General features: G+C 40.7%; 48 protein-coding genes and 1 pseudogene (1 of these 49 running past the window's edge). 32 read left to right on the plus strand and 17 right to left on the minus strand.

Annotated elements, in window-relative coordinates; all coding sequences use genetic code 11:
* The 5 genes and pseudogenes from I2I13_RS05345 to I2I13_RS05360 form a co-directional block, all read right to left on the minus strand.
* Positions 1 to 134, minus strand: a pseudogene (locus tag I2I13_RS05345) (GGGtGRT protein); the annotation flags it as partial.
* A 678-nt stretch (positions 135 to 812) separates the two neighbouring features.
* Positions 813 to 1175 carry a DUF5640 domain-containing protein gene (locus tag I2I13_RS05350; RefSeq protein ID WP_195649021.1) on the minus strand — a complete coding sequence of 121 codons (363 nt, stop codon included), beginning with the start codon at positions 1173 to 1175 and terminating at the stop codon, positions 813 to 815.
* Positions 1176 to 1803: 628 nt separating this feature from the next.
* Positions 1804 to 2442 (minus strand): recombinase family protein, encoded by a 639-nt coding sequence (locus tag I2I13_RS05355; RefSeq protein WP_195649022.1) that lies wholly within the window; start codon positions 2440 to 2442, stop codon positions 1804 to 1806.
* A 116-nt stretch (positions 2443 to 2558) separates the two neighbouring features.
* The gene (locus I2I13_RS24420) at positions 2559 to 2834 is read right to left on the minus strand and encodes a hypothetical protein (protein ID WP_229128566.1); all 276 of its coding nucleotides are present in this window, start codon (positions 2832 to 2834) and stop codon (positions 2559 to 2561) included.
* Positions 2835 to 2894: 60 nt separating this feature from the next.
* Positions 2895 to 3341: a RadC family protein gene (locus I2I13_RS05360; RefSeq protein ID WP_195649023.1), complete on the minus strand. Its 447-nt coding sequence runs from the start codon at positions 3339 to 3341 to the stop codon at positions 2895 to 2897.
* A 778-nt stretch (positions 3342 to 4119) separates the two neighbouring features.
* Here I2I13_RS05360 and I2I13_RS05365 point away from each other — a divergent pair.
* On the plus strand, positions 4120 to 4710 hold the full coding sequence (locus I2I13_RS05365; protein ID WP_195649024.1) for a hypothetical protein: 591 nt from the start codon (positions 4120 to 4122) through the stop codon (positions 4708 to 4710).
* Positions 4711 to 4781: 71 nt separating this feature from the next.
* Here I2I13_RS05365 and I2I13_RS05370 read toward each other — a convergent pair whose 3' ends face one another.
* The 8 genes from I2I13_RS05370 to I2I13_RS05405 all read right to left on the minus strand — a co-directional run bounded on the left by I2I13_RS05370 (position 4782) and on the right by I2I13_RS05405 (position 12615).
* On the minus strand, positions 4782 to 5591 hold the full coding sequence (locus I2I13_RS05370) for a hypothetical protein (RefSeq protein WP_195649025.1): 810 nt from the start codon (positions 5589 to 5591) through the stop codon (positions 4782 to 4784).
* 419 nt (positions 5592 to 6010) lie between these two features.
* The gene (locus I2I13_RS05375; protein ID WP_195649026.1) at positions 6011 to 6181 is read right to left on the minus strand and encodes a hypothetical protein; all 171 of its coding nucleotides are present in this window, start codon (positions 6179 to 6181) and stop codon (positions 6011 to 6013) included.
* 269 nt (positions 6182 to 6450) lie between these two features.
* Positions 6451 to 8268 (minus strand): DEAD/DEAH box helicase family protein, encoded by a 1818-nt coding sequence (locus tag I2I13_RS05380; RefSeq protein ID WP_195649027.1) that lies wholly within the window; start codon positions 8266 to 8268, stop codon positions 6451 to 6453.
* Positions 8268 to 8759 carry a hypothetical protein gene (locus I2I13_RS05385; RefSeq protein WP_229128567.1) on the minus strand — a complete coding sequence of 164 codons (492 nt, stop codon included), beginning with the start codon at positions 8757 to 8759 and terminating at the stop codon, positions 8268 to 8270. Before I2I13_RS05385 ends, I2I13_RS05380 begins: the two co-directional genes overlap by 1 nt.
* Positions 8756 to 9202 carry a hypothetical protein gene (locus I2I13_RS05390; RefSeq protein WP_195649028.1) on the minus strand — a complete coding sequence of 149 codons (447 nt, stop codon included), beginning with the start codon at positions 9200 to 9202 and terminating at the stop codon, positions 8756 to 8758. Before I2I13_RS05390 ends, I2I13_RS05385 begins: the two co-directional genes overlap by 4 nt.
* A gap of 94 nt (positions 9203 to 9296) precedes the next feature.
* Positions 9297 to 10514, minus strand: a complete 1218-nt coding sequence (locus I2I13_RS05395; protein ID WP_195649029.1) for a site-specific integrase — start codon at positions 10512 to 10514, stop codon at positions 9297 to 9299.
* Between the two features lie 369 nt (positions 10515 to 10883).
* Positions 10884 to 11894 (minus strand): GGGtGRT protein, encoded by a 1011-nt coding sequence (locus I2I13_RS05400; RefSeq protein WP_008760490.1) that lies wholly within the window; start codon positions 11892 to 11894, stop codon positions 10884 to 10886.
* Positions 11895 to 11913: 19 nt separating this feature from the next.
* Entirely contained in the window at positions 11914 to 12615 is a 702-nt protein-coding gene (locus tag I2I13_RS05405) for an iron-sulfur cluster assembly scaffold protein (protein WP_004296942.1), read from the minus strand.
* A 238-nt stretch (positions 12616 to 12853) separates the two neighbouring features.
* Here I2I13_RS05405 and I2I13_RS05410 point away from each other — a divergent pair, with 238 nt between their 5' ends.
* From I2I13_RS05410 to I2I13_RS05445, 9 genes are all read left to right on the plus strand, one after another.
* Positions 12854 to 13258, plus strand: a complete 405-nt coding sequence (locus tag I2I13_RS05410; RefSeq protein WP_148366097.1) for an HsmA family protein — start codon at positions 12854 to 12856, stop codon at positions 13256 to 13258.
* Between the two features lie 385 nt (positions 13259 to 13643).
* The gene (locus tag I2I13_RS05415; RefSeq protein ID WP_148366098.1) at positions 13644 to 14144 is read left to right on the plus strand and encodes a DMP19 family protein; all 501 of its coding nucleotides are present in this window, start codon (positions 13644 to 13646) and stop codon (positions 14142 to 14144) included.
* Between the two features lie 82 nt (positions 14145 to 14226).
* A complete protein-coding gene (locus tag I2I13_RS05420) occupies positions 14227 to 14979 on the plus strand; it encodes a hypothetical protein (protein WP_195649095.1) in 753 nt (250 codons plus the stop codon).
* Between the two features lie 42 nt (positions 14980 to 15021).
* A complete protein-coding gene (locus I2I13_RS05425; RefSeq protein WP_148366102.1) occupies positions 15022 to 15567 on the plus strand; it encodes a Yip1 family protein in 546 nt (181 codons plus the stop codon).
* A gap of 9 nt (positions 15568 to 15576) precedes the next feature.
* Positions 15577 to 16029 (plus strand): SsrA-binding protein, encoded by a 453-nt coding sequence (gene smpB / locus I2I13_RS05430; protein WP_117937536.1) that lies wholly within the window; start codon positions 15577 to 15579, stop codon positions 16027 to 16029.
* Positions 16030 to 16118: 89 nt separating this feature from the next.
* Positions 16119 to 18866, plus strand: a complete 2748-nt coding sequence (metH, locus tag I2I13_RS05435; RefSeq protein ID WP_195649030.1) for a methionine synthase — start codon at positions 16119 to 16121, stop codon at positions 18864 to 18866.
* A gap of 11 nt (positions 18867 to 18877) precedes the next feature.
* Positions 18878 to 19477, plus strand: coding sequence for a nitroreductase family protein (locus I2I13_RS05440; protein WP_195649031.1), 600 nt, complete (start codon positions 18878 to 18880; stop codon positions 19475 to 19477).
* A 71-nt stretch (positions 19478 to 19548) separates the two neighbouring features.
* Positions 19549 to 19674: a symporter small accessory protein gene (locus I2I13_RS24680; protein WP_004296931.1), complete on the plus strand. Its 126-nt coding sequence runs from the start codon at positions 19549 to 19551 to the stop codon at positions 19672 to 19674.
* Positions 19671 to 21221, plus strand: a complete 1551-nt coding sequence (locus I2I13_RS05445) for a sodium:solute symporter (RefSeq protein WP_148366107.1) — start codon at positions 19671 to 19673, stop codon at positions 21219 to 21221. Before I2I13_RS24680 ends, I2I13_RS05445 begins: the two co-directional genes overlap by 4 nt.
* 71 nt (positions 21222 to 21292) lie before the next feature.
* Here the strand turns inward: I2I13_RS05445 and I2I13_RS05450 are convergent, their stop codons facing one another.
* Positions 21293 to 22684, minus strand: coding sequence for a transporter substrate-binding domain-containing protein (locus tag I2I13_RS05450; protein ID WP_195649032.1), 1392 nt, complete (start codon positions 22682 to 22684; stop codon positions 21293 to 21295).
* Positions 22685 to 22701: 17 nt separating this feature from the next.
* A complete protein-coding gene (udk, locus tag I2I13_RS05455) occupies positions 22702 to 23313 on the minus strand; it encodes a uridine kinase (protein ID WP_148366109.1) in 612 nt (203 codons plus the stop codon).
* A 108-nt stretch (positions 23314 to 23421) separates the two neighbouring features.
* Here udk and I2I13_RS05460 point away from each other — a divergent pair, with 108 nt between their 5' ends.
* The 11 genes from I2I13_RS05460 (at position 23422) to I2I13_RS05510 (ending at position 38938) form a co-directional block, all read left to right on the plus strand.
* On the plus strand, positions 23422 to 23721 hold the full coding sequence (locus tag I2I13_RS05460; protein WP_004296927.1) for a Dabb family protein: 300 nt from the start codon (positions 23422 to 23424) through the stop codon (positions 23719 to 23721).
* Between the two features lie 14 nt (positions 23722 to 23735).
* Entirely contained in the window at positions 23736 to 25793 is a 2058-nt protein-coding gene (locus I2I13_RS05465; protein ID WP_195649033.1) for a cytochrome c biogenesis protein CcdA, read from the plus strand.
* A 150-nt stretch (positions 25794 to 25943) separates the two neighbouring features.
* The gene (locus I2I13_RS05470) at positions 25944 to 26546 is read left to right on the plus strand and encodes an RNA polymerase sigma-70 factor (RefSeq protein ID WP_099146403.1); all 603 of its coding nucleotides are present in this window, start codon (positions 25944 to 25946) and stop codon (positions 26544 to 26546) included.
* A gap of 86 nt (positions 26547 to 26632) precedes the next feature.
* Entirely contained in the window at positions 26633 to 27622 is a 990-nt protein-coding gene (locus tag I2I13_RS05475; protein WP_195649034.1) for a FecR family protein, read from the plus strand.
* A 208-nt stretch (positions 27623 to 27830) separates the two neighbouring features.
* Complete coding sequence (locus tag I2I13_RS05480; protein ID WP_195649035.1) at positions 27831 to 31274, plus strand: TonB-dependent receptor; 3444 nt, start codon at positions 27831 to 27833, stop codon at positions 31272 to 31274.
* Positions 31275 to 31297: 23 nt separating this feature from the next.
* Positions 31298 to 32689 (plus strand): RagB/SusD family nutrient uptake outer membrane protein, encoded by a 1392-nt coding sequence (locus I2I13_RS05485; protein WP_195649036.1) that lies wholly within the window; start codon positions 31298 to 31300, stop codon positions 32687 to 32689.
* A gap of 27 nt (positions 32690 to 32716) precedes the next feature.
* A complete protein-coding gene (locus I2I13_RS05490) occupies positions 32717 to 34681 on the plus strand; it encodes a PQQ-binding-like beta-propeller repeat protein (protein ID WP_195649037.1) in 1965 nt (654 codons plus the stop codon).
* A 6-nt stretch (positions 34682 to 34687) separates the two neighbouring features.
* The gene (locus I2I13_RS05495) at positions 34688 to 35569 is read left to right on the plus strand and encodes a sugar phosphate isomerase/epimerase (RefSeq protein WP_148366118.1); all 882 of its coding nucleotides are present in this window, start codon (positions 34688 to 34690) and stop codon (positions 35567 to 35569) included.
* 1 nt (position 35570) lies between these two features.
* The gene (locus I2I13_RS05500; RefSeq protein ID WP_148366119.1) at positions 35571 to 36629 is read left to right on the plus strand and encodes an MBL fold metallo-hydrolase; all 1059 of its coding nucleotides are present in this window, start codon (positions 35571 to 35573) and stop codon (positions 36627 to 36629) included.
* Positions 36630 to 36649: 20 nt separating this feature from the next.
* Positions 36650 to 37549 carry a glycerophosphodiester phosphodiesterase family protein gene (locus I2I13_RS05505; RefSeq protein WP_195649038.1) on the plus strand — a complete coding sequence of 300 codons (900 nt, stop codon included), beginning with the start codon at positions 36650 to 36652 and terminating at the stop codon, positions 37547 to 37549.
* Positions 37550 to 37561: 12 nt separating this feature from the next.
* Positions 37562 to 38938, plus strand: coding sequence for an MFS transporter (locus tag I2I13_RS05510; RefSeq protein ID WP_195649039.1), 1377 nt, complete (start codon positions 37562 to 37564; stop codon positions 38936 to 38938).
* A 150-nt stretch (positions 38939 to 39088) separates the two neighbouring features.
* Here the strand turns inward: I2I13_RS05510 and I2I13_RS05515 are convergent, their stop codons facing one another.
* Positions 39089 to 40654, minus strand: coding sequence for an ATP-binding protein (locus I2I13_RS05515; protein WP_148366122.1), 1566 nt, complete (start codon positions 40652 to 40654; stop codon positions 39089 to 39091).
* Between the two features lie 154 nt (positions 40655 to 40808).
* Here I2I13_RS05515 and I2I13_RS05520 point away from each other — a divergent pair, with 154 nt between their 5' ends.
* The 8 genes from I2I13_RS05520 (at position 40809) to I2I13_RS05555 (ending at position 49588) form a co-directional block, all read left to right on the plus strand.
* Positions 40809 to 41465: a DUF2490 domain-containing protein gene (locus tag I2I13_RS05520; protein WP_148366123.1), complete on the plus strand. Its 657-nt coding sequence runs from the start codon at positions 40809 to 40811 to the stop codon at positions 41463 to 41465.
* A 306-nt stretch (positions 41466 to 41771) separates the two neighbouring features.
* A complete protein-coding gene (locus tag I2I13_RS05525) occupies positions 41772 to 43676 on the plus strand; it encodes a fimbrillin family protein (RefSeq protein ID WP_195649040.1) in 1905 nt (634 codons plus the stop codon).
* A gap of 73 nt (positions 43677 to 43749) precedes the next feature.
* The gene (locus tag I2I13_RS05530; RefSeq protein ID WP_004296910.1) at positions 43750 to 44241 is read left to right on the plus strand and encodes a PaaI family thioesterase; all 492 of its coding nucleotides are present in this window, start codon (positions 43750 to 43752) and stop codon (positions 44239 to 44241) included.
* A gap of 259 nt (positions 44242 to 44500) precedes the next feature.
* Positions 44501 to 45352 carry an ATP phosphoribosyltransferase gene (gene hisG, locus I2I13_RS05535; protein ID WP_117937510.1) on the plus strand — a complete coding sequence of 284 codons (852 nt, stop codon included), beginning with the start codon at positions 44501 to 44503 and terminating at the stop codon, positions 45350 to 45352.
* 91 nt (positions 45353 to 45443) lie between these two features.
* A complete protein-coding gene (gene hisD / locus I2I13_RS05540) occupies positions 45444 to 46727 on the plus strand; it encodes a histidinol dehydrogenase (RefSeq protein WP_195649041.1) in 1284 nt (427 codons plus the stop codon).
* 103 nt (positions 46728 to 46830) lie between these two features.
* Entirely contained in the window at positions 46831 to 47871 is a 1041-nt protein-coding gene (gene hisC, locus I2I13_RS05545) for a histidinol-phosphate transaminase (protein ID WP_195649042.1), read from the plus strand.
* 3 nt (positions 47872 to 47874) lie between these two features.
* Positions 47875 to 48999, plus strand: coding sequence for a bifunctional histidinol-phosphatase/imidazoleglycerol-phosphate dehydratase HisB (gene hisB, locus I2I13_RS05550; protein ID WP_195649043.1), 1125 nt, complete (start codon positions 47875 to 47877; stop codon positions 48997 to 48999).
* A gap of 25 nt (positions 49000 to 49024) precedes the next feature.
* Entirely contained in the window at positions 49025 to 49588 is a 564-nt protein-coding gene (locus tag I2I13_RS05555; protein ID WP_195649044.1) for a tyrosine-protein phosphatase, read from the plus strand.
* Positions 49589 to 49703: 115 nt separating this feature from the next.
* Here the strand turns inward: I2I13_RS05555 and I2I13_RS05560 are convergent, their stop codons facing one another.
* Complete coding sequence (locus I2I13_RS05560) at positions 49704 to 51629, minus strand: NAD(+) synthase (RefSeq protein ID WP_195649045.1); 1926 nt, start codon at positions 51627 to 51629, stop codon at positions 49704 to 49706.
* A 649-nt stretch (positions 51630 to 52278) separates the two neighbouring features.
* Between I2I13_RS05560 and I2I13_RS05565 the strand changes: the two genes are divergently transcribed.
* The 3 genes in view from I2I13_RS05565 to I2I13_RS05575 are tightly spaced (at most 18 nt apart) and all read left to right on the plus strand, a layout consistent with a single transcriptional unit that may run on beyond the window.
* A complete protein-coding gene (locus tag I2I13_RS05565; RefSeq protein ID WP_195649046.1) occupies positions 52279 to 55221 on the plus strand; it encodes a TonB-dependent receptor in 2943 nt (980 codons plus the stop codon).
* An 18-nt stretch (positions 55222 to 55239) separates the two neighbouring features.
* Positions 55240 to 56775, plus strand: a complete 1536-nt coding sequence (locus I2I13_RS05570) for a RagB/SusD family nutrient uptake outer membrane protein (RefSeq protein ID WP_195649047.1) — start codon at positions 55240 to 55242, stop codon at positions 56773 to 56775.
* A gap of 18 nt (positions 56776 to 56793) precedes the next feature.
* Positions 56794 to 57671: the 5' portion of a DUF4984 domain-containing protein gene (locus I2I13_RS05575; RefSeq protein WP_195649048.1), read on the plus strand. It continues 28 nt past the right edge of the window; only the first 878 of its 906 coding nucleotides appear in the window; it begins with the start codon at positions 56794 to 56796; its stop codon lies off the right edge, out of view.

Here is a 57671-nt window from a genome sequence, read left to right on the forward strand (position 1 = left end):
GTACAACCTACCATCGGGTTGTTACCAATTCCCAGGAATCCCATCATTTCTACGTGAGCAGGAACTGATGAAGAACCGGCGAATTGAGCGTCACTGTGCATACGACCCATCGTGTCAGTCATACCATAAGAAGCTATAGTATTGCTTCTTTTTAATTTCCCTAACCTACTTGTAAATAACTGTGTTACAGATTAGAAACTTAAGTATTTAAAAGAACTCTCCGGTTAATTAATAACAATTTATTGTTAAGTGGTCGCAAATAAGTCACAAAGCACTATTGCGTCCTCTTCATTAACGATACAAAGGTAGTATTTTTTTGGTAGTAACTGATTTCTGTTTAATGTTTATTTCAGATTGTAACATGAGTGAAGTGTGTACTGTGATACAGTGCTAGTAAGCATAAGCATCTTTCCATGTTTCAAATGCTCATGAATGGCAACTAAGTAATTGCGGAATTGAAGAGAACTGCACTTTTCTTTGATTGTTTTAGCAATCCATTTCTCTATTAGTATTCTTACTTTGCTTTTAGTACCTTTGTAGTAGATGATTCAATAACCAACCTAATTTACATTAACCTAAAATGAGACTTGCTAAGAAGAATAACGCTATCCATTACCTACCACAAGAGATTACAGAGACCGTAGTTACGGAAACAACTTACTGCCCTGTCACAAGGGAAATGTTAGAGCAACTCTTTTTAAATTCGCCTAAGAGGGACAAGCGTAAACTTGTTAAGAAGAGAAAGAAGTAATTAATAAGGCAGCAAGTGAATGTGTACTTCAAATGCTGCCTTCATTACTTACTAGCTTGATTTACTGCTTGATAAAAGTAACTGAATCTTCATTGTCTTTAATCGTTAAACGATTACCAGATAATGAAAATGTAGAAGTGTAATCTTCACCGTCTTCCCATGTGAATGTGAGTTTATTGCCGCTTACCTTGTAAGTGAAACCTTCTGCCTCACCTTGAGTTCCATTAGAAGAAACTTCCCAAGATTTACCTGTACCGTCAGAATTGAAGGTGAAGTATTCTACATACCCATCATCAGAACTTTCAGCTTTCCATGTACCTACGATAGAGGCTTTCTCATCGTCATCATCGTCCCCACAAGCTGCGAAATTCACACATAATACAACCATTAATAAGGTTGCTCCAATTAATCTTAATGTCTTCATTGTTATTATTAAATCTGTTTGTGTCTCTAAGTTCCTATTAGAGGCGTTAGTAATTTGTAGTCAAGTGTGAGGAACACAACACGGAGGTTGCACACTTCTTATTAGAATTGCGATTGATAAGTAAAAGTCTGTCTGATTCTTAGATACCTGTATTATTGCCAACTGTTTCCACCATTGGCGATTAAACACAAGAAGGACGTGGAAACTATTGAGTATTACTGTTATGAGGCACCCTTGTTACCAAGAGTTTCTGGACTGCCCATCTCCATGTAATAAACAATAGTCCACGTCCGTATGAAGTTAATCCATTCAAAAACATGAATGGTATGTAACAACAAACGAGACGTGGACGTTCTTGCCTATCACCCATGGAGATTGAAATTGTCCAGATTTCATAACAGGGTAATACCTTCAAACGTCCTTCGTTTTCTTAATAAGTCCTTCCAGACCTAACGCATTAGGTATCTGAAATTGCTACAAAGTTACGAATTTACGTTTGATTAGCAAGAACTATTGTTCATTAATCGTTGAGGCTGACTTCTACTCAACATTTTAAGGTTAGGAGGAAATTAGCCAAGTCCCCATAAAGATGGAATTTAAGAAATTTCCTCCCAACCAATTAATAAGACTAGGGATTGACAAATTGATTCTTTATCCGTTGAACGGTGGAGATACCAATACTTTGTAGCTTTGCCACATTTCTAACAGAATACCCCTTCTTCAATAAGGCTATCACTTCTTTATACTCTTCCCGTTTCCGTTCCTCTGTCTTAATACTGCCTGTCTTCCGTCCTAACTTTCCACCTTTGGCAATGTAGTTAGTTCTTCCACTATTAAGACGATACACAATGTTGCTTCTCTCAATGTTAGACATTTCCGCTAGTATTGTTACCATGATAGAAGCAATAGGATTAACTTCTCCATTTGGTTGTAATGTATAAAGTCCCAAGTTCTGAATGTAAACGGAAACTTTAGCTTCATGTAGTCTTTCTAAGGAGCGAAGCACCTGTAATGTACTTCTGCCTAATCTGGAAAGTTCAGATAGTAACAAGTAATGAACTGAATTAGTAGTGCAGTATTCCAAACATTCCGTTAAGACTTGGCGTTCTTCATTCTTCTTTGCACCGCTAATGTGTTCCTCAAATGTGGCAACTACTTCAATTTCCTGTGAGTTGGCATACTTTCTTAAATCTTCAATTTGTCTACTTGTGTCCTGTCTATCACTAACAGACGAAACACGAGCATAAATCACTGCATTTGTTTTCATTTAAGTCTTTGGATTAATTGATAACATGAGAGAATGTATTCAAACCACCTTTGCAGATTAATTTGAACACATTCCCAATTTGAACACATTTGCCAATAAGCTATTGCCAAATTAATTTAGAATGGTCTGTCTCCATACTCATAAACTGTGATAGAATTGCAAACTCTTTCGTAGAATGAGAATCCACAACCAGTATGAAAGTAGCTTTCGTAAACTGCTGCATACTCTCCTTGCTGTCTGCTAGTCCTATCTAAGAATGAATCAAACTTATGTAACCAATACTTTAATGCTTGTAACCGCTTAATGTATTGCAGATTGTTTTCACTATTGCATAAACTTTCCTGTAATGTGGCAATGTGTTGAATTACACTTTCTACTTTCTTTGTATCCATAGTGTTGTAGTATTAATAAGATGAGAGAGGACACCAATGTATTATGATGTCCTCTGTTGATTAAATCTCTCCTTCGTCAGCAAAACTGTAATACTTTTCACTTGTGAGAATAATGTGGTCTAATACCCTTATTCTCATAAGTTCGGCAGCTTCTTTAATGGATTGCGTTAATTCTAAATCCTGTTTGCTTGGCTTTAAATTCCCGCTTGGGTGATTATGTGCCAAAATGAGAGAGACTGAATTAGTAAGCAATGCGGCTTGTAAGATAACTCTTACATCAACACTTGTTTCTGTTATTCCTCCTTCTGAAATTTGAGTGAATCCTAGAACTTGATTCGCTTGATTCAGATAAAGAACTTTGAAATACTCTTTGTAATCTATCGTTCCCGCTTTAAATGTAGGTAGTAGAATCTGATAAGCGTCAGCAGAACTGCTAACTTTGTTCTTGTTTCTGGTAGTAGGCTTATAAGCAAGTTCCACCTCTCCAACTTTATAATCTAAATTCATAATGTCTAATTATTAATGATTATCACCCTTTAATAAGATTGTAACCAACTAAGACAATGTACCCAACTATTAAGATAGGATGTAGTAGCACTGCAACAAAGAAGGTTATTACTACGATTAGTAGATAGAATAAACTCTTTAGCATAGTCTCATTATTAGAAGCTTCTTTGTCTGAATACGAAGCAAATGATTAATAACAAGATTATCCCAAACATCACCTGTGGTAACATAATAAAGGGAACTATTAAGATAGTCCCTAATGTGATTAGAATCTTCACATTCTCCATAACTTGTAATTTAATGATTAGTAATCTGAACTTTAGTGCAAATGAGTAGTCTAAGCGTGAGATTCTATCTAACCTTTTACAAATGTGTCATCTTATAAAGAATCATCTCTTATCTGTAGTTGGCAGATAAGTGATTCTATGAATTTCATTCGTTGAGGCTTGGAAAGCGATTCACGCTAAACTATTCATTTCATTTACTTATTGGTATGGGGTGTTTGGTGTAACACAACAGAAGCGTTTGAGACATACATTACATTTGAATTTCTATGTCATTCATTATTCTGGAATTAATAATACTACTCTAAGTAGTGCTAGTCCTTATTAAGAAATACTTCTTAAATCTAAAGGGGAGGGGGTGCAAATTTAAGTACCTTACATTTTGAGTTGGGAGGGTAAATGAACTTTTATTGCTAGATTCAATTTAATTGGCTACATTTGCAGAAACTCATAATTACATGAATTATGGAATACATTAATGAATTTCACAAGCAATGGATAGAGCGCACTCGTCAGTCAATAGTCTCTTGGAGCAAGCAGCCTGCATCGTTAGAAGAAGCAAAGAAACAGCAGGAACGCTTGAACCAACAGAGAGCTATAAGAGAGGGCAAATTGAAGAGTTAATTTCATTTGCTGATTCAAACGGCTTATGGATTGACTTTAACAATCTTTCCGTTATCTATTTGGATAAAGGTGGAGAGAATGAAGTGTTTTATGATGCTGCGGCTACTGTATACAAGTTAAATAACTTTGAGTATGCAGGTGACAATCTGGAGAATTTCTTCATCCGTATTACTGCACACAATAAGTTCTTTAGCAATGTGCCCTACCAAATGATAGGCTTTGCTTACAATAGCCTACATGAGTTTTGCGCAGTTCTCATACAACCGCACATAAAGGCAGAACGGGAAGCAACAGAGGACGAAATAACTGATTACATGCAAGCTCTTGGTTTTGAAATGAACTACCTTGATGAGTACCATAATGACCAATACGAAGTATTTGATGCAGTCCCTAATAATGTCCTCTATGGTATTGATGGCGACTTGTACTTTATTGATACTCAAATAAGGTTAAAGGGATAGTATGCAGATACGTGTAGAAGCATGAGAAACTCCAAACCTAATGGTCTGGAGCTTTATTATTTATAAACTAACTACAGGGTAATTTTATAAGATACATCTTCCTTAACAGTTCGCTTTCTACCTATTGTTCCTGCTTCTAATGATTTCATAAGAGTGTGAATGTTCTTGACACCTTTAAAACCATTCTCTTTGTATTTCTTGTAAATCATACATTCTCTGGAGAGTGGGATGTTGTCACGTTCATAAACTTCAATTTGGTAGTCCCAAATAGCTATTTGTTTCTCTACGTATTTGTCGTTGGGTTGGTCTACTATTAAGCCTTTGACCTTTAGAATCAGACTGTCTCCAACTTCATCTAATAAATCTAAATCCTTTAATTGCTCTATGTACTTACTAATAGTACCATGTCCCATGTGAATACATTCTTTCAAATCTCTCATTGATAATTTAACTATGTAACTATGTGGTTCTGCCGCACTGAATAATTTTAGTATGAATCCCCTTAGTTTCAAATCTAAAGTATTGTAAGTATCATAGAACTCTTTGCCAATCCTCCTGTAATTACCAGGCTTTACTTGACAGAATTTATACTTAGTCCAATGTCTATCTTTTCGTTTAGAATCTATGTCATGTATGCTAACTTCACCTGTTGTCCTTAACTTGTCATTGAAAGACAATGTGCCTTTACTCTTCTTGTAATTGGATAGTTTGTCTCCGACAAATCTTGCAAGTTCTTCCAATGTAGTACTGGTTTCCAAAGACTGTTTATCTGCTATTAGTAATAAGGTATAAGTCCTGTACACATCTGAACAGTTTAGATTCTGAATCAGATTATTGCTCATTACTGTGTACTGCTTGAATGGAGGTCTTTTGGCTTTCATAAGGCAAACGCTCAATATGTTTAATCAAAGTAATCTGGTTCGTCTTTAATAGGAATCTCATTTTAGTGGAACTTAGGCTATTGGCTTTTCTTAGTTCGCTTAGTTTATCATAGAAATGACTATTGTAATGCCACATACTTAATTGTTTTATGTTTCTTACTTAGCAGTACCTCCTAGAAGTTCGTTTGAACTTCGCAGGTGGCTGTTGGAGTGTAGTATCTAGGAATGTAAACAGGGGGTGAATAAGCACGCTAATAAAGAGGGAATAAGCACGCACTTATAATCTGGCAACATCAGCACTTTAACATGTAGATTTATCTTACTGGTAGGCACACAGAAGTAGAAATTGGTATTGGTTACAATTTAATTGAGAATAAGTATCCTGTTCTGTTCGCTTGAAGCAGTTTGGGAACTTGAAACTATTTCTGCATCAACTTATAAGGTAGGTAAATGGTGTATGTCTTACCCTGTCTCATTTTGCGCTTCTTGATGTAACGGTCGGCAGCCCAAAGACCAATGTGTAACTTTGTATCCTTGATGTCATGCTGTAGTGCTAGTTCCCGAATGTCTGCGTAGGTCAGTTCTTTCATTTTGAGTAGATTTAGGTTTTTAGTGGCGAATCTGGGTAGGCGATAGGTAATCTGGATGTGAATTGTTTGAAGTGACACAAAGGTAGTTAAAGGTTGGGACTATGTCTAACCATTATACCTCAACTTGGAATTATAGTCTATAAGTGATAATGAAATCCAATAATTCAGAGTACTGTTTCCGAACTATTTGGCGTATGGGGTAAATTCAACCTTTTAGGCTGTAGGGTATATGATATGATTATCTCACTTAAAAAGGTTGAATGAATTAGCTAAACCTTCTCACTTACAAGTAACAAGGCTTTGTCTTTCTTAATCCACACTTCTTTTGTATTGAAGTATAGGTTAATACTTTGCGCTGTTATCTTATTAGGTGGGGTAACTCTTAGTAGTTTAAAGATGCGTATTAGTTCCTTCTTAATGTCGGTAAGCCTATACTTCATTCCTACCTTAAATGAGTTCTTTATTAATTGAACAGTCTCTGTTCCTTTAGCTCCTATGAGGAATTGGGCAACTATCATTCGTTCCTTAATTTCTGAATAGGAATAATTGAGTTCCTCAATAGTATCCCTGCCTAACATTTCGTATGCTTCTACAATGAACGAATCTGTCTTTATTAATTCCTGCTTAAATTCATGCTCCTTCTGCGTTGGGTTATTACTTAATAAGTCTAATAGATTGACTATTTGCTTCCTCTTCTCTTTAATACTTAATGTCTTTAGTTCTCGTGTAAGACGCATGCTCTCGTCCGTAACGGGATGATAGGCTGCTACAAATACAGAAGAATCGAAAGTTTCTTTGTATGCAAGGTAGGCTTTCTGAAGGGATTGCGCATCGTGGTAATAACCAGTAACCAATGCGTCATTCATGTAATTGTCAATGGCGAACCAGTTCTTATGTCCATCCCTGTCCAGCATCTTATTAAATGGCAGACTGTCCATTGCTGCTTTGTAGGCTTCTCTAGCTCCCTTATTAGGTGCTGCATCATAGAATGTCTGTAATGTATTATAAACATCCTCACTAGTCTGGATAAAATTCTTAATCTCTTCTTCAGTTCTTTGGGGTAATTCATGTTTGGTATTGGTAATGTGTGAGATAGAAGCTACTCCATTCCTAAACCTACCTATTATTTGGATAACATCAGAGTATGGGTCAAGCATAGTCTGTTCTGCGAAATACACATCAGTAATCATTATTAAATAAGGCTTAACGTTCAGTTCGACATCCACTGCATTGAAGAAACGACTTGTGAAGAAGTTAAACAGTTTCATTTTCTCTTCACTCCAATCTTCATAGCATTCAGTAAATTTATTCTGTTTCAACTTGTCTACACTCTTAGGAGCGCAGAATACGGAAGACTTATCAAGCAAATCTAACTGGGTTATTAGAGAATAGATAATGTCTATTGAGTTTACAAAGATGCAATAAGGTCTAGCTCCGTTTTGTTCGTTTATGAATGGTAGCCAAGCCACTTCTTCTTTAAACTCCATTGCTATGTTATTACAAGGCTTTACATCTATCTCTCTAACATAATCGAAGGTGGGATTTATTTTTAGAATCTTGAATTGACATTCCTCGAATCGTGGGTCACTGAATTTAATCGGAGTTGCAGATACCAGTGCCTTCCCCTTGAACTTGAAGAAATCATCCATAGGTAGGACTATGTCTGTTCTATAGTCTACATCTTTGACTGCCTTGTGAGCTTCATCTATCAAACAGAAACATGTATTATACATGCTAATCCTGACTTCTTGAAATGCTTCCTTAACTTTAGGGAAACTTTCTGGAGTAGTAAGTATCTTATAATGTTTATCTTTACTTGACTGTAGGTATTTGACAATCTTATCTATTGTAACTCCTTCACATACTCCTAGTAGATTGTCTGCTTCATGTTTAGGAGATTTACATTTACCTGTAATTACTGGAACATTAGGTTCTATGATAATTGAATGCCTGTTCGCCTTTAGTTCACTATAGGTTGCACCTAATCCTGTTAAAGTCTTGTATAGTATAACGTTAGTTGGTATTTCCTTTAGTACGTCTGTCAGATACTTGTCTGGTGAATTGACTTCAATAAATGCTGTTTCCATTAGAATAATAGTATGTCGTGTTCTCTTAAATACTTCAATAACTCTCTCGTTCTCTTGACCTTAAACATGACTTTACCATGATTGAATGTGGAAATGGCAGAAACAAATTCGCTTCTGTCTAAGGATAGAGGCACGAATTGTAAAGCTATCTCATTCTTAATAAAGGCTTTCAATACATCTAACTGAAAGTCTCCCTCATTCTCTTCCAATCCCTCTATACCAAATGGTTTAGCATCTATGTCTTCAGTTTCTCCATTAATAAGGTAGTTCATTAACCAATTGAAGTTATCTTCAAAGATTATGTATTTGAATGCGCTAATACTTCTTGATTCAATCCACGCACAAGCATTATTAGTAATAGCCTCATTGAAGAAGCCTATGTTTAGTTTCTCACCTCTAAGCATGAGCTTCTTAATAGTATTATGAGCTTCTGTATTACCGTAATTGTAAAGTTTGTCTTTCATGTCTATTATTATCTCTTCTAATGTCATTCTAATAATCCGTATTCTTCTAACAAAGCTTCAAGTATTCCAGTACGTTTGATACAATAATGTATCTCACCGTTTGGGTATTGAGACTTGGCGCATACATAAGACATTCCAGTTGGCGTAAGATAATCTTTGAGCATAATTACCTTCTTACCAGATAACAATTCATTTTCAAGCGTATTGTAGTTTAAATCTTTAATCTCTAATGCAACATGTTCTTCTGCTAAGTATTCTTCAGCATTAATCTGTATTCCGTTAAGTGCTTTCATTATGGCATCCAATAGCACTTTGTCTACCCAACTGTCAGCTTGTAATGTTTCATTGTCTACAATAGCGGTAATTCTGACATAAGCGTATTCTTCTCCATTCTTATGACGTAATGTAAAGTAGGGAGCGGTATTACACAACTCAATAACTTTCTTAGCTTCTTCGGGATTAACTTTCATTATTGCATGTATTAGTTTGATTAATAATACCCCAAAGTTATAAAGAATTATCCCACCTACAATAGTCGCAAGTGGGAAAATTCAAATGTAACTCTTAATAATTAACTTCCTTTGTAAACGTATCCATTAACTTATCCATTTGCTCACCTATACACCTATCAATTAGTTTAGCATAATGAGCAGTCATTCTTGTGTTAGTGTGTCCTAACATCTTAGAAACGACTTCCAATGAGATGTTATTAGCAAGTGTGACTGTACTTGCAAATGTATGGCGGCTCGTGTGGAAGGTGATGTGCTTGTTGATGTTGCATAGTATTGCAATGTCTTTTAAGTATTTATTAACGTCCGCAGAGTCTTGGATTGGTAATAGTTTGTCACCCCCTTTGTATTTGTCTAGTATTAGCTTGGCAATGGGAAGTAGGGGGATTCTTGATAGCACACCTGTCTTTACTCTACGTTTCTTAATCCAGATTCTACCTGTAGTATCTTTCTCAAAGTGTTCTACTGTTAGAGTTTTGATGTCAATGTAACTAAGACCTGTAAAGCATCCAAAGAGGAACATGTCTTTTGCTCTCTCAAAGCGTGGGATAGGAGTGTCAAAGTTGATAATCTTCCTCAATTCTTCTTCATCCAAGAAATCTATCTCTACGGGTTCACGTTCTACTTTATAGGTAGAGAATGGATTGAATGCCATGTAGGAATTAGCTACTGATAGATTGATAATCTTCTTTAGTAACTTTAAATGTTTGGTGGATGAGTTCTGTGCCATTCCTTTATCTATCCTTAGAAATGAATGAAAGGATTGGATGAAGTTTAGATTCAGTTCACGTAAGTATAAATCTTCCCGCTTGTACTTCTGTTGAATAAACTCCTTGAGTAATCTGATGGTATAAACAGACACCCAATAAGTAGCTTTAGAAACTCCATTGCCTATTAGTTTCTCTTGTTCTTGATTATGCTCTGTAAAGACTTCAAACAGACTTCTTTCTTTAATGGATTCTACCTTATCAAAGTAAGCGTCACGTAGTAGTTCTGCTGTAATAATGAAACCTCTGTCTAACAGTTCAGCTTCTTTCTGATAAAGTTTGGCTTTGATAGCCTTTAAACAGTTGTTGAGGCTTTGAGCTTCTTCGTCTTTACCTTTAACTTGTTGTTTAGCCTTGTCCCATTTATCAATGGCTACTTGTTTGCCTGTTGAAATGGTACATCTGTTACCGTTTACTGTAATTGTAGTTTCAATAGGAGCTTTACCGCTCTTTCTTGTTTTACTTTCTCTTATTGTAAAGAGAATTGAGAATGAACTTCTTACCATGGTTTAATTATTTAAAATTAGACATAGGGAAAGTTCTTTAAATACGATGTATCTATCTGTTTATTAGTGTTATACGACTGATTTTGCGACCACTTGTCAAGATTTGATAAATTGGTCGCACCTTGGTCGCAAACATAGCTTCAATTTAGCTCCATTTTAAGGATAATCAGCCATACTTAACCTTAGATGGACAAACTTCATTTAAGCTATTATTTGCTTCAATTGTATCACCTAATCGTAGTTATTTATAAGAAGGATAGTAAAGAAGAAGGAATACTAGAATAAGGGAGAAGTAGCATAGTATAGTCTAAATAAAAATCCCCATAACTCATAGAGTTACAGGGATTTACTATGTTGTAATTATCTAAATTACTTAGCCAAAGCCTGAGCTACGTCAACCGCACAAGCCACAGTACAACCTACCATCGGGTTGTTACCAATTCCCAGGAATCCCATCATTTCTACGTGAGCAGGAACTGATGAAGAACCGGCGAATTGAGCGTCACTGTGCATACGACCCATCGTGTCAGTCATACCATAAGAAGCAGGACCGGCAGCCATGTTATCCGGGTGAAGAGTACGACCTGTACCACCACCAGAAGCAACAGAGAAATAAGGTTTGCCAGCAAGAACACGTTCTTTCTTGTAAGTTCCTGCAACTGGGTGTTGGAAACGGGTCGGGTTAGTAGAGTTACCTGTGATAGATACGTCTACACCTTCTTTCCACATGATAGCTACACCTTCACGAACGTCGTCAGCACCATAACATTTTACTTTTGCACGAGGACCGTCAGAGTAAGCGATTTCGCGAACAACTTTCAGTTCACCTGTGAAGTAATCGAATTGAGTCTGAACATAAGTAAAGCCGTTGATACGAGAGATGATCTGAGCAGCGTCTTTTCCAAGACCGTTCAGGATGCAACGCAACGGTTCTTTACGTACTTTGTCTGCTTTTGCAGCGATTTTGATAGCACCTTCAGCAGCAGCGAAAGATTCGTGACCTGCCAGGAAAGCGAAACATTTAGTTTCTTCGCGCAGCAACATAGCAGCCAGGTTACCATGACCGATACCAACCTTACGGTCGTCAGCTACAGAACCCGGGATACAGAATGCTTGCAAACCGATACCGATAGCTTCAGCAGCTTCAGCAGCGTTTGTGCAGTTCTTCTTAAGAGCGATAGCAGTACCTACTACATAAGCCCATTTTGCATTTTCAAAGCAGATAGGCTGAGTTTCTTCACACGTTTTATAAGGATCAAGTCCGGCAGCTTCGCAGATAGCGTTAGCTTCTTCGATGTCTTTGATGCCGTTAGCGTTCAAGGCTTCAATGATACCTTTGATACGACGGTCTTGGCTTTCGAATTTTACTTCTCTAATCATAGTTTCTTTCCTCCTTATATTATTCGTGACGTGGATCAATAGATTTAACTGCTCCCTGTTCTGCTGTTACGCGTCCATAAGTACCTGTAACTTTCTTCAAAGCTTCGTTAGCATCAGTACCTTTCTTGATTTCGTCCATGAACTTACCCATGTGTACGAATTCGTATCCGCAGATTTCGTCGTTCTTGTCCAAGAAGATTTGTTTGATATAACCTTCTGCCATTTCAAGGTAACGAGGACCTTTAGCCAAAGTACCATAAAGAGTACCTACCTGGCTACGCAGACCTTTACCCAAGTCTTCCAAACCTGCACCGATAATCAAACCACCTTCAGAGAAAGCTGATTGAGTACGTCCGTATACGATTTGCAAGAAAAGTTCGCGCATTGCAGTATTGATAGCGTCGCAAACAAGGTCAGTGTTTAATGCTTCAAGAACTGTTTTACCCGGAAGGATTTCAGAAGCCATAGCAGCTGAGTGAGTCATACCAGAGCAACCGATTGTCTCGATCAAGGCTTCCTGGATGATACCTTCTTTAACGTTCAGTGTCAGTTTACAAGCACCTTGTTGAGGAGCGCACCAACCGATACCGTGTGTCAAACCAGAAATATCAACGATTTCTTTAGATTTTACCCATTTGCCTTCTTCGGGTATGGGAGCCGGTCCATGGTTAGGACCCTTCTTTACAACACACATGTGTTCCACTTCGTGTGAATAAGTCATAATTAGCTCTTTTTTTAAGTGATATAATTAAAAATACGTAGTCACGATTCTCTAAATCGCCCACAAAGGTAGTCGATTTATTTGTTTCTGCAAATCGCCTTTTATTACTTTTTTGTGAAAAGAGACAAATCTGTTTCCGTTTTTTCTTCGTTTGTAAAGTCGGGATTGCATTTGTGAAAGATTGAAGCTGGGAGAACTATCTATTCTTTGCTTTGTTGTTATTAGAAAACGAAAATTTATGGAACTGAATCAAGTAGATATACATTATTTAATAGGGGCAATTTGCGTTATTTCATCTGCGCTTATTTTTTATACGATAGGTGTTTGGGGCGAACGTATTCAAAAGAAATTGAAGTTTTGGCATATCATTTTCTTCCTTCTCGGTTTGCTTGCCGATACGGTTGGCACAAGCCTGATGGAGCACATCGCCGAACTGACTCATCTACATGACGAAATTCATACGGTGACGGGAACTATTGCTATTCTTCTAATGTTTGTGCATGCTTCGTGGGCAATATGGACTTATGTAAAGGGATCACCTAAAGCTAAAAAGCATTTTAATCGTTTCAGTATTGTGGTTTGGTGCATCTGGCTCATACCTTATTTAATAGGTGTGTATCTGGGGATGCATTTACATGCATGATAAGCTGCCTGAATAGGGGCATATATTCATAAATAAACTAGCAATATCCCTGTCGGCCGTCTATTGTTGGCTAGCTAGACAACTCCTGTTGTCTGATCGGATGACTGGAATTGACTATATGGTCGACTATAGTCGGCCGATGTTATATAGCCATTTTCGCTATATAATGAGACTGTGAAATGCATATATTGTGAAGGTGTGAATGGTGTGAATACCGTATTTTATTTGATTAGTTCACCGGAAGCACCTGTAAATGAGTTGATATGCGTCTTGTGAAAGACGTGAAGAGTGGATAATGAAGTTAAGATAGGTAAGATTGTGCAAGGATTATCACCAGATGTAGAATAAAATTCGTAGCTTTGCCACATAATTTATAAGAAAGATTATGATCGAAGTTGTAGAATCTGCATTGCAAAAGGCAGCGGGTGAAGGAATGGATGAATTCATCCAAGTGTTTACTGATAAATATAAGGAAGTGATTGGTGGTGAATTGACTGCTGATACGATGCCTTTGCTCACTGGTGAGCAACATTCTTTGCTGGCATATCAGATTTTTCGTGATGAAATAATGGTTGGCGGATTTTGCCAATTAATTCAGAACGGCTATGGTGGATATATCTTTGATAATCCGTTTGCGAAAGTGATGCGTTTATGGGGGGCAGAAGAATTATCTAAATTAGTCTATAAGGCTAAGAAAATCTTTGATGCCAACCGGAAAGACTTGGAAAAGGAACGGACGGATGATGAATTTATGGCTATGTATGAGCAATATGAAGCTTTCGATGAACTTGAAGAGACTTATTTGGAAATGGAAGAACAAGTTACAGCATTGATTGCGAGTTATGTGGATGATCACTTAGAGCTTTTTGCAAAAATAATAAAGTAATGGATGCAGTATTTTTTAAGTCCTTGCATTTATTAATTATGAATTAGAATTTATATCTTTGCAAAATCTAAAAAATATGTTTATGAAACAGATGAAATTTTTCTTGGTGGCTTTGATGGCTGTGGTTATGGGGATGTCGGTTACTTCATGTATGAAAGGTGAGAGTGAATCATCTTACGATTTAGGATTGAATGCGACAGTGATTGATGATGTAATGCAAGTTTGTTTATTAGGTGATGATGGTGTTGTTTATTATCCTAATAACGCAAGCGTTTTAAAAGGTACGAGTGGTTATCCGGAACGTGTTTTCGTTTTTCTAAAATATGCAGAGGGAGTAACTTCTGCTAGCACAAAAAAAGAAGTATCAATAGTACAAGGTGGAGGTTTGTATACTCGTAGTATCTGTTTAAAACCTGATACCATTAAAAACGACTTACCATTAGTAGCTTTAACAGAGGTCGGTGTTCTTGATGCGACTACAGTAAATTATACTAGTGTTAGCGCATATTGTAATGTCATTTTTAGTCTTTATTTGAGTAATTCTGCTGCTATTATTGATTTAGTTCCTGTAAGTGCTGCTGGTAATGAATTAACGGTGAAGTTACAACAGACAATTGGAGATGACAAGGCATCTAATGCGTCTTCAGGATATGCGAGCTTTAAAATACCATCAGTGTCTCAAATAAATTCAGTGTTAGCTTCTATAGCTGCTGAAAAAGGTGAAGAGGCTACTTCTTTGATTCCTTCAGGTGGAAAAATAAAGATTAAAATTGTAGCTACTGGTAAAAATGGGGCATTAACACCATTAAATACTAAAGAAGTTAAAGTTAATTAGTAATTATAACAATTGAACTACAAAGAACTATTTAACATCGCAATGAAATTGATTTCCTCTCCGGCCAAGGCTTGGGAGGAAATTTCTATGGAAGAGGATAGGCGAAAAGTCTATATGACTTTTGTCTATCCTATGATTGGTTTATGCGGTCTGTCCGTGTTCGTCGGTTCACTATTGACGAATGGATGGGGTGGCCCGCAAAGTTTCCAGATAGCTATGACTAACTGTTGTGCTGTAGCTGTAGCCCTGTTCGGTGGCTATTTTCTGGCGGCTTATGCCATGAATGAAATGGGAACAAGAATGTTTGGTATGCATAGCAATATGCCATTGACACAACAGTTTGCAGGATATGCATTAGTTGTGCCTTTCCTGCTTCAGATAGTAACCGGACTATTACCTGATTTTAGAATTATTGCTTGGTTGCTGCAGTTCTACATCGTCTATGTGGTATGGGAGGGAGTTCCTGTATTGATGGGAGTAGAAGAAAAACAACGATTAAAATACACCCTTTTGTCGTCTGTATTGTTAATACTATGTCCGGCGGTGATACAGATTGTATTTAATAGACTGACGGCCATACTTAATTAATGAGTGAAGATGAAACAACCTTCTGTAAATATAAAGAATAAACGGGCTACGTTTGATTACGAGCTGATAGATACCTACACAGCAGGTATTGTGTTGACCGGTACGGAAATAAAATCCATTCGTTTGGGAAAAGCCAGTCTGGTAGATACGTTTTGCTATTTTACGAAAGGCGAATTGTGGGTGAAGAATATGCACATCGCCGAATATTTCTATGGATCGTACAATAATCATACGGCACGTAGAGAGAGGAAGTTGTTGCTTAGTAAAAAAGAATTGGAAAAACTTCAGCGGGAGATGAAAAATCCCGGTTTTACGATTGTCCCTGTACGCTTGTTTATCAATGAGAAAGGTTTGGCGAAACTGGTCATAGCTTTGGCGAAAGGTAAGAAAGAGTATGATAAACGGGAATCTATTAAGGAGAAAGACGACCGTAGAGATATGGCAAGAATGTTTAAGCGGTAAGTAAAAAGCGCTATAAGATAAAACGCCGGACTACGAGAAGTCTGGCAGATGTTGGCAGAGTGGTAATTAGGTATTAATGTGATAGGGTAATGAAAAAGACAATTTCTCAGATCGTATCCGAGCGCATCCTTATTCTGGATGGGGCAATGGGTACAATGATTCAACAATATAATCTCAAGGAAGAAGATTTTCGTGGTGAACGCTTTGCGCATATTTCCGGACAGCTGAAAGGGAATAATGACTTATTGTGTCTGACACGTCCCGACGTGATTCAGGATATTCATCGTAAATACCTGGAAGCGGGTGCGGATATCATCGAGACCAATACATTTAGTTCGACCACAGTTTCTATGGCTGATTATCACGTAGAAGAATACGTGCGCGAGATGAATCTTGCAGCCGTAAAACTAGCACGTGACCTTGCTGACGAGTATACAGCCAAGAATCCCGATAAACCACGTTTTGTGGCCGGTTCCGTAGGACCTACCAACAAAACCTGCTCAATGAGCCCGGACGTAAACAACCCGGCTTATCGTGCTTTGAGTTACGACGAACTGGCTGCATCCTATCAGCAACAAATGGAAGCAATGCTCGAAGGTGGGGTAGACGCCATTCTGATAGAGACAATCTTTGATACCCTAAATGCCAAAGCTGCAATTTTTGCTGCCGAACAAGCCATGAAAGTGACAGGTGTGGAAGTGCCGATCATGTTATCTGTAACAGTGTCTGATATTGGCGGACGAACATTGTCCGGACAAACATTGGATGCATTTCTGGCTTCTGTGCAACATGCCAATATCTTTTCTGTCGGTTTGAACTGTTCATTCGGTGCCCGGCAGCTAAAACCATTCCTGGAACAGCTGGCATCCCGTGCACCTTATTATATTAGTGCCTATCCGAATGCCGGATTACCGAATAGTCTGGGTAAGTATGACCAGACACCTGCGGATATGGCTCACGAAGTGAGAGAATATATTGAAGAAGGATTAGTCAATATTATTGGTGGCTGTTGTGGTACGACAGATGCTTATATTGCTGAATATCCCGCCCTTATAGAAGGAGCTGAACCACACGTTCCTGCCTCTGCGCCGGATTGTATGTGGCTCTCCGGACTTGAACTGCTGGAAGTGAAGCCGGAAATAAACTTTGTGAATGTCGGCGAACGTTGCAACGTAGCCGGTTCGCGCAAGTTCCTTCGTCTCATCAATGAAAAGAAATATGATGAAGCCCTTTCTATCGCCCGCCAACAAGTGGAGGACGGTGCTTTAGTGATTGACGTCAATATGGACGATGGATTGTTGGAGGCAAAGACAGAGATGACTACTTTCCTGAATCTTATCATGTCCGAACCCGAAATAGCCCGTGTTCCGATTATGATCGATTCTTCCAAATGGGAAGTTATTGAAGCCGGACTGAAGTGTCTTCAGGGTAAGTCAATCGTCAACTCTATTTCTTTGAAAGAGGGAGAGGAAGTTTTCCTTGAACATGCCCGAATCATCCGGCAATATGGAGCCGCTGCTGTAGTTATGGCGTTCGACGAGAAAGGACAGGCAGATACAGCCGCCCGTAAAATCGAAGTATGCCAACGGGCTTACCGTCTTTTGGTTGATAAAATCGGTTTTAATCCTCACGATATTATTTTTGACCCCAATGTGCTTGCCGTAGCTACGGGGATTGAAGAACATAATAACTATGCTGTAGATTTTATTGAAGCTACCGCTTGGATAAAGAAAAATCTCCCCGGTGCACATATCAGCGGAGGAGTCAGCAACCTTTCTTTCTCTTTCCGTGGTAACAATTATATTCGTGAGGCCATGCATGCAGTGTTCCTTTATCATGCCATCCAGCAAGGAATGGACATGGGGATTGTGAATCCGGGAACTTCCGTATTGTACACTGATATTCCGGCTGATGTCTTGGAAAAGATAGAAGATGTTGTTTTAAACCGTCGTCCGGATGCTGCTGAACGTTTGATAGAACTAGCAGAATCTCTGAAAGCAAACATGAGCGAAACTGCCGGACAGCCGGCTGTCAAGCAAGACGCATGGAGAGAAGGAACTGTTCAGGAACGTTTGAAGTATGCCTTGATGAAAGGAATCGGAGATTTTCTGGAACAGGACTTGGCAGAAGCTTTGCCTCTTTACGATAAAGCAGTCGATGTAATTGAAGGACCGCTGATGGATGGAATGAACCATGTTGGTGAACTGTTTGGTGCCGGCAAAATGTTTCTTCCCCAAGTTGTAAAGACTGCCCGTACCATGAAGAAAGCTGTAGCTATCTTGCAGCCGATTATTGAATCGGAAAAAGTAGCAGGAAGTGCTTCGGCAGGTAAAGTGTTACTGGCAACGGTGAAAGGAGATGTGCACGATATCGGAAAAAATATTGTAGCTGTAGTGATGGCCTGCAATGGTTATGATATTGTGGATTTAGGAGTAATGGTTCCCGCAGAAACCATTGTCCAGCGGGCTATCGAAGAAAAGGTCGATATGATCGGGTTGAGTGGACTGATTACTCCATCTCTGGAAGAAATGGCTCACGTAGCTGCTGAACTCGAAAAAGCGGGGTTGGATATTCCTCTTCTGATTGGTGGTGCCACTACATCGAAGATGCATACTGCATTAAAGATTGCCCCTGTCTATCATGCTCCGGTAGTACACCTGAAAGATGCTTCCCAAAATGCAGGCGTTGCTTCCAAATTGCTCAACCCGCAGGCAAAAGCCGAACTGGTGAATGAATTGGAGGCTGAATATCAAGCACTTCGTGAAAAGAGTGGGCTGATGAAGCGTGAAACTGTTTCGCTGGAAGAAGCACAGAAAAATAAGTTGAACCTGTTTTAAACATTGTCACAATGAAAAAGATTTTCTCTTTCTTATATCTGATTGTAGTAATCACTGTTATGACCTCCTGTTCTTCTGCAAAAGAAGAAAAAGGAACATCCGGAACCGGAAATGCTGTTTTGGATAATATTTTCGAACGCAAAAGTGTGCGTGCTTATCTGAATAAAGGAGTAGAGAAAGAGAAAATCGACTTGATGCTTCGTGCCGGAATGGCTGCTCCTACGGGTAGGGATATCCGTCCATGGGAGTTCGTAGTAGTATCCGATCGTGCCAAACTGGATTCAATGGCAGCAGCACTTCCTTATGCCAAAATGCTGACGCAAGCCCGTAACGCCATCATCGTTTGTGGAGATTCTGTACGCTCGTCATATTGGTATTTAGATTGCTCCGCAGCAGCACAGAATATTTTGCTGGCTGCTGAAAGTCTGGGATTGGGTGCTGTCTGGACAGCGGCCTATCCTTACGAAGACCGTATGCAAGTAGTGCGTAAATATACTAACCTGCCCGATAATATTCTTCCACTTTGTGTCATCCCTTTTGGCTATCCGGCTACAAAAGAGAACCCGAAACAGAAATTTGACGAGAAAAAGATACATTATAATCAGTATTAGTAAACAAAAGTTTTGTCTTTTCAATAATTTCCTTACATTTGCGTCCAAATTGATTAAAATCTGATACGCAAATGTTTGGAATAGACGACCCTTTTATTATTCTGCCTTACCTACTTTCGGTGGTATGTGTGATTTTTGCTGCTTGGTTTGGGCTGAAATATTGGAATAAGGACGACGAAAAAGACGAAACCCGATGAATACATTTACTCTTGGACTAATTGTGGTAGCTTATCTGCTGTCACTGGCCTACCTCGGCTTTTTGGGATATAAGAAAACGACGAATAGCAGTGACTATTTGGTAGGCGGACGTCAGATGAATCCTATCGTAATGGCACTTTCTTATGGTGCTACGTTTATTTCCGCATCTGCTATTGTAGGTTTTGGAGGAGTGGCGGCTGCTTTTGGAATGGGTATTCAGTGGCTCTGTTTCCTCAATATGTTCGTAGGGGTGGTTATAGCTTTTATCTTTTTCGGTTTGCGCACCCGGCGTATGGGGGTGAAGCTGAATGTGAGTACTTTCCCTCAATTACTAGGCCGTCATTTCCGCTCCCGTAATATACAGGTATTTATTGCTGCTGTTATTTTCATCGGAATGCCGCTTTATGCAGCGGTTGTAATGAAAGGTGGAGCCGTATTCATCGAACAGATTTTCCAGATTGATTTCAATATCTCTTTGTTGATATTTACATTGGTCATTGCTGCTTATGTTATAGCGGGGGGAATGAAAGGGGTAATGTATACGGATGCTTTGCAGGGCGTTATTATGTTTGCTTGTATGCTGTTTCTGTTATTCTCTCTATATCAGGTGCTCGGCATGGGCTTTACCGAAGCTAATAAAGAATTGACTGCCATTGCTCCGCTAGTTCCGGAAAAGTTTAAAGCGCTGGGACATCAAGGATGGACTACAATGCCTATCACAGGTTCTCCACAATGGTATTCGCTGGTAACTTCTCTCATTTTAGGAGTAGGAATCGGCTGTCTTGCACAGCCGCAGTTGGTGGTTCGCTTTATGACCGTGGAGAGTAGCAAGCAGTTGAACCGTGGTGTATTTATCGGTTGTTTCTTTCTGATTATAACAGTAGGAGCTATCTATCATGCCGGAGCGTTGAGTAATCTTTTCTTCCTGAAAACAGAAGGAGCGGTTGCTACCGAAGTTGTGCAGGATATTGATAAGATAATTCCATATTTTATTAATAAAGCGATGCCCGACTGGTTTGCCGCACTCTTTATGTTGTGCATCCTTTCAGCCAGTATGTCTACGCTAAGTTCGCAGTTCCATACGATGGGGGCTTCGGTAGGTTCTGATATTTACGGAACTTATAAACCCCGTTCACGGAATAAACTTACCAATGTGATCCGTCTGGGCGTATTGTTCTCTATCCTGGTCAGCTATATTATTTGTTATATGTTGCCTCATGATATTATAGCCCGCGGAACTTCTATCTTTATGGGAATTTGTGCAGCCGCTTTTCTTCCGGCTTATTTCTGTGCTTTATATTGGAAGAAAGCTACTAAACAAGGCGTCATGGCAAGTCTTTGGGTAGGAACAATCGGCAGTCTGTTTGCTCTTGTGTTTCTTCATCAGAAAGAATCTGCATCATTGGGTATCTGTAAAGCGTTATTCGGACGGGATGTGTTGATTACCACTTATCCTTTCCCTGTGATTGACCCGATATTATTTGCCTTACCATTATCTGTATTGGCTATTGTCGTAATCAGTCTGATGAGTAAAAATAAGTATTAGGTATTAAGTATTAGCCGTAGCTTCTGATACGTTTATCCGCATGGCTTAATTCTTAATACCTAATACTTATTTCAAGCTTTTATTTTCTTTTTGTAGGATTCGTAGCGCGACATAATATCTCGAACGAAATTGTAAGTCTCGATGCCACGGAAATATCCGTTTTTGCAGACAGGATCGTTGAAGTATTCTTGATTGCTTTTAAGCAAGATGAAGTTTTCTACATTATCTTTCCATACTAATTTGTTCTTCCCGTATTTTTCGGCTAGTGCCATTGCATCATATATATGTCCCAAACCGGCATTATAAGATGCCAGGATAAAGTTGAGCCGCTCCTGTTTGTCGGGAATCATGCTGAAACTCCGGTCGGTGGCGGTAATATATTTGATAGCTGCTTTCACACTTTCCTCCGGATTCTGCTCTTTGCCGGGAGGTACTCCCATTGCACGTGCAGTGGCAGGCATCAACTGCATGAGTCCTTTGGCGCCTGCCCAAGATACAGCTGTGGTATCGAAATTGGATTCTGTATACGCTAATGATGCAAGCATACGCCAATCCCATCCGATATCTTTGGAATACTTTTTGAATAAATGGTCATAATGGGATATCTTTCCTTCTTTTAAGGAGAGGATAGGAGAGTGCGGCATCATTTTACTATTCTCAAAATAACGTTTCATACTGGCTGTGTAAGCAGGAGAAGTCATGTTTTCCTGATGCCATTGGGTAGCGGCGGCTGCCAGTTCGGGACTGTCTTTTCGTACCGCCCATGAAGACCGTTGATCGAAACTGATGGACAGATCGATATTTAAATTGGGATAGTAGGTCTTGTTAAGTTTGGCTAAATCATTGTCGGCCACCGTATACGGAATTTTTCCTTGCGCTACTTGCGTAATCAAGTCCTCAATAGTGATACTGTCATTGGTGACTTCATGAATCTGGATACCTCCTCCTAATTCACTGTTCAGATTGACGAGACGGTCATAATATTTCCCCGGTTTTACGTATATATCTTTTCCGACCAGTTCGGTTACATCTTCCAACGGCTTCTGTTTTCCTCTCCCTTGCTGAACAATTACCTGGTGAGTAATTACATCTTCGCCACAATAAAGAAGACTGTCTTTCCATTCTTTGGTGATTGGCAGATTATAGGCAATCATGTCTCCTTCGCCTGCCAATAATTTTTGGATCATTTCGTTGACGCTGTTGGCTACTTCAATCCTAAGTTTTAGTCCCAGACTTTTAGCAAACTGTTCACTAAGTTCATACTGGAACCCCATTTCTTGTCCCCGGTAAATGAAATAGGAAGTAGAACTATATAATGTCAATACAACGAGTTCGCCACTATCTTTTATTTGTGGAAGATCACGCGCTGTCTCATCCATCTTGTTATGATGCTTATTCCGGCATCCGAGCATACAACAAAATAGAATAAGAAATAAAGGAATACTCAGTGTCTTGACATTCATTTCTTAATTTTTAATTTTTAATTCTTAAGGTGCTTCTTGATGTACATGGTCAGTATATCAATAGCTACCTTATTACTGCCTCCTTCGGGTACAATAAGGTCGGCATATCGTTTGCAAGGTTCGATAAATTGCAGGTGCATAGGTTTTAAAACCCGTGTATAACGTTCCATTACAGCTTCGGCAGTACGTCCGCGCTCAATGACATCTCTTTGGATGACACGTATCAGGCGTTCGTCGGGATCGGCATCAACAAATATTTTGAGGTCCATCATATTGCGCAGCTTTTTATCACATAAGGCAAGGATTCCTTCAATGATAACCACTTCACGAGGTTCGATATGAATCGTTTCGGGCTGACGCGTACATGTGAGATAAGAATAAGTGGGCTGTTCAATACTCTTTCCTTCTTTCAGCATCATGACATGCTTGGAAAGCAGACTCCATTCAAAAGCATCCGGATGGTCAAAATTGATATTCTGGCGTTCTTCAACCGGGACATGACTACTGTCTTTGTAGTATGAATCCTGTGGTAAGAGTACTACCTCTCCTGCGGGGAGGCTTTCTATAATTTTCCGTACGACGGTGGTCTTTCCGGAACCCGTTCCGCCTGCTATTCCTATAATTAACATCTCTTTAAGTGTATATTTGAACCAAATAGAGTATTTTTGCATTACTATTAATGTGGTAAACACATTAACAAGACAAATATAGAAACAATTCATTAAAATAACAACGTAATGGTAAAACACATTGTATTATTTAAGTTAAAAGACGAAGTTCCTGCTGAAGAGAAACTGGAAGTCATGACTAAATTCAAGGAAGCGATAGAAGCTCTTCCTGCTAAAATTTCTGTAATTCGCAAAGTAGAGGTCGGATTGAATATGAATCCTGGTGAAACATGGAATATTGCGCTTTACAGTGAGTTTGATACACTAGAAGATGTTAAATTCTACGCAACACATCCCGACCACGTGGCTGCCGGAAAGATTCTGGCTGAAACGAAGGAAAGCCGTGCGTGCGTAGACTATGAATTATAACCCCCAAGATAAAGATGAGAAAAATAATCTCTTTCCTGCTTTTAAGCTTTGCTGTATATGCATTGCAAGCGCAGATCAAAGATCCGGTAAAGTTTAAAACAGAGCTGACACCTCTCTCCGATACGGAGGCAGAGGTGGTGTTTACAGCTACCATAGATAAAGGTTGGCATGTTTATTCTACCGATCTGGGAGATGGCGGTCCTATTTCCGCAACATTCAATGTTGATAATAAGTCGGGTGTCGAGCTTGTTGGCAAGCTGAAGCCTGTAGGCAAAGAAGTATCTACTTTCGATAAATTGTTCGAAATGAAGGTACGCTATTTCGAGAACACAGCAAAGTTTGTGCAGAAAGTAAAATTTACGGGTGGAGCTTACGCAATCGAAGGTTATCTGGAATACGGAGCTTGTGATGACGAGAGTTGTCTGCCTCCTACTCAAGTGCCGTTCAAGTATTCCGGAGTAGCAAAAGCCGGAAATACTGCTGCAACGAAAACAGAGCAACCGGAGCAAAAGGTAGCGGATAAGCAAAAAGAAGAACCCGTTCCTGCTGCTACGAAAGATTCTTCTGCAATGATGGAGCTGGTGTCTGCAACTACAACCGAAGCTGCTACGGATATTCAGCCTGCTGTTGCATCGGGTGATCTTTGGAAACCGGTAATCAGTGATTTACAAGCCTTAGGAGAAGAGCATGGCCAGGAAGACATGTCCTGGATATATATATTCATTACAGGTTTTCTGGGTGGATTATTGGCATTGTTTACCCCTTGTGTATGGCCGATTATTCCGATGACAGTCAGTTTCTTCTTAAAACGTAGTAAAGACAAAAAGAAAGGAATTCGTGATGCGTGGACATACGGTGCATCTATCGTAGTGATTTATGTGGCATTGGGCTTGGCTATTACTTTGATTTTCGGAGCCAGTGCATTAAATGCTTTATCTACCAATGCTATTTTCAACATTCTCTTCTTCCTGATGCTGGTGATTTTTGCTGCTTCATTCTTTGGAGCGTTTGAAATCAGGCTGCCGTCGAAGTGGGGAAATGCGGTAGATAGCAAGGCTGAATCTACGACCGGATTGCTAAGTATTTTCCTGATGGCTTTCACGCTTTCGTTGGTATCTTTCTCTTGTACAGGTCCGATTATCGGGTTCCTGCTGGTACAGGTATCTACAACAGGAAGCGTAGTTGCTCCGGCAATCGGTATGTTAGGATTTGCCATTGCTTTGGCGTTGCCGTTCACACTCTTCGCCCTGTTCCCGTCTTGGCTGAAATCGATGCCGAAGTCCGGCGGATGGATGAATGTTATCAAGGTTACGCTGGGTTTCCTCGAATTGGCATTTGCACTTAAATTCTTGTCAGTTGCTGATTTGGCTTATGGTTGGAGATTGCTTGACCGCGAAACATTCCTGGCTTTATGGATTGTCATCTTTGCTTTGCTTGGATTCTACCTGTTGGGCAAGATCAAATTCCCGCACGATGACGATGATAATAAGGTGGGAGTCACCCGCTTCTTTATGGCGTTAATCTCTTTAGCATTTGCCGTATATATGGTTCCCGGTTTGTGGGGAGCACCATTGAAAGCCGTATCTGCATTTGCTCCGCCTATGCAGACGCAAGATTTCAATCTGCATAAGAATGATGTACACGCGAAATTCGATGACTATGATTTAGGAATGGAATATGCCCGTCTGAATGGAAAACCGGTTATGCTCGACTTTACCGGATATGGTTGCGTAAACTGCCGTAAGATGGAGGCAGCGGTATGGACTGACCCGAAAGTGAGTGATTTGATTAATAACGACTACGTATTGATTACACTTTATGTAGATAATAAAACTCCGTTGACCGAACCCGTGAAGATTATCGAAAACGGTACAGAACGTACTTTGCGTACTGTAGGCGATAAATGGAGCTATCTGCAACGTGTGAAATTCGGAGCTAATGCCCAGCCTTTCTATGTATTGCTGGACAATCAGGGTAAACCGTTGAATAAGTCGTATGCTTATAACGAAGATATTCCTAAGTATATTGAATTCTTACAGACCGGATTGGAGAATTATAAGAAAGGGAAATAACGATTGCTCTGATAATGTCTGGTCTTGAATAATGGATAAATAAAAGCGGTCTCATCGAAACGGTGAGACCGCTTTTATTTTTTTATTTCAGAAAAAATACATACGTTTGTAACATCATAACAATACCTTTGTGCCCAAAATAAAGAAAATATGTACGCAACAGACACTCTTATAGATGATCGGGAATTAGTTCTTCGCCTGATAGACGGAGATGAAGAGGCCTTTTGCGAACTTTATGCCGCTTATAAGAATCGTTTGCTCTACTTTGCTCTGAAATTCGTCAAGTCGCGTGAATTTGCGGAAGATATTTTCCAGGATGCATTTACAGTAGTCTGGCAAACTCGTCGTTTCATCAATCCCGAAGCCTCTTTCTCTTCCTATCTTTATACTATTGTGCGTAATCGTATTTTGAATCAATTGCGGGACATGGCTAATGAAGATCAGCTGAAAGAACAGATTCTTTCTCAAGCGATTGATTCAACGAACGAAACGAATAATCATGTTCTGCTCAATGATTTGAAAGAGATTATTGCCCGTGCGTTGGAGCAATTAACGCCCCGCCAGCGTGAGGTATTCAAAATGAGCCGTGAACTTCAGATGTCTCATAAAGAAATAGCCGAAGCATTGGGTGTTTCTGTTCATACGGTGCAAGAACATATTTCTCTTTCTCTAAAAGTGATTCGTTCCTATTTGACTAAATATTCAAGTACATCAGCCGATGTACTTTTGATTCTATTGTGCTTGAATTTATAATAAATGTTAATCATACCCTAGCTCTTTCTTACTTTTGTGTATTACTTATACAAAGGGAAGGAAATTAATATCCTTATTTTGAATATATGATGAAAGATACTAAGACAGAAAAAGATAAATTGCATCGCTACTTGGATGATCTTTATACCCGGGAAGATGCTTCACAGTTATTGCAAAGTATTAAGGATTCAGAAAACCAAGATATATTGGACGAACTGGCAGCAGAGGTTTGGGAAGAATCCGGGAATCTGCAACCTGGTAATGATTTGGAGCGGGAGAAATATAAGAGAGAAGCACGCCAATTGCTGAAGCGTATTGAACACAAAAAACGTACATGGTTCCGCCGGGCTTCTGTGGTGGCAGTCAGTACAGCGGCTGTAATAGCCATTATCATAGGGAGTGTCAACTTTTTCCGGTATATGAATGCACAACAGGTCACACTGGCTGAAATCACCACTTCCTTTGGTGAGAAAAGACAAGTGACTTTGCCGGACGGAACTCTTTTGGTTCTGAACTCTTGTTCGCAAGTGCGTTATCCGGATCGTTTTGTTGGAGATCTCCGTGAAGTGGAACTTGAAGGTGAGGGATATTTCCGTGTTGCCCGCAATGAAAAGATGCCATTTATTGTGAGGACGAAGCGGCTGGATGTTCAGGTGTTAGGTACCCGATTTGATGTAAAATCCTATTCAACAGATGAAATAGTGTCTGTGAGTGTGGAGAGTGGTAAGGTACAGGTTGATTTACCGGAAGCGATGATGAGGCTGACTGCTAAAGAACAGGTGCTTATCAATACTGTTTCCGGAGAATATAGTAAGAAAACGGAGGATAGGGGAGTGGCTGTCTGGATGAAAGGCGGGTTACGTTTTTACAGTACACCTATCCGCGATGTGGCAAAGGAACTGGAACGGGTATATAATTGCCGGATTACTTTTGCTTCCGGTCAGGATTTCAACAACTTGATTACCGGCGAACATGATAACAAGAGTTTGGAAGCGGTACTTAAATCCATTGAATTTATCAGCGGTGATATCAAATATAAGAAAGAGGGCATCCATGTGCTTCTTTATAAAGAATGAGATGAATAATAGATAATGTTTAACCTTTTAAAAAATAATAGATGAAAACAGCTCCTTCATGAACCTCCCCAAAATGATAGAAGCACTCCAAAGGAATGCCTCTATCCGCAATCCGGACGGATATTCATAAGCTTCGACCCAAATGAATAACGTATCGCGCATTGCTTGTTTTTAATAACTTTAGTCAATTACTAAAACGCACAAATTTATGAATAATCTTCTTATTTGTAAAGGGATAAGTAAAAATAGCTGTTCGTTTTTAGCTTTTTTACTATTCACCTTCATTTTAATAGCTCCGGCTGCTGCTCAGACATTGAAAGAGCATGATATTACGCTTCGTGTGCAAAACGAGCCGGTAGAGAGTGTTTTCAATAAAATCAGCAAACAGACTAATTTTAAGTTTCTCTATGATCAGGAGACGGTGAACAAGGCTCCGAGAGTTTCTTTCGACATTAAAAATGCTTCATTAAAACAGATTCTGGGAGAAATTACTTCCCAGGCCAAGCTTTATTTCAATAGGACCGATCATACAATTGCTGTCAGCAAACAGCCGCTTAAGAAAGAAGAAACTGCTCAACGTACACGTACTATACAAGGTATTGTTGCAGATGATAAAGGAGAACCGGTGATTGGTGCCAGTGTACAGATTAAGGGAGAGGGTAGTGGTACGATTACCGATATCGACGGACGTTACTCAATCATGAATGTACCGGAGTCTGCAACATTGACCATCTCTTATATTGGATATAAAACGGTAAATATCTCTGCAAAGGATAAAAATACGGCGAAAATCACGTTGGTAGAAGATAGTAAGATGATTGATGAGGTAGTAGTGGTGGGATATGGAGTTCAGAGAAAAAGAGACGTCTCTACTTCTATTTCTTCCGTGAAAGCTGAACAAATTGCGGACGTTTCTGCTTCAGACTTTCGTCAGGCGTTGGCGGGTAAGATGCCGGGGGTACAGGTTACACAGCCAAGTGGTGATCCGGAGGGAAGTGTAAGTATCCGTGTTCGTGGTATCAGTACGGTTAATGCCGGTAGTGATCCTCTTTATATTATTGATGGCGTGCCGGTAGAACGTGGATTTGCCAATCTGAATAATAATGATGTCGAATCTGTGGAAGTTTTGAAAGATGCTTCGTCGGCAGCTATTTATGGTAGTCGCGGTTCCAACGGTGTCATTATTATCACGACCAAGCAGGGACAGTCGGAAAAGATGAAAGTGCAGTATGATGGATATTATGGCATCCAGAGTGTTTCGAAGAAACTTTCAATGATGAATGCATATCAGTTTGCCGAATTTGCAAAGGATGGTCATGACAACGCTTATCTGGATGCTAATCCCGGAGGGTCACCGGATGACCCGAACGGAATGCGCCCGAACTCATGGGAACGTATTCCTACCGAACTCTTTCCCTATCTGAATGGTGATAAGGGGTTGACGGATACGGATTGGCAAGATGCTATTTTTCGTACTGCTGCTACTACCAGCCACAATGTTTCTATTTCCGGCAGAGGAAAAACAGTCGGCTATTTCATTTCTGCCAACTATTATGATAAAGAGGGTATTATAATTAATTCCGACTTTAAGAAATATAGTATGCGTATGAATTTGGACGGGAAATATAAAAGACTGAAATTCGGTCTGAATTTCTCGCCTTCCTATTCTACTTCCAATCGGGTAGATGCTTCCGGATCTAATGGTATTGTGCAATCGGCATTGATGATGCCTCCGGTATGGCCGGTGTATAATGCGGATGGCAGCTATAATTATCAGGGAAACGGCTATTGGAGAATTGGAAATGACTATCAGCATAATGCCGTATTGAACCCGGTAGCTATGGCAAACTTACAATCGGATGTCGTAGACCGTATGGCGATTGTCGGAAAAGTTTTTGCTGAATTGGAATTGTATAAAGGGCTTACCTATAACATTTCTTTTGGTGGCGATTATTACGGTTCGCATAATGACCAATATCGTTCTTCGGAACTTCCTTTATTGGGACAGAAGTATTATGATGTAAAGTCAAATCCGACAGCCTACAGTTCATCAGGTTTTTATTTCAACTGGTTGGTGGAGAATAAAATCAATTATAACACAACGATTAAGGATGCTCATTTTATCAATGTGGTCTTAGTACAGTCGGCTCAAAAAGAGACATATAAAGGAGATAATGTGACGGCAACCGATTTCCCGAACGACTATATACAAACAATTTCCGGAGGTACGGTGACGAAAGGTGCATCTGATAAAACCCAATGGACGATTGCTTCTTATCTGGCACGTATGCAGTACAGTTATAAAGGTAAATATATGGCTTCGGCAGCTATTCGTGCAGACGGTTCTTCCCGTTTTGGAAAGAACAATCGGTGGGGATATTTTCCTTCAGCTTCTTTGGCGTGGAGAATAAGCGGAGAAGACTTCTTTACGAAGGCTAGGTATCTGTCGTTTGTTGATGATTTGAAGTTAAGAGCGAGTTATGGAGTGACCGGTAACTTCCAGATTGGCAATTATGATCATTTGTCTCTGATGGCTTTGGATAATTATGTGCTTGGTACAGGAAACGGACAATTAGTGAATGGTTACAAGCCAAGTACCATAAAGAATGAAGATTTGAGTTGGGAAAAGAATGCGATGGTGAATGTGGGCATCGATTTACAGATGTTCAAAGGATTGCTGGGACTGACTGTGGATTATTATAATACCAATACCTCTAATATGTTATTGAATGTACCGGTTCCCCACCTGACCGGATATAGCACTGCATTGATGAATATCGGTAAAGTGAATAATAGGGGATGGGAAGTTGCCTTGACCTCACAGAAGAATATAACTAAAGATTTCGGTTATTCGTTCAATGCCAATTATGCCACTAATACGAACGAAGTGAAGGCACTCGGTCCGGGTAATGCTCCTATCATATCTACCGGTAGCGTAGATCATGCTTATTACATAACGAAAGTCGGTGAACCTATCGGATGTTATTATCTGTTGGTGCAGGATGGAATTTTCTCCAATGAAGAAGAATTAAAGAAGTATCCTCATTTTAGCAATACCCAGCCGGGAGATTTCCGCTTTGTGGATGTCGACGGGGATGGAGTGATGGACTTGGATAAAGACCGTACGATCGTAGGTAACTATATGCCCGATTTTACTTATGGGTTTGGTGGTAAAGTCTGGTTTAAGGGATTTGACCTTGATTTTAATTTTCAAGGAGTATATGGTAATGAGATTCTGAATCTGAATCGTCGTTACATTGATAATCTGGAAGGTAATACCAATGGTACCACTATAGCCTTGAACCGTTGGAAAAGTCCGGAAGATCCGGGAAACGGTCAGGTGAACCGCGCCAATCGTAAGTCAAAGGGGTATAATGGCCGTACTTCAACTTGGCATCTGGAAGATGGTTCTTATCTGCGATTGCAGAATGTGACGCTAGGATATACCTTGCCGAAGAACCTGACTCAACGCTTTTTCGTGGAAAAATTGAGAGTTTACGTTTCAGGACAAAACTTGTGGACTTCGACTGGCTATAGCGGATATAATCCGGAAGTAAATGCACGTCCGAGTAATTCTCTTTCACCGGGTGAGGATTATGGAACTTATCCATTGGCTAAAACATTCTTGTTTGGGCTGAACATAACACTTTAATCATCCTTTAAAATACACGTTATATGAAAAAATATAAACTAATACTACTCCTATCAACTGCCTTGTTATCAGTTGCTTGTACAGATAGTTTCTTCGATTTGGAACCGAGTAGCAGTGTGCCTACCGACAAGGTATATAAGACAGCGGAAGATTTTAATGTAGCCGTGATAGGATGTTACTCCAAATTGCAGACACAAGTTTCCTATTTTACAGAGTGTTGCGAATATCGGAGTGATAATCTGACATTGAGTGCGCCCACCGCCGGAACTCAAGACCGTTATGATATCGATCAGTTTGCAGATAAAGCCTCTAACGGAATTCTGGAAGATGCTTGGGCGAACTTTAATAATGGAGTCTATCGTTGCAATCTTGTATTAGATAGAATTGATGAGGCCAACTTCGATGCGACTCTGAAAAAACAATATAAAGGCGAAGCTCTTTTCATCCGTGCCCTTACTTATTTTAATATGTATCGTTTGTGGGGAGGGATACCGATGACTAATAAGGTGGTGACAGTGGCAGAAGCTCTTAAAATCGGGCGCAGTTCCGATCAACAGGTTTATGATTTTCTTGTCGGTGATTTGAATCAGGTTATTAATGAAAATATGTTGCCGTCTTCTTATACAAGTGCCGATATGGGACGTGTGACTTCCGGTGCTGCAATGGCGTTGCTCGGCAAGATTTACCTGACTTTCCATAAATGGACGGAAGCTCGCAATGTGCTATCCCAACTAGTGGGTCGGTATTCTTTAATGACTACCCCCGAACAGGTGTTTGACGTGAACAATAAAATGAATGATGAGATTATTTTTGCTGTTCGCTTTAATAAAGATGTCGAAGGAGAAGGACATGGATATTGGTTCTCTATTATTAACCTGACTGATGATACCAATCAGACAAAGTCTCTGAAAGAGTGTTACAAAGAGGGAGATAAGCGCAAAGATCTGATTACCTATGTAAAGGTGGAAGATAAAGTATGCGTGATGAATAAATTTAAAGATGTCAAAAGTGCGACCTATAATACGGTCGGTAATGACCAGATTATTCTCCGTTATGCCGATGTGTTGTTGATGTACGCCGAAGCTTTGAATGAAATCAGTTATAGTAATTTGCAGAATTCAGAAGCTATGGTTGCTTTGAATGCCGTACATACCCGTGCCGGATTGTCTCCGCTTCAGATAACAGAGCTTCCCGATCAGGATAGTTTCCGTAAAGCGATTATGTTGGAACGTCAACAGGAGTTTCCTTATGAGGGACAGCGTTGGTTCGATTTGGTACGTATGGGAGGTGCTAAGGAGGCTATGAAAGCAGAAGGACATATTATTCAGGACTACCAATTCCTGTATCCTATTCCAAAAACGGAGTTGGAAAGAATAAACAACACAGAACTGTTGTGGCAGAATACGGGATATTAATAGGATTAAACTAAAAGAAATCAAACGATGAAAAAAATACTATATAGCTTGTTGTTTATTTTCACGGTAGTCTTTACTGCTTGTGAAGAAGATCTGCCAAAGGCAAGTTTCGATTTATATGAACTGAAGTCACTAACGGCAACAGCCGGAGATATGAATGTGACTCTTTCCTGGGAAGCATACGAGAATGCCCGTCCGAATGAATATTTGATTCTTTGGACTTCCGGATCATCAGAAGCGGAAGGAGGCGAGATGACTGTGGATGCAAAAACAATGACTGCCACTATCAATAATCTGGTGAATGATGTTGCTTACACTTTTTCTGTGCAACCTCGTTATGCAGGAGGATTGGCCAGTAAAACTACTGCTGCCTGTACACCGAAGAATGCAAGATATCCGATTTCTGATCTGACGGCAGCAGCCGGCAATGAAAGAGTGCGTTTGAGATGGACGAAACCTGCAAGTGAACGTTTCACTCGCTATCAGGTTAGCGTGAATCCCGGTAATCAGATTATCAATCTGGATGATACTTCATTGGAGGAATACATCGTTGATGGTTTGACTAACGATCAGGAATATACATTCAATGTAGTCTGTGTTTATCCTACAGGCAATTCTATTGCGGTGGAAACTTCTGCTACTCCTGGGTTGATCTATCCTATTCTTGCTAGTACGGAACTGGTTGTGTGGGAACCTTCTACCTTTGCTTATAACGATATGTATTTCATGACTGGTGAAGTGAAATCGGTAAGTTGGGATTTTGGTGATGGTACGACATCAGGAGAAAACAATCCGGTACATGCTTTTGCTACTACCGGTACTTATACAGTGGCCGTAACGGTGACTTATGTTAATAATACCACCGAGTCGGGCAGTCTGACTGTCACGGTCGGCAATTATAAATGGAATTCTGTCGATTTGAACTTCGGTGGGCTTACCGGATATGTAAAGACCTCCAATCCGGTGTTCTCTCCGGATGGAAAAACAATGTATATCCCGACATCTACTCCTGCAGGTCATTTGTTTGCTATTGATGTAGTGAGCGGTGAATTTAAGTGGGTGTTTGCTATCAGTCAGATAACCTATGGTGGAGGTGCGTTGGTGGCTCCTGATGGTACAATCTATCAGTGTGTAAGAAATGCTGCTATTAATAATGTATATGCTATTAATCCGAATGGAACTCAAAAGTGGGCAGTAAAATTGGATGCTGCGATAGGAGCTTTTCCTGCATTGTCGGTCGATGGTATTCTTTACTGTCTCACCAATAAGAGTACGCTGTATGCGTTGGATGCATCCAGTGGTGCTATTAAATGGCAACAATCACTTGACGGAGCAACTGGTAGTGCTGTGGCTATCGATAAAGACGGAAATGTTTATGCAGGTACAAGTGCTGCTATTTATGCTTTTAAACCGAATAAGGATCAGATATGGAAATTGGAAGAAGTAAATGTGACGGAACAGGCTACGTTTGCTTTGAAGGAGCAGGTGCTTTATGCGACTTTGAAAGGGGGCGGACTTGTTGCTGTTGATATGACAAACGGGACAAAGAAATGGACGTATCCGACTACGAAAGGGGATGCTTATTTCCCGATTGCTGATAAAAATGGCAATGTCTATTTTACGGAAAAAGGATCGCAGACTGTTCATGCAGTAAATGCCGCCGGATCTAAAATCTGGGAGAAAAATGTGGGTAATAATTTGAATTACAGTGGAGGTGCTTTGAGTACGGATGGTATTCTTTATGTAGGTACCCAATCGAATAACAAAGTGCTGGGACTCGATATTACTAATGGCAACATTGTTTTTGAAGAGACTGTGGGGCAACAGGTCATGGCAGCTGTTACCATCGGTCCGGACAAACGGCTTTATTGCGGAACAATCGGATCTAATAATATCGGTTCAGTAAAGGCTTTTGCTGTCGATAAGACATTAGCAACAGACTCATGGAGTATTCGTGGTGGTGATATTCAAGGTACAAACCGTCAAAAGTAAGCGATAATGAGAGTTTCTGTTTTTATCTTATTTATGGCGATGACAATAGGGTTATATGCACAGAAATATAAAGTAGGTACGACTACAGCTTTGTGGAAAGTACCTGCTTCCACAGACTTTTCTCAAGCCCGGTCTGTGGGGGTGGAGTATGTGGAAGTAGCATTTAACCAGTGTTATAGAGGAGTTCCGGCAGGTGAAGTCATCCCTCGTATTCGGGATATGAAAGCAAAAATTGATAGTGCCGGTATCAAGGTCTGGTCTATACATCTTCCTTTCTCACGCACGTTGGACATATCGGTGCTGGATGAAAAGAAAAGGAAAGAAAATGTAGATTTTATGGCGGAGATGATTGGACAGTGCGCTCAATTTCAGCCGAAGTGTTTAGTGTTGCATCCTAGTTCCGAACCTATCGCTGACAGTATTCGGGCACAAAGAATAGCTAATGCTTCCCGGTCTATCGCTTATCTGAAAAAATATGCGGATCAAATAGGAGCACAGTTGTGCATCGAAAATCTGCCGAGAACTTGTCTGGGTAATACTCCAGAAGAGCTTTTGGAGATAATCAAAGATATTCCGGGTGTGAAGGTTTGTTTTGATACCAATCATTATACTAAAGGGACGACAGAGCATTTTGTAAAAACCGTTGGTGAACGTATAGGTACTATACATGCCTCGGACTTTGACTTTGTCAACGAGTGTCACTGGCTTCCTACACAAGGTGACATTCAATGGGGAAAGTTAATGCATGCACTCGAAAGAATCGGCTATGAAGGAGTTTTCATGTATGAAGCTACCAAAGACCATGAAAACGGCAACACGCGTCCGACACCGGAACGGGTGGTTGAGACTTTCAATAAAATAATTAATGACTATAAAAATCAGAAATAAGATGGATATAATAAGAAAAATACAATATTTACTGTTTTGCCTTTTGGCAATAGGTTTTGTTGCTTGTGATGATGATGACAGCAACAGTACCGAAACAGGTCATGAAGGAATTCTTACGCAATTGGCAGAGGAAGTAGATGCCACTGCGGAACAGTTGTGGAGTTCTTCTCCTTTGATTGTCAATGCCGGACGTACCACTACTTTGACCAAGATTCAGGGATATGCGGATCAATGTAAAGATGATTATTTCGTCAGTTATCTGAATGGCTTCGATCAGGCGAGTACGAGTATGGAAAAGTGTGATCCGATTATCTATTTTTATCGGAGTGCATTTGATCGTGTGATGGATGGAATTAAAAACTCAAAAGTAGAAAATGGTACGGCAGCGATCTGGTTACTCTATAATATGGGATATGTGGTAAAAACTCCGTCAGGATGTTTTGCTATTGACATTTCTCATCGTTGGGCGAAAGAACTGGCACCTTATATTGATTTTCTCTGTGTTACCCACAAACACTCCGATCATTATAATAATGATCTTATCCAGGCTATGTTTGATTTAGGTAAACCGGTGTTGTCCAACTATCTGAAAGACACGACATATCCTTATACTGCAAAGGGGGATAAAGATTATGAAATTGGAAAATTCAAGATTAAAACTTGTATCACCGATCACAACAATTCCGGCTTATCTAATTTTGTGACTGTATTTTCGATTGATTGCGGGGAAGATACTGGTAACTTCGTCTTTATGCATGTAGGAGACTCCAACTATAAACCGGAACAATATACGAATTTGGCTTCTCATGTGAATGTCTTGATACCGCGTTATGCTCCCAATGCTCTGACCGAAAATAATATTCTGGGTTCAGGTGCGGGACAGGTGGAACCGGATTATGTCTTGTTATCACATATCTTGGAACTGGCTCATGCAGGTGTTGATGAATCGAGATGGTCATTGGATATGGCACTCGAACGGGCTTCGAAGATTAACTGTGAACAGACTTATGTACCAATGTGGGGAGAAAAACTGGTCTGGAAAAACAATAAACTGAATTAAAATACTTAATGTTTGAACTTATGAAACGGATATGTAACTTCATACTTCTTCTGTGTTTGGTGCAACTGGCTGTTGCCCAAAATAGAATAGCTGAAATCAGAGAAAATCTGCTGGGAAATCATCCGGATAAAATATTGGTTGTATCCCACCGGGCTGACTGGCGTAATGCCCCGGAAAACTCATTGCAAGGTATACAGAATTGCATTGATATGGGTGTCGATATGGTGGAGATCGATTTGAAAAGAACCAAAGACGGACATTTAGTAGTGATGCATGATAAAACGATCAATCGTACCATGTCCGGAAAAGGACTGGTGGAAGATTATACATTGGCTGAATTGAAAGCAATGCGTCTTAAAAATGGAGTGGCTTGTAAGACAAGACATCAGATTCCTACATTGGAAGAAGTGATGTTGCTCTGCAAAGGTAAGATTATGGTAAATATTGATAAGGGGTATGACTATTTTCAGGAAGCTTATATCATACTCGAAAAGACGGGAACGGTTGACCAATGTGTTATCAAAGCCGGTCTTCCTTATGAACAGGTGAAAGCCGAAAACGGTGCTGTATTGGACAAAGTGATTTTTATGCCTATAGTACAGTTGCATAAAAAAGGAGCCGAAGCTATTATTGACAGTTTTCAGACTCACATGAAGCCTGCTGCTTATGAGTTAGTGTTTGATAATGATAGTCCGGAGGTGCTTAATCTGATAAAAAAAGTGCGTGATACAGGTTCTAAATTGTTCATAAATTCTCTTTGGCCTGAATTATGCGGTGGTCATGATGACGACCGTGCAGTAGAACTTCATCAACCGGATGAAAGCTGGGGATGGATCATTAATCAGGGAGCCAAATTAATTCAAACTGACCGTCCTGCCCTCTTATTGGAGTATCTGCGCAAAAAGAAGCTTCACGACTAAATAGACTTTCTCATGTTGAAACAACTTATAAACTTTTACAAGGTCTCTTCACCGAGACCTTGTAACGGGGAAGCTTTGTCTTCATCCGACTCACAGCATCTTCATTCCGAGGCCCGTCGTCTTAAATACCTGAAATGGTCTACTTTCCTTTCAGCCACTTTCGGTTACGGTATGTACTATGTTTGCCGCCTTAGTCTGAATGTCGTGAAGAAGCCCATAGTAGATGAAGGGATCTTTTCCGAAACGGAACTGGGAATTATCGGTTCGGTATTGTTCTTTACTTATGCCATTGGGAAATTCACGAATGGTTTCCTTGCCGACCGTAGCAATATCAATCGCTTTATGACTACCGGTTTACTGGTCACGGCTTTGGTCAACCTTTGTTTAGGTTTTACCCATTCGTTCCTTCTGTTCGCTATACTTTGGGGAATTAGCGGATGGTTCCAGTCTATGGGAGCCGCCTCTTGTGTAGTGGGACTTTCCCGTTGGTTCTCGGATAAGGAACGGGGTTCCTATTATGGCTTCTGGTCTGCCAGCCACAATATCGGTGAAGCGTTGACCTTTCTGATTATTGCGTCTATCGTTAGTGTATTGGGTTGGCGTTACGGTTTCTTTGGGGCAGGTATCGTGGGGTTGATTGGTACATTGATCGTCTGGAAGTTCTTTCATGACACTCCTGAAAGTCAGGGCTTTCTTCCAGTGAATATTCCCAAGGAGAAAAAGGAGATGAGCGTTACGGAAGCGGCTGATTTCAATAAGGCGCAGCGACAGGTCTTGTTGATGCCTGCTATCTGGATACTGGCTCTTTCGAGTGCTTTTATGTATATTAGCCGTTATGCCATCAATAGTTGGGGCGTTTTTTATCTGGAAGCGCAAAAAGGATATTCCACCTTGGATGCCAGTTTTATTATTTCTATCTGTCCGGTCTGTGGAATTATCGGTACCATGTTTTCGGGAGTGATTTCTGATAAGCTGTTTGGCGGTCGTCGTAATGTGCCCGCACTGATATTCGGATTGATGAATGTTTTTGCGCTTTGCCTGTTCCTATTGGTGCCGGGTGTACACTTCTGGATAGATGTACTTGCCATGGTTCTTTTTGGGTTGGGTATCGGAGTTTTGATCTGTTTTCTAGGTGGCCTGATGGCTGTTGATATTGCTCCCCGTAATGCTTCTGGTGCAGCATTGGGAGTGGTGGGTATTGCCAGTTATATTGGAGCCGGATTACAGGACGTAATGAGTGGTATTCTGATAGATGGTCAGAAGACGGTTCAGAACGGAGTCGATGTTTATGATTTCACATACATCAATTGGTTCTGGATTGGTGCAGCTCTGCTGTCAGTACTCTTTGCATTATTGGTTTGGAATGCAAAATCAAAAGAGGCTGATTAGTTTCAGGTATGTTAGATATATCAGGTATATTAGGTTAGATTGAAAAAACTTGTTTCCAAAAGAGGATGACAAATGTTTATTTTCAATGGTATCGGTTTTTATTTCGGGAAGTTTGTAGCTACGATTCTTCCCGAAATGTTTTTATCATATTTATGTCGTTTCTGCCAGCCAACGATTGATATTACGGGTTTCCGCACTAAATTCCACACCAATTTTCACTATTTCCCGGTGGTCTTTCTGATAAGGAATCAGATATCCTTTCTCATCAATCTGTTTCATTGCTTCTTCTGCGGTTCCATTTAATTTGAACTCAAACACATAGACATATTTCGGTGTTTTAACTACAGCATCGGCACGTCCACGGGCGCTGCGTACTTCTGCTTCCGTGAATTGTCCCATCAGTTTGAATACGAGATAGAAGATAACCTGATAATGACGTTCAGTCTGGTCATTCAATTCATACGGAATATCGGCAAAGAAAGCCTCCAGACGAGTGAGGAAAGATTCATAATTACCTGTGCGTAATTCCTGAATGAATTTTCCGATATAAAATCCCTGATCGTTGTTCTTCATTGGAGTGTAAAACGGAACAAGGAAATTAATGAATCCATAGCGCACTTCATCATTCGGAAAATCAAGTAGATAGTTCTGAAACTCTCTGTCGTAATCCTTAATAGTCAGATATCCACTTTGATAAATCAGCGGTACGGGATTATTAGCATCCATTCTATATTCTGCAAAAGAAGAGGCGGGTGCTTCTATACCATTTAATAAAGTACGGAGATCATACTCACTTTTTTGCAATAATTCAACCAAGAATGTCGGTGTGCCAGTCTGGAACCAATAGCTACCCAACTCCAATTTGCTGAAAGCATTCAATACACTAAACGGGTTAAATACTCCTTCGCCATTCGGATGAAAATGATAACCGTCATAATTGCGTTCCATTGCAGTGACCACCTCTTCCGGTGTCTGATTGTTTTTGCGGCCGAAAGTTTCAATTTCGGGCTTGAAAGTACTTTTTAGTTCTTCGCGGGTGATACCGCAAAGCGTGGCGTAAGAATAGTCCAGACTAATGTCATTCAACTGATTCAAGTCACTGAATACGCTGACTTGTGAGAACTTCGTAACTCCGGTCAGGAAAACAAAACGGAGATATGCGTCAGCACTTTTCAATACTCCATAAAAGGCTTTCAATGTCTGACGATATTCTTCGAACAATTTCGGACGGGTAATAGCCTGCAAAAGAGGTTTGTCATATTCGTCTACCAATACGACGACACCTTTTCCTGTTTTCAAGGAAGCTTGTTCGATTACATAACTAAAGCGCTCCTCAGGGCTACGGTCTTTTTTCTCATCACCATAAATAGCTTCCCATTTTTCTAAATATTGGTTTAGCATTGCAATTAAATCTGCTGCCGTTTCATATTTTTTGGCATTCAGATCAAGATGTAAAACCGGATGCTGTTCCCATTTCGTCTCCAGTTGTTCAATAGCCAAACCATTGAATAGTTCTTTTTTTCCTTGAAAATAAGCATCGAATGTAGAAATTAATAAGCTTTTACCAAAGCGACGTGGCCTGCTTAGAAAATATGGCTTTCCTAGGTTAGCCATACGCCATACAAGTGCTGTTTTATCCACATAAAGATAATTATCCTTCCGTATCCCTTCGAATGTCTGTATTCCAATAGGAAGTTTACGCATCAAGTTGTCCATATCCGATGATTTTAGAGTTTCTTACGCAAAGATACAATATGCAAATGAGAATTTAGACAGAATACGAATATAATCTTTTCAGAATCTTTTCAGTATCATGATTTTTCTTTGCGTAGAATAATTTACTATCTTTGCTACTTTAACCCGAAAATCAATGAGTAGAATAATATTAAATACTAAGACTTGGCTATTATTTGTGCTGTTGTTTGGAATATCATTTTCTGCATGGGCACAAAGTGACGATTTCAATACATGGACTAAATTCAAGGTAAATCATAAGATAGATTCCCGGTTTTCAGTTTCAGGTGATTTGGAATTGCGCATGAAAGATGATGTGAGAAAGTTGGATCGTTGGGGGCTTATTGTTGGTGGAAGTTACCGGCCTTATTCGTTTCTGAATCTGGGTGTTGGCTATGAAACCCATCTTCTGAATCTGGGTGATTCGGATTGGAAGTTCAGACATCGTTATTATATAACTACCACTGCCAGTTTTCGCTATCAATGGCTGAAAGTAGCTGTAAGGGAAAGATTTCAGCAGACTTTTGATCGTGGAAATTCTGAAACTCGTTTGCGTTCCCGCTTGAAATTGTCTTATGCTCCTACAAAAGGAATTGTTTCTCCCTATTTCTCTGTTGAAATCTATCAGAGTCTGGATGATGCTTCTTTTTGGAGAGCCGATCGTATGCGCTATCGTCCCGGAGTGGAAATAGCTTTAGCCAAGCGTTGGTCGTTGGATGCATTCTATTGTTATCAATATGCATCTTCACAAGGCAGACACATTGCCGGAATAGAAGTGGGGTACTCTTTCTGAAATTGGTAGGCTCTTAATATAGTAATGTGAGAGCTTAATCCTTGATCTCTGACTGGTTATTTATAACTTATTGGTTATTTGTGTTTTAATTTGAAATGTAAAATTTTCCTATAGAAACTATACTTCGGTTTAATATAATTATATACTTTTGTTTTCAAGACATCAAAATGATATCTTGAAATTGATGATTCCACAGTACAACAGACGTGTTGTTCAGTATCCCATAACTGAAAGCGAATACTTCCTCTTATGCCATTCTTTCTGTTCAATCAAAAGTTTCTATTGGGAAATTAAAAAATAAATGTGATGAAACTATTTTATAACCTACAAAGGGGCGTGGGTTTACTTGTTTTTTGTTCTATCTTGCTTGGTGCTTGTGTGAACCATATTTCGGAGGAAGAGGGGGATATTGTTAATGATGGAGATATTCCATTGAAGTTTATCGCTGATATTCGTGAGTCGGTTGATACCCGTATGGCAAATAATAACTTTGCCGAAGGGGATGAAGTCGGTCTGTTCGCTCTTGCCGGAACTACTACAATGCAAGAAGAACGTTATGTGGATAATCTTCATTTCATACGTTCATCTAATGGTGAGTTTGAATCTAACGAGTCGGTATACTATCCGGATGATGGAGTTACATTGGATTTAATCAGTTATTATCCTTACCAAAAGAGTGGAGTGGGGATAGGGGAGAGCATCATGCAGGTAGCGGTTTCAACGACTCAAAATATTTCTGATGATTATTCACATTCTGATTTCCTGATTGCTTCTAAAGAAGATGTATCAGCCAGTAAGGAGGCGGTCGCTTTAACCTATAATCATCAGTTTTTTCGTCTGAAAATTGTTCTTGTTCCTGGAGAGGAAGAGAATTTGGAAGATATGTTATCCATTAAGCCTACACTTTCGGTGAGTGGCTTTTATACTAAAACAAGTTATGATTTTCAGAAAAAAACTTTCTCTGGTTATTCCGAAGAGAAGGATATTATTCCTGCAGGAGAATGGGGGATAGAAGACGGTCGACTGATAGGAAAGGAATTTATTCTGATACCGCAGGAGGCGACTCCGGGATACCAATACATAACGTTGGAAGCTGCAGGAAAGTTATATACAAGTCTATTACCATCTACTCTACAATTAAAAAGTGGAAAGCAGCGCGAATTGGAAATAAAGTTTGTATCAGCCGAAGATGTATTAATGAGCAAAGTGAATGGGGAAATCGGAGATTGGGATGGAACCGAAATAGATCATACTGAATCGGTCACGCTTCATAAATACATAGATGTCTCGAAGTTGACTTTTCAAAAGTCGAATGTGTATAAAGTGTTACATTCGGGAAAGCAAGTAGCCGAAATATGTAAGGAGTATCTTGTTACTCCGGAATTTTCTTCGCAGGCAATCGTTGCCTATCCGATGGGAGAAAATGGTAGTGTGGACTTATCTCAAGGCGTTGTGGCACAGTTGCTAGGAAAACCCGGAAAAGTGAATGGAGGAAGTGTATCATGGAATATGGAAGATCACTCATTGGCCTATGTTGACGGAACTTTGCCGATTCGTAATAATGTATATGTGATGGCAGACGGAACCGTTTCTTTATCCGTTACAACGGCAGATGACATACTATCTGTTTTGGCATTGGAAGATATCGCTCGTGATGTACGTGGAAGAATCATTCATAATTATCCGTTAGTGAAGATCGGAACTCAATATTGGATGCGGGATAATCTGGAGGTATCTTCGTATGTCGACGGTGAAGCACTTCCCAGACTGGATGCAGTGACAGCGAATGTTCTCGGATATCTGCAATCTGCTACGGAACACTATTTTTATACAGCTAATGTAGCACTTTCTAATAAAATTCTACCTATTCATTGGAGTATACCGGATTGGAAAGACTGGAACATTTTAAAAGACTATCTGAATGGAGAGGCTTCTTTGCTGAAATCAGGTACTTGGTTACCTTTGAAAGCGGGAGAACAGGTACAGCCTGCAACTAATTTATCCGGTTTTAATGGAATACCTGTAGGAATGTATGTGGGGGCTTTTCAAACTGATTATGAGAAAAAACATCTGGCATATTGGACACTGGATAATGCAAATGCTGCTATCGACGCCAAGGTTTTCTATCTGAAAAGCGATACGGATATCATTGAAGAATCTAATGCAGGTGTTGATACAAAAGCCTTTGCCATTCGTTGCATAAGAAAGTAAATCGACGAAAAAGGCTTCTCTTTTCCATAAATTGCTTATATTTGGGAAGTAAAACTAACTAAAAGAGAGAACTATGAAGAAGATAATAAACCCCTGGAAAGGTTTGGAAGGGTACAACTGCTTTGGTTGTGCTTCCAATAATGAAGCCGGATTAAAAATGGAATTTTACGAAGATGGTGACGAAGTGGTCAGCATTTGGAAACCACGTCCCGAATATCAAGGCTGGATTGATACCTTGCATGGCGGTATTCAAGCTGTCTTGATGGATGAAATCTGTGCCTGGGTTATACTTCGTAAACTACAAACCACGGGAGTGACGTCGAAGATGGAAACTCGTTACCGGAAATCGATTGATACTAAGGATTCTCATATAGTACTGCGTGCGTCTATTAAAGAGGTAAAGCGGAACATCGTTATTGTTGAAGCAAAGTTATATAATAAGGATGGAGAAGTCTGTACAGAATCAGTTTGTACTTACTTTACTTTCTCGAAAGAAAAGTCGAAAGATGAAATGCATTTTTCGAAATGCGATGTAGAATCGGAGGAGATATTACCATTAATTTGAAATAAAAACTCAAGTTTTTGTGATAAATGTTTGGTAGTATCAAACAAATACTTTACTTTTGTCGCAGTTAATAGAAGAAATATGAAATATACAGCTACACATCATCATCATCATTTTCCTAACGAATAATCGGTGGGCGTGGATGATATTGTGTATAACTATATAAACGATAACGAAGGCTTACCGAATACGGTAAGCCTTTTTTGTTTTTCAACGCAGATTGTATTTGTAATTAATAAATTAGTAATTAAATAAAGTCATGTTAAGAATCGCAGTACAAGCCAAAGGGCGTCTCTTCGAAGAGACAATGGCACTTTTAGAAGAGTCAGATATCAAGTTAAGCACTACTAAACGTACCTTGTTGGTACAGTCTTCTAACTTTCCTATCGAAGTTCTATTTCTTCGTGATGATGATATTCCGCAAACGGTAGCTACTGGGGTAGCTGATTTGGGAATTGTGGGTGAGAACGAGTTTATGGAAAAGGAGGAAGATGCAGAAATCGTCAAACGTCTGGGATTCAGCAAATGTCGTCTGTCACTGGCTATGCCGAAGGATATTGAATATCCCGGTTTGTCATGGTTTGAAGGCAAGAAGATTGCTACCTCTTATCCGGTGATTCTTCGTAACTTCCTGAAAAAAAATAATGTAAATGCTGAAATACATGTGATAACCGGTTCGGTAGAGGTGTCTCCGGGTATTGGATTGGCTGATGCCATTTTTGATATTGTAAGCTCCGGTTCTACTTTGGTCAGCAACCGTTTGAAAGAAGTGGAAGTTGTAATGAAGTCGGAAGCATTGTTGATTGGCAACAAGAACATGAGCGAAGAGAAAAAAGAAGTGCTCGAAGAATTGCTATTCCGTATGAACGCAGTAAAAACAGCCGAAGATAAAAAATATGTATTGATGAATGCTCCAAAAGACAAACTGGAAGAAATCATAGCTGTATTGCCGGGTATGAAGAGTCCTACAGTGATGCCATTGGCACAGGAAGGCTGGTGTTCTGTTCATACAGTACTTGATGAAAAACGTTTTTGGGAAATCATCGGAAAACTGAAAGGACTGGGAGCGGAAGGTATTTTGGTACTGCCGATTGAAAAGATGATTGTATAAATAGATATAGGCGCGGATTACACAGATAATGTAGTCACTAATCTTAGATACCGCGTAATCCGTGAAATCCGTGCCTAATAAAATATGAACCATGAAATTGATTAAATATCCCTCAAAAGAGCAATGGACGGAACTTTTGAAACGTCCGGCACTAAATACGGAAAGTTTGTTCGATACTGTTCGTTCTATTATAAATAAGGTAAGGACAGAAGGTGACAAAGCAATATTGGAATATGAGGCTGTTTTTGATAAAGTGACCTTGTCTGCACTTGCTGTCACTCCTGAAGAAATACAGGTAGCCGAATCATTGGTAAGCGATGAACTGAAAGCTGCCATTTCTTTAGCTAAACAAAACATTGAAACATTCCACTCTTCCCAGCGTTTTGTCGGGAAGAAGGTAGAGACAATGAATGGGGTAACTTGCTGGCAAAAATCTGTAGGAATCGAAAAGGTCGGGTTGTATATTCCGGGTGGAACAGCACCGCTTTTCTCGACTGTATTAATGTTGGCTGTTCCGGCTAAAATTGCAGGATGCAAGGAAATCGTTCTTTGCACTCCTCCCGACAAAAATGGGGATATTCATCCGGCTATCCTTTTTGCCGCCCAACTGGCAGGTGTCAGCAAAATATTCAAGGCTGGTGGGGTGCAAGCGATTGCTGCTATGGCTTATGGAACGGAGAGTGTACCTAAAGTATATAAGATATTTGGTCCCGGCAATCAATATGTGACAGCTGCCAAACAATTGGTGAGCCTGCGTGATGTAGCTATCGATATGCCTGCCGGTCCTTCTGAAGTGGAAGTACTGGCTGACGCATCTGCCAATCCGGTTTTTGTGGCAGCAGATCTTTTGTCACAGGCAGAACACGGAATAGATAGCCAGGCTATATTGATTACCACTTCCGAGAAACTTCAAACAGAGGTGATGGCAGAAGTAGAGCGTCAATTAGCAGAACTTCCCCGTCGTGAAATTGCAGCGAAATCACTGGAGAATAGTAAATTGATTTTAGTGAAGGATCTTGATGAAGCATTGGAACTGACTAACGCGTATGCTCCGGAACATCTAATCATAGAAACGGAAAACTATATGGAAGTGGCCGAACGTGTGATAAATGCAGGTTCTGTCTTTTTAGGTTCGTTAACTCCCGAGAGTGCCGGCGACTATGCTTCCGGAACGAATCACACTCTGCCGACCAACGGTTATGCCAAAGCCTATAGCGGTGTAAGTCTGGATAGTTTTATCCGTAAGATTACATTTCAGGAAATTCTCCCGGAAGGAATAAAAGCGATTGGCCCTGCTATAGAAGAAATGGCCGCTAATGAACAGCTGGATGCACATAAAAATGCTGTCACAGTTCGTCTGAAAAGCTTAGCTTAATAATTAATTAATATGAAACGCAGATTTACGCGAATTTTCGCAAAGGAAAATTTAATCTGCGTCTGTCTGCGTTAATCTGCGTTTCAATAAATAATAAGTGAAGATGAAAACGTTACAAGAACTAACCCGGCCGAATATCTGGAAATTAAAACCCTATTCTTCGGCACGAGATGAATATAAAGGAGTTACAGCCTCTGTTTTCCTGGATGCGAACGAGAACCCCTACAATACACCTCATAACCGCTATCCGGATCCTATGCAGTGTGAACTGAAGACGCTGTTGTCGAAAATCAAAAAAGTATCCCCCGAGCATATTTTTCTTGGAAACGGTAGCGATGAAGCCATCGACTTGGTTTTTCGTGCATTCTGCGAACCGGGAAAAGATAATGTCGTAGCCATCGATCCTACTTATGGTATGTATCAGGTTTGTGCCGATGTGAACGATGTGGAATATCGGAAAGTATTGCTGGATGATGACTTCCAGTTCTCTGCCGATAAACTGCTGGAGGCTACCGACGAACACACCAAATTGATTTTCCTTTGCTCGCCTAACAACCCGACAGGAAATGATTTGCTCCGTTCCGAAATTGAAAAGGTACTTTGCCAGTTCGAAGGATTAGTGATGCTGGATGAGGCATACAATGATTTTTCCCAAGCTCCGTCTTTCCTCGAAGAGTTGGATAAATATCCCAACCTTGTCGTATTCCAAACATTCTCCAAGGCTTGGGGATGTGCTGCTATCCGTCTGGGAATGGCTTTTGCTTCCAAAGAAATTATAGATATCCTTAGCAAAATCAAATATCCCTATAATGTCAATCAGTTGACTCAACAACAAGCTATTTCTATGTTGCATAAGCACTATGAGATAGAACGTTGGGTGAAAACGTTGAAAGAAGAGCGTGATTATCTGGAAGCGGAATTTGAAAAACTCCCATGTACTATCAAACTGTTTCCTTCTGATGCCAACTTCTTTTTGGCTAAAGTGACAGATGCTGTGAAAATCTACAACTATTTGGTCGGTGAAGGAATCATTGTGCGTAATCGTCATAACATTTCACTTTGTTGCAACTGTTTGCGTGTGACTGTCGGTACCCGTGTAGAAAATAATACCCTATTGGCTGCCCTTAAAAACTATCAAGGATAATTTATGAAGAAGAAAGTATTATTTATCGATAGAGATGGTACGTTGGTAATCGAACCTCCCGTTGATTATCAGCTCGACTCATTGGAAAAACTGGAATTCTATCCGAAGGTATTCCGTAACTTGGGTTTCATCCGTAGTAAACTTGACTTTGAATTTGTGATGGTCACCAATCAGGATGGATTGGGTACATCCTCTTTTCCGGAAGAGACATTTTGGCCTGCTCATAATCTGATGCTTAAAACATTGGCAGGAGAGGGGATTACTTTTGATGAAATTCTGATAGACCGTAGCTTCCCTGAAGACAATGCGCCTACCCGCAAGCCACGTACGGGAATGTTGACGAAGTATTTGAATAGTCCCGATTATGATCTTGCCGGAAGTTTTGTGATAGGTGATCGTCCTACGGATGTGGAACTTGCCAAAAATCTGGGTTGCCGGGCAATTTATTTGCAAGACTCAACCGAAGCTCTGAAAGAAAAAGGATTAGAAGAAGTCTGTGCCCTTGCAACTACTGACTGGGACCGGATAACTGAATTCCTTTTTGCCGGAGAACGGAAGGCGGAAGTACGCCGTACTACAAAAGAAACAGATATTTATGTTGCTTTGAATCTGGATGGAAATGGAACTTGTGACATTTCTACCGGTCTTGGCTTTTTCGATCACATGCTTGAGCAGATTGGAAAACACTCCGGCATGGACTTGACCATCCGTGTAAAAGGAGATTTGGAAGTAGATGAACATCACACGATCGAAGATACCGCTATTGCATTGGGCGAATGTATCTATCAGGCTTTAGGTAGCAAACGAGGGATTGAACGTTATGGCTATGCCTTGCCGATGGATGATTGTCTTTGTCAGGTTTGTCTGGACTTCGGCGGTCGTCCTTGGCTGGTTTGGGATGCTGAATTCAAGCGAGAGAAAATAGGAGAGATGCCAACAGAAATGTTTCTTCATTTCTTTAAATCGTTAAGCGATGCAGCGAAGATGAATTTGAACATCAAAGCCGAAGGACAGAATGAACATCATAAAATAGAAGGAATTTTTAAAGCTCTTGCACGTGCACTAAAGATGGCATTGAAACGTGATATCTATCATTTTGAACTTCCATCCAGTAAAGGGGTTCTGTAATTTTCTAATGATGATACATAGACTTATGCAGAAAAGAATCTTGTTAAGCCTACTTTGGGGAGTAATTTTCTCTATATCTGTTTTTAGTCAGAATTTGAAAGTAGAGAAGATTACTCTTCCCGATAGCGAGTTGACCAATCTGTATAAGATTGATTCCGGGGTATACCGCTCGGAACAACCCTCTAAAGATGATTTTAAAGCTTTGGAAAAGTATGGGATTGGGGAAGTTCTTAATCTACGGAACAGACACAGCGATGATGATGAAGCAAAAGGAACAAGTCTAAAACTTCACCGGGTAAAAACCAAAGCACATTCGATTAGTGAAAAGGAATTGATACAAGCATTGCGCATTATTAAAAATCGTACGGCCCCTATTATTTTCCATTGTCATCATGGTTCTGATCGCACAGGGGCTGTTTGTGCCTTTTATCGTATCGTTTTTCAAAATGCTTCGAAAGAAGATGCCATCCATGAGATGACAAAAGGGGGATATGGCTTTCATCGAATCTATAAGAATATTATTAGAAGAATTAAAGAAGCCAATGTGGAGCTAATAAGAGAAGAAGTAATGGCAGGCGGAGAGTTCTAATATTCCCGTCTGTGCCATCACTCTGTCACAACTGTGCCACTGCATTGGCACAAATATGCCATACTGTTGGCACAGTTGTGCCAATGCGGTGGCACAAACATATCGGTAGGCTGCCTTATAGAGCCTCTATTTCTTTAAGCCACATGGCTGAACTAGCATCACTTGGCATTCTCCAATCTCCTCTTGGACTGATAGAAATACTTCCTACTTTGGGTCCATCCGGCAAGCAAGAACGCTTGAATTGTTGATTAAAGAAACGACGGAAGAAGGTAGAGAGCCATTTCTTGATGGTTTCTTCGTCATAGACATCTTTGAATGCAATATTGGCCAGATAGAATATCTTGGATGGGCGGAAACCACAACGTAAAAAATAATAAAGGAAGAAGTCATGCAGCTCATAAGGACCTACCAAATCTTCTGTTTTTTGTTTAATTTCTCCGTTTTCATCTGCAGGAATCAGTTCCGGACTAATAGGAGTGTCTACTATGTCAAGTAAAAACGCTTTTGAATTTTCATCTATGCCGTTTTCCGCTACCCATTGTACCAGGTACTTCACCAGAGTTTTCGGTACACTTGCATTTACTCCGTACATCGACATATGATCGCCATTGTAGGTTGCCCATCCCAGTGCAAGTTCTGATAAATCTCCTGTACCGATCACCATTCCCCAAGTTTGATTGGCTACGTCCATTAATATTTGTGTACGTTCCCGTGCCTGCGAATTCTCGTATGTAACGTCGTGTACATTTATATCATGGTCTATATCTTTAAAATGCTGGATACAGGCTTCTTTTATACTGATTTCACGAATAGAAATACCTAGCGATTTCATCAGACCAATGGCATTGTGATAAGTACGATCTGTTGTTCCGAAACCCGGCATTGTGATTCCAAGGATATCTTTCCGGGACAATCCCAACTTATCAAAAGTCTTCACGCAAACAAGCAGTGCCAGTGTTGAATCCAATCCACCGGAAATGCCGACTACGGCAGTTTTAGCTCCGGTATGAACCAATCTTTGTGCCAGTCCGGCTATCTGAATGGAGAATACTTCTTCGCAATGCTCGTTCAATTCTGCTCCCTGTGGTACAAAAGGATGAGAGTTGAATTTCCGGGTTAATTCCAGTTCTTTGCTATTAACAAATTCTGTTGCAATAGAAACAGCTTTTTTATCTCCCAGATTTGCCTGATTGGCGGCAAAAGTAGTATTTATTCTACGTTCAGTCCGGATACGTTCAACATCTATTTCACTGATAATAAGTTGTTCTTTCATACTGAAACGTTCACTGCGCGCAAGAAGCGAACCGTTTTCGTAAATCAGTCCGTTACCAGCAAAAACGACATCGGTAGTAGACTCTCCGAAGCCGCATGATGAGAATACATATCCGGCAATACAACGTGCAGATTGCTGGCTAATAAGAGAGCAGAGATAATTGTTTTTTCCGATGCCTTCATTGTCAGCAGACATATTGAAAATAATTTCTGCGCCTTGTAATGCCAATGAAGAGCTGGGAGGTATGGTAGACCAAAGGTCCTCGCATATTTCGATACCAAAAGTCGTATCCGAAGTTTCAAAAAGCAGATTGGCACCTATCGGAACTACTTGTCCGCAAAGCCGTACGTTATTGGTTGTCAGTTGAAGTGCCGAAGTGAACCAGCGCTGTTCATAGAATTCTTTATAATTCGGCAGATAAGTCTTGGCGGCAACCCCCAATACTTTCCCTTTCTGGATCACTACGGCTGCATTGATTACTGTCGAATTGACAATAACAGGCATGCCAACAATAGAAATAATGTCTAATTGACGAGTATTATTAAGGATTTGCATCAGCCCCATTTCTGCCTCTTCAAGCAAAAGCTGCTGTCCAAATAGGTCGCCACAAGTATATCCGGTAATACTCATTTCCGGAAATACGATCATTTGCACTCCTTTGCCTTCGGCTACTGCAATCAAGCTTTCTATCTTCTCTACATTGAATTTGCAGTCAGCCACCTTTATGTGTGGCACAGCTGCAGCTACTTTCACAAATCCGTAGTTCATCTTATACCTTATTTATATATAATGGGTGCAAAAATAGGAAATAGTTTTGAATATTTTTCTTTTCTGTATTGAATCCTCTCAATAAGCTATTTTTATGGGTTATGGTATTTGTTGTTTAAACAATTAATCAAACTATCAAAATGAATGTGAATATCTAATTTATGCTGGAATATATTTTGAATTTGTTTCTTAAAAGGATTATATAGACTTAAATATGTAGCAAAAAGATAGAAGTGGAAATATGGTATAAAAAATGCGACATATTGTTTCTTTTATTTAATTATAATATATATATTTGTAACCAAAATATAACAACATTGAAAGTACATAAACCTAAAACAGAACAAGTAATATTAGTGTTTAATTTATAACTTAAGAGAGCAGATGGTCAAACATTTAATTCACACAGCAGTAACACGAAAAATCTATTTGGATATTTGGCGCAATATAAAAAATCTGCCAAGTTAGTCTAACTCCTATTCTATTTTATAGAAAATATAATCTACCCCAAATCGATGCAAGATATGTTTGTAACCGATTGGGGGAAGGAGCGTATTATTATTTCATACGCGAAGATAAGTGTATTCCTTATTATAGAAATTTCACAAAAATAAATCAATTATATTAATTTTTAATTCAAGTATCAAAGATGAGAAAATCAATTCTCTTGTTTGTACTCTTTGCTCTGACGAATATCCCTCTCATGATTCTGGCACAGGGAGGATATAAAGTCACAGGACATGTAGTTTCAGCGGAAGATAATGAGCCGATGATTGGCGTGTCCATTCTGGAGAAAGGGACAACAAATGGTGTGATTACCGATGTAGACGGTAACTACATTCTTGAAATTAAGGGTACGGCGAAGGCTACTTTGCTGTTCTCTTATGTCGGTATGCAATCCCAGCAGCATGAAGTCAACCCGCATATGGGGACATTGAATGTACGGCTGGTTTCGGATTCCGAATTAATAGACGAAGTTGTGGTGGTGGCGTACGGAACCCGTAAAAAGGGAACCATTGCCGGAGCCGTGTCCACTGTAAAAGCGGAAAAGATGGAAAATGTACCGGCAGCGGGTTTCGACCAGTCGTTGCAGGGACAGACGCCCGGTCTGACGGTGATCTCCAATTCTGGAGAACCCAGCAAATCGGCGGTCTTCCAGATTCGAGGCACGAATTCTATCAATTCGGGCACGTCTCCGTTGTTTATTCTGGACGGTGTGCCTATTTCGAGCGCTGATTTTAATACAATCAGTCCGGCAGATATCGAATCCATATCTGTGCTGAAGGATGCTTCTTCCACTTCTATCTATGGAGCCCGTGCGGCAAATGGCGTGGTGGTAATCACTTCCAAACGCGGATTGTCGCTGGACAAGGCGAAGGTATCGTTGCGTGCGCAGTGGGGGTTCTCACAACTGGCGTCGGATGACAACTGGATGATGATGAATACGCCCGAGCGTATCCAGTTTGAAAAAGAAATCGGTCTGGACTCCGGTCAGGATTACACCTTGCTTTCGCGTACCGATGTCAATTGGCTGGATGAAGTTTTCAACGACCGCGCTCCGTTGCAGAGCTACGAATTGTCGGTCAACCGTGCTACCGATCGCCTCAACTACTACGTTTCCGGTGGTTTTTACGATCAGGACGGTATTGCGCAGAACTCTACTTTCCGTCGTTACAACTTGCGTGCCAATGCAGAAGTGAAAGCAAGCAACTGGTTGAAGATGGGAACCAACACAATGATGGCTTATGAAGAAGTGGCGCAGGCAGAAGAAGGAGAAATGGCACTTTATACTCCGATCTCCGGTTCACGTTTCATGCTGCCTTATTGGAGTCCTTATAATAAGGACGGTTCTCTGGCTTCGCAGAACGACGGAACTTGGACGGGAATCGGACAGAACCCTATCGAATGGATGTCTAATAATCCGGTGAACCACAAGAAGTATAAATTGTTGTCTACCGTCTTTGCAGAGCTTACTCCGGTAAAAGACCTCACTGTGCGTGCACAGTTCGGTGCGGACTATGCGCACTCTACGGCTTTCATGCAGTCTTTCCCGAGCTACATTATCAATAACAGTTCAGGTAGCGCCGGACGTAGTTCATCGGATATCCTGAATCTGACGGAAACCGTTACGGCAAATTACCGTTGGGCGCTGAACGACGACCATTCTTTCAATTTCCTGCTGGGACAGGAAGGCGTGGACTATCGTTCTAACGGATTCCAAGTAGTCACCAGAGGACAGAACAACGACCGTCTGACAAATGTCACTGCCGGTACGCGCGCCTCTTCATGGGTGGATACCACTAGCTCTTACGCTTACTTGTCGTTCTTCTTCCGTGGCGAATACAACTATAAAGATTTATATTATGCCGAAGGTGCTGTACGTACCGATGCTTCTTCCCGTTTCGGTAAAGACCACCGTTGGGGTACTTTCTGGTCGCTCGGTTTTATGTGGAACATCAAGAACGAGGCTTTCCTGAAAGACGTGGAATGGCTGACAAGCGCACAAATCAAGTTGAGCACCGGTACATCGGGTAACTCGGAGATTAATTTCTACCAGCATCTCGCACTGGTTTCCGGCAACGCCAATTACTTCAACCAAGCAGGCCTGTATCCTGCACAGAGCGGAAACGAAGATCTGGGTTGGGAACAGACATGGGCAAACAACGTCGGCATAAATTTCGGTATTTTCAACCGTGCGAACGTGAACATCGACTTCTATCATAAGAAAACCACCAATATACTGATGAACGTGCCTACTTCGTATGCTAGCACCGGCGAAGGGTGGCGTTGGGAAAACATCGGTGCCATGATGAACCGCGGTGTGGAAATAGCGGTAGACGGTGATGTGATCCGCACGAAGGATTTCATTTGGAACCTAAGCGCCAACGTTTCTTACAACAAGAACAAGTTGCTTGAACTCTACAACGGCGTGCAAGAATATGTAAACTCCACCACCGGATTGAAGTATGTAGTGGGACATCCCGTACATGAATACTTCATGAACCGCTATGCAGGCGTAAATCCTGCCAACGGAGACGCTCTGTGGTATACTGCTGACGGAGAACTGACTACCGAATTCCGTGAAGAAGACAAAGTAATGACCGGCAAGACGTTCGACTCTCCGTGGGCGGGCGGTTTCGGGACAACCCTTACATGGAAAGGTCTTTCACTGTCGGCACAATTCAGTTGGATGGCAGACCGCTATGTGATGAACAACGACCGTTTCTTTGAAGAAAGTAACGGACTGTACAGCTCCTACAACCAGTCGAAACGACTGCTGTATGACCGTTGGAAGAAGCCGGGTGACGTAACGGATATCCCCCGTTATGGCGTGGTAGCCCAGTTGGATGACCGTTTTCTCGAGAATGCTTCTTTCCTTCGTCTGAAGAATCTGACGCTGGCTTATTCGCTTCCGCAGTTGTGGCTAAAGAAGACCAATTTCTTCTCTTCCGCCCGCATCTATCTGCAAGGGCAGAACCTGCTGACATGGACCGGTTTCACCGGACTCGACCCGGAAGTGGCCGATAATGTTTACAGAGCACAATATCCGTCTTCGCGCCAGTTTACTCTGGGGGTTGAAGTTTCATTTTAACTAGTACATTAAAGAAACATGATTAAGAAATTTAAATTATATATCTTGTTGGCTGCCGTGGCATGTTCCACCATCTCCTGTTTGGATAAGATGCCGGAGGATTCCATTCCTTTCGATGACGCTATCAAGACGGTGGATGATGTAAATCTGGCAGTGGTAGGTATTTACGATGCTTTTAAGAACAGCGCCCTTTATTCCGGCAACCTCACTTTGCTGCCCGACTTGCAGGCGGATTTCGTGTACGGAATAAACGGAAATACGAATACTTACGGAGACATCTGGCGCTGGAAAGACATTCTGGCTACCAATACAAGCATTGAGGCTGTATATGCCGGATTGTATAGTGTAATCAACCGGTGTAACTTCCTGCTCGACCGCGTGGATGCGGTGAGAAAGAACACAACCGATGACAATGACCTCGACCAGATCGACCAGTGTTGCGGCGAAGCTTATTTTGCCCGTGCGCTTGCTTATTCGGAGTTGGTGAAATGTTTCTGCAAGGCTTACGAAAGCGATGCGGAGGCAGCCAATGAACTGGGTGTTATCCTGACCCGGCACTATCAGGGAAATGAGGAAATGAAGCGTGCTTCGCTGAAGGACTCTTACCAGTTTATCCTCGACGATCTTGACCGTGCAGCCGAACTGTTGGCATTGGATAAAGATTATGATCCAGCTACCGACGGCGCTTTGTTCAACAATGCTATTTATTTCAACGAATACACTGTCTACGCTCTGCGTGCGCGTGTCGCTCTTTATATGAAGAACTGGGAAGATGCTATCAAGTATTCCAGCAAAGTGATAGACAGCGGTTACTACCTTTTGTCCAGTTGTACGCAGAACTATACTTCTACCGCCAGTTATTATAAGTATATGTGGACCAACGACAACGCTACGGAGATTATCTTCAAAGTCGGTTTTACCATTGACTCTTATGGCGGCAGGCTGGGAACGATTTTCTTTAATTACGATTTCAGTACAGTCCGTCCCGATTACGTGCCGGCAGAGTGGGTTATCAACTTATACGATAACAACGACTTGCGCGTATCCACTTTCTTCCTGACCTATCAGACTGGTTACAGCCACGGGCTTTCATGGCCTTTGCTGATAAAGTATTTTGGCAATGAATCGTTTGTAAACGAGAATATTCTTCACGTGTGCATGCCGAAAGTGCTCCGCTTGTCGGAACAGTACCTGATTCGTGCCGAAGCATATGTCAGTCAGTCGGCTCCCGATTATGGACGTGCCGGAAAAGATATTACTGCGCTTCGTACGGCTCGCTACGCTACTTACGGAGGTTCTACCGCCTTGAGCGCATCCAATGCGATGAAGGTGATCAAAGAAGAGCGTGTGAAGGAACTTTATATGGAAGGTTTCCGTCTTCACGACTTGAAACGTTGGCATGACGGATTTGAACGCAAGCCGCAGGCACAGTCATTGGAGAACGGCAGTAAACTGAAAGTAGAAGCCGACGATCCTTTGTTCGTATGGCCGATACCGCAGCATGAACTGGATGCTCCCGGCTCACAAGTACAACCGAATGAAAGTAACAAATAAGATTAAAAGCATACGATAATGAAGAAATTATTAATAGGATGTATGGCAGCCGTCGCTGCGCTGACGGTTTTTTCCGGCTGCGAGCAGGACAAGGTGACATACAGCGGAGCTAATTATCTTATGTTTTCTGACACGCTTTATACTTATGCCGTGCAAGAAACGAATGAGATATTCAACGTTCCCGTCGCTGCTACTGTGGCAGCCAACTACGACCGCACCTTTGCTGTGGAAGTGATAGACCGGGAGAGCAATGCCGTAGAAGGCAAGCATTATAAGTTATTGTCGAACACCGTCACCATCAAAGCGGGCGAAAGAGTTGCCAACTTGCAGGTGCAAGGTATGTATGACAGTATGGAGATTACCGACTCGCTGGGCTTCTCCCTACGGCTCGTCGTGCCCGAAGAAGATCGTTGGGATATATACGGCACAGGGGCGAAAGTGGTGATGCAGAAGATTCTTCCGTTTGACATTCAGGAGTTTACTGGATGGTGTAAGGTCACTTCCAGTTATCTGTCGTCCGATTATTATCCGAAGAAGACGGACATTCGTCTGGTTAAGTCGGATGTAGTGGAAGGCAAGGAGAATACGATTGCCATTCATGGTCTTTACTTTGACGGTTATGATACGGAAATCACTTTCAACCGGGAAGATGTATTGGAGCCGTTGGTTGAAATGGAAGAACATATGTGTGCCACTACGGCAGAGGCTTTCAACACCATTCACGGTGACGGAAAGTTGCTGATGAGCCAGCCGGCAGCTTATACTTCTTTCTATAGTACGAATGAGACTTTCATCATGCAGTATGTCACATTGAGTGTGAACAACAAAGATGGTTCGCTTTATGGCATAGTGGGCACGTTTATCAATATCATCGAATGGATAAGTGATGCGGAAGC

It is taken from the genome of Bacteroides sp. D55t1_190419_B8 (assembly GCF_015558905.1).
GTDB classification, from domain to species: domain Bacteria; phylum Bacteroidota; class Bacteroidia; order Bacteroidales; family Bacteroidaceae; genus Bacteroides; species Bacteroides vicugnae.

What these genes read in the sequence shown, in the direction of transcription:
- I2I13_RS05425 (WP_148366102.1), top strand. Translation starts at nt 15,022, where the DNA reads ATGAAATTGATTTCCTCTCCGGCCAAGGCTTGGGAGGAAATTTCTATG.
- I2I13_RS05410 (WP_148366097.1), top strand. Translation starts at nt 12,854, where the DNA reads ATGGAACTGAATCAAGTAGATATACATTATTTAATAGGGGCAATTTGC.
- I2I13_RS05490 (WP_195649037.1), top strand. Translation starts at nt 32,717, where the DNA reads ATGAAAAAAATACTATATAGCTTGTTGTTTATTTTCACGGTAGTCTTT.
- hisC (WP_195649042.1), top strand. Translation starts at nt 46,831, where the DNA reads ATGAAAACGTTACAAGAACTAACCCGGCCGAATATCTGGAAATTAAAA.
- I2I13_RS05375 (WP_195649026.1), bottom strand. Translation starts at nt 6,181, where the DNA reads ATGAAAGAACTGACCTACGCAGACATTCGGGAACTAGCACTACAGCAT.
- I2I13_RS05350 (WP_195649021.1), bottom strand. Translation starts at nt 1,175, where the DNA reads ATGAAGACATTAAGATTAATTGGAGCAACCTTATTAATGGTTGTATTA.
- I2I13_RS24420 (WP_229128566.1), bottom strand. Translation starts at nt 2,834, where the DNA reads ATGGATACAAAGAAAGTAGAAAGTGTAATTCAACACATTGCCACATTA.
- I2I13_RS05515 (WP_148366122.1), bottom strand. Translation starts at nt 40,654, where the DNA reads ATGGACAACTTGATGCGTAAACTTCCTATTGGAATACAGACATTCGAA.
- I2I13_RS24680 (WP_004296931.1), top strand. Translation starts at nt 19,549, where the DNA reads ATGTTTGGAATAGACGACCCTTTTATTATTCTGCCTTACCTACTTTCG.
- I2I13_RS05355 (WP_195649022.1), bottom strand. Translation starts at nt 2,442, where the DNA reads ATGAAAACAAATGCAGTGATTTATGCTCGTGTTTCGTCTGTTAGTGAT.
- hisD (WP_195649041.1), top strand. Translation starts at nt 45,444, where the DNA reads ATGAAATTGATTAAATATCCCTCAAAAGAGCAATGGACGGAACTTTTG.
- I2I13_RS05495 (WP_148366118.1), top strand. Translation starts at nt 34,688, where the DNA reads ATGAGAGTTTCTGTTTTTATCTTATTTATGGCGATGACAATAGGGTTA.
- metH (WP_195649030.1), top strand. Translation starts at nt 16,119, where the DNA reads ATGAAAAAGACAATTTCTCAGATCGTATCCGAGCGCATCCTTATTCTG.
- I2I13_RS05360 (WP_195649023.1), bottom strand. Translation starts at nt 3,341, where the DNA reads ATGAATTTAGATTATAAAGTTGGAGAGGTGGAACTTGCTTATAAGCCT.
- I2I13_RS05405 (WP_004296942.1), bottom strand. Translation starts at nt 12,615, where the DNA reads ATGACTTATTCACACGAAGTGGAACACATGTGTGTTGTAAAGAAGGGT.
- I2I13_RS05420 (WP_195649095.1), top strand. Translation starts at nt 14,227, where the DNA reads ATGAAACAGATGAAATTTTTCTTGGTGGCTTTGATGGCTGTGGTTATG.
- I2I13_RS05385 (WP_229128567.1), bottom strand. Translation starts at nt 8,759, where the DNA reads ATGACATTAGAAGAGATAATAATAGACATGAAAGACAAACTTTACAAT.
- I2I13_RS05365 (WP_195649024.1), top strand. Translation starts at nt 4,120, where the DNA reads ATGGATAGAGCGCACTCGTCAGTCAATAGTCTCTTGGAGCAAGCAGCC.
- I2I13_RS05380 (WP_195649027.1), bottom strand. Translation starts at nt 8,268, where the DNA reads ATGGAAACAGCATTTATTGAAGTCAATTCACCAGACAAGTATCTGACA.
- I2I13_RS05505 (WP_195649038.1), top strand. Translation starts at nt 36,650, where the DNA reads ATGAAACGGATATGTAACTTCATACTTCTTCTGTGTTTGGTGCAACTG.
- I2I13_RS05370 (WP_195649025.1), bottom strand. Translation starts at nt 5,591, where the DNA reads ATGAAAGCCAAAAGACCTCCATTCAAGCAGTACACAGTAATGAGCAAT.
- udk (WP_148366109.1), bottom strand. Translation starts at nt 23,313, where the DNA reads ATGTTAATTATAGGAATAGCAGGCGGAACGGGTTCCGGAAAGACCACC.
- I2I13_RS05525 (WP_195649040.1), top strand. Translation starts at nt 41,772, where the DNA reads ATGAAACTATTTTATAACCTACAAAGGGGCGTGGGTTTACTTGTTTTT.
- smpB (WP_117937536.1), top strand. Translation starts at nt 15,577, where the DNA reads ATGAAACAACCTTCTGTAAATATAAAGAATAAACGGGCTACGTTTGAT.
- I2I13_RS05480 (WP_195649035.1), top strand. Translation starts at nt 27,831, where the DNA reads ATGAATAATCTTCTTATTTGTAAAGGGATAAGTAAAAATAGCTGTTCG.
- I2I13_RS05390 (WP_195649028.1), bottom strand. Translation starts at nt 9,202, where the DNA reads ATGAAAGTTAATCCCGAAGAAGCTAAGAAAGTTATTGAGTTGTGTAAT.
- I2I13_RS05530 (WP_004296910.1), top strand. Translation starts at nt 43,750, where the DNA reads ATGAAGAAGATAATAAACCCCTGGAAAGGTTTGGAAGGGTACAACTGC.
- I2I13_RS05555 (WP_195649044.1), top strand. Translation starts at nt 49,025, where the DNA reads ATGCAGAAAAGAATCTTGTTAAGCCTACTTTGGGGAGTAATTTTCTCT.
- I2I13_RS05440 (WP_195649031.1), top strand. Translation starts at nt 18,878, where the DNA reads ATGAAAAAGATTTTCTCTTTCTTATATCTGATTGTAGTAATCACTGTT.
- I2I13_RS05485 (WP_195649036.1), top strand. Translation starts at nt 31,298, where the DNA reads ATGAAAAAATATAAACTAATACTACTCCTATCAACTGCCTTGTTATCA.
- I2I13_RS05560 (WP_195649045.1), bottom strand. Translation starts at nt 51,629, where the DNA reads ATGAACTACGGATTTGTGAAAGTAGCTGCAGCTGTGCCACACATAAAG.
- I2I13_RS05500 (WP_148366119.1), top strand. Translation starts at nt 35,571, where the DNA reads ATGGATATAATAAGAAAAATACAATATTTACTGTTTTGCCTTTTGGCA.
- I2I13_RS05400 (WP_008760490.1), bottom strand. Translation starts at nt 11,894, where the DNA reads ATGATTAGAGAAGTAAAATTCGAAAGCCAAGACCGTCGTATCAAAGGT.
- I2I13_RS05570 (WP_195649047.1), top strand. Translation starts at nt 55,240, where the DNA reads ATGATTAAGAAATTTAAATTATATATCTTGTTGGCTGCCGTGGCATGT.
- I2I13_RS05415 (WP_148366098.1), top strand. Translation starts at nt 13,644, where the DNA reads ATGATCGAAGTTGTAGAATCTGCATTGCAAAAGGCAGCGGGTGAAGGA.
- I2I13_RS05470 (WP_099146403.1), top strand. Translation starts at nt 25,944, where the DNA reads ATGTACGCAACAGACACTCTTATAGATGATCGGGAATTAGTTCTTCGC.
- I2I13_RS05520 (WP_148366123.1), top strand. Translation starts at nt 40,809, where the DNA reads ATGAGTAGAATAATATTAAATACTAAGACTTGGCTATTATTTGTGCTG.
- hisG (WP_117937510.1), top strand. Translation starts at nt 44,501, where the DNA reads ATGTTAAGAATCGCAGTACAAGCCAAAGGGCGTCTCTTCGAAGAGACA.
- I2I13_RS05460 (WP_004296927.1), top strand. Translation starts at nt 23,422, where the DNA reads ATGGTAAAACACATTGTATTATTTAAGTTAAAAGACGAAGTTCCTGCT.
- I2I13_RS05510 (WP_195649039.1), top strand. Translation starts at nt 37,562, where the DNA reads ATGTTGAAACAACTTATAAACTTTTACAAGGTCTCTTCACCGAGACCT.
- I2I13_RS05445 (WP_148366107.1), top strand. Translation starts at nt 19,671, where the DNA reads ATGAATACATTTACTCTTGGACTAATTGTGGTAGCTTATCTGCTGTCA.
- I2I13_RS05395 (WP_195649029.1), bottom strand. Translation starts at nt 10,514, where the DNA reads ATGGTAAGAAGTTCATTCTCAATTCTCTTTACAATAAGAGAAAGTAAA.
- hisB (WP_195649043.1), top strand. Translation starts at nt 47,875, where the DNA reads ATGAAGAAGAAAGTATTATTTATCGATAGAGATGGTACGTTGGTAATC.
- I2I13_RS05565 (WP_195649046.1), top strand. Translation starts at nt 52,279, where the DNA reads ATGAGAAAATCAATTCTCTTGTTTGTACTCTTTGCTCTGACGAATATC.
- I2I13_RS05450 (WP_195649032.1), bottom strand. Translation starts at nt 22,684, where the DNA reads ATGAATGTCAAGACACTGAGTATTCCTTTATTTCTTATTCTATTTTGT.
- I2I13_RS05465 (WP_195649033.1), top strand. Translation starts at nt 23,736, where the DNA reads ATGAGAAAAATAATCTCTTTCCTGCTTTTAAGCTTTGCTGTATATGCA.
- I2I13_RS05475 (WP_195649034.1), top strand. Translation starts at nt 26,633, where the DNA reads ATGATGAAAGATACTAAGACAGAAAAAGATAAATTGCATCGCTACTTG.